General features: G+C 51.7%; 56 protein-coding genes and 1 other RNA gene (2 of these 57 only partly in view). 35 read left to right on the forward strand and 22 right to left on the reverse strand.

Translation table 11 applies throughout. The features are described from left to right. Positions 1 to 290: the 5' portion of a histidine phosphotransferase family protein gene (locus J0X12_RS16500; RefSeq protein ID WP_207047543.1), read on the reverse strand. The gene continues 349 nt to the left of window position 1, outside the view; the window shows 290 of its 639 coding nt (coding positions 1-290); it begins with the start codon at positions 288 to 290; its stop codon lies beyond the left edge, outside the window. A 120-nt stretch (positions 291 to 410) separates the two neighbouring features. Here J0X12_RS16500 and J0X12_RS16505 point away from each other — a divergent pair, with 120 nt between their 5' ends. The 4 genes from J0X12_RS16505 to J0X12_RS16520 are packed head-to-tail and all read left to right on the forward strand — an operon-like array spanning position 411 to position 5,789. Beyond that, the gene (locus tag J0X12_RS16505) at positions 411 to 608 is read left to right on the forward strand and encodes a DUF3553 domain-containing protein (RefSeq protein WP_207047544.1); all 198 of its coding nucleotides are present in this window, start codon (positions 411 to 413) and stop codon (positions 606 to 608) included. 22 nt (positions 609 to 630) lie between these two features. Further along, positions 631 to 2,340, forward strand: coding sequence for an NAD(P)H-dependent oxidoreductase subunit E (locus J0X12_RS16510; protein WP_207047545.1), 1,710 nt, complete (start codon positions 631 to 633; stop codon positions 2,338 to 2,340). Then, positions 2,337 to 5,075, forward strand: coding sequence for a formate dehydrogenase subunit alpha (fdhF, locus tag J0X12_RS16515; RefSeq protein ID WP_207047546.1), 2,739 nt, complete (start codon positions 2,337 to 2,339; stop codon positions 5,073 to 5,075). The genes J0X12_RS16510 and fdhF overlap by 4 nt, the downstream gene beginning before the upstream one ends. After that, positions 5,076 to 5,789: a type 1 glutamine amidotransferase gene (locus tag J0X12_RS16520; RefSeq protein WP_207047547.1), complete on the forward strand. Its 714-nt coding sequence runs from the start codon at positions 5,076 to 5,078 to the stop codon at positions 5,787 to 5,789. A 17-nt stretch (positions 5,790 to 5,806) separates the two neighbouring features. On the opposite strand, the gene J0X12_RS16525 is transcribed toward J0X12_RS16520, so the two are convergent. From J0X12_RS16525 to J0X12_RS16545, 5 genes are all read right to left on the reverse strand, one after another. Next, complete coding sequence (locus J0X12_RS16525) at positions 5,807 to 6,547, reverse strand: enoyl-CoA hydratase/isomerase family protein (RefSeq protein WP_207047548.1); 741 nt, start codon at positions 6,545 to 6,547, stop codon at positions 5,807 to 5,809. Continuing rightward, positions 6,548 to 7,468 carry a DMT family transporter gene (locus tag J0X12_RS16530; RefSeq protein ID WP_207047549.1) on the reverse strand — a complete coding sequence of 307 codons (921 nt, stop codon included), beginning with the start codon at positions 7,466 to 7,468 and terminating at the stop codon, positions 6,548 to 6,550. Between the two features lie 61 nt (positions 7,469 to 7,529). Next, complete coding sequence (locus J0X12_RS16535; protein ID WP_207047550.1) at positions 7,530 to 8,333, reverse strand: alpha/beta fold hydrolase; 804 nt, start codon at positions 8,331 to 8,333, stop codon at positions 7,530 to 7,532. Continuing rightward, a complete protein-coding gene (mmsB, locus tag J0X12_RS16540) occupies positions 8,330 to 9,217 on the reverse strand; it encodes a 3-hydroxyisobutyrate dehydrogenase (protein WP_207047551.1) in 888 nt (295 codons plus the stop codon). The genes J0X12_RS16535 and mmsB overlap by 4 nt, the downstream gene beginning before the upstream one ends. Before the next feature lie 56 nt (positions 9,218 to 9,273). Next, entirely contained in the window at positions 9,274 to 10,767 is a 1,494-nt protein-coding gene (locus J0X12_RS16545; protein WP_207047552.1) for a CoA-acylating methylmalonate-semialdehyde dehydrogenase, read from the reverse strand. A gap of 131 nt (positions 10,768 to 10,898) precedes the next feature. Here J0X12_RS16545 and J0X12_RS16550 point away from each other — a divergent pair, with 131 nt between their 5' ends. Beyond that, positions 10,899 to 11,777 carry a LysR family transcriptional regulator gene (locus J0X12_RS16550; RefSeq protein WP_337925165.1) on the forward strand — a complete coding sequence of 293 codons (879 nt, stop codon included), beginning with the start codon at positions 10,899 to 10,901 and terminating at the stop codon, positions 11,775 to 11,777. Positions 11,778 to 11,948: 171 nt separating this feature from the next. Next, positions 11,949 to 12,803 (forward strand): DMT family transporter, encoded by an 855-nt coding sequence (locus J0X12_RS16555; RefSeq protein ID WP_273543446.1) that lies wholly within the window; start codon positions 11,949 to 11,951, stop codon positions 12,801 to 12,803. On the opposite strand, the gene mobA is transcribed toward J0X12_RS16555, so the two are convergent. Further along, positions 12,800 to 13,429, reverse strand: a complete 630-nt coding sequence (mobA, locus tag J0X12_RS16560; RefSeq protein ID WP_207047555.1) for a molybdenum cofactor guanylyltransferase MobA — start codon at positions 13,427 to 13,429, stop codon at positions 12,800 to 12,802. The two genes, J0X12_RS16555 and mobA, sit on opposite strands and share 4 nt — an antisense overlap. Then, positions 13,426 to 14,292, reverse strand: coding sequence for a formate dehydrogenase accessory sulfurtransferase FdhD (locus J0X12_RS16565; RefSeq protein ID WP_207047556.1), 867 nt, complete (start codon positions 14,290 to 14,292; stop codon positions 13,426 to 13,428). Before J0X12_RS16565 ends, mobA begins: the two co-directional genes overlap by 4 nt. Before the next feature lie 130 nt (positions 14,293 to 14,422). Between J0X12_RS16565 and J0X12_RS16570 the strand changes: the two genes are divergently transcribed. Together J0X12_RS16570 and cysQ are read left to right on the forward strand one after the other, a co-directional pair. Beyond that, a complete protein-coding gene (locus J0X12_RS16570; protein WP_207047557.1) occupies positions 14,423 to 15,484 on the forward strand; it encodes an acyltransferase family protein in 1,062 nt (353 codons plus the stop codon). Between the two features lie 91 nt (positions 15,485 to 15,575). Further along, positions 15,576 to 16,346 carry a 3'(2'),5'-bisphosphate nucleotidase CysQ gene (gene cysQ, locus J0X12_RS16575; RefSeq protein WP_207047558.1) on the forward strand — a complete coding sequence of 257 codons (771 nt, stop codon included), beginning with the start codon at positions 15,576 to 15,578 and terminating at the stop codon, positions 16,344 to 16,346. Between the two features lie 12 nt (positions 16,347 to 16,358). Here the strand turns inward: cysQ and acuI are convergent, their stop codons facing one another. Next, on the reverse strand, positions 16,359 to 17,348 hold the full coding sequence (acuI, locus tag J0X12_RS16580; RefSeq protein ID WP_207047559.1) for an acrylyl-CoA reductase (NADPH): 990 nt from the start codon (positions 17,346 to 17,348) through the stop codon (positions 16,359 to 16,361). A 161-nt stretch (positions 17,349 to 17,509) separates the two neighbouring features. Between acuI and J0X12_RS16585 the strand changes: the two genes are divergently transcribed. Continuing rightward, entirely contained in the window at positions 17,510 to 17,773 is a 264-nt protein-coding gene (locus J0X12_RS16585; protein WP_207047560.1) for an usg protein, read from the forward strand. Positions 17,774 to 17,806: 33 nt separating this feature from the next. On the opposite strand, the gene pyrC is transcribed toward J0X12_RS16585, so the two are convergent. After that, positions 17,807 to 18,901, reverse strand: a complete 1,095-nt coding sequence (gene pyrC, locus J0X12_RS16590; RefSeq protein WP_207047561.1) for a dihydroorotase — start codon at positions 18,899 to 18,901, stop codon at positions 17,807 to 17,809. Between the two features lie 128 nt (positions 18,902 to 19,029). Between pyrC and ygfZ the strand changes: the two genes are divergently transcribed. The 16 genes from ygfZ to J0X12_RS16670 all read left to right on the forward strand — a co-directional run bounded on the left by ygfZ (position 19,030) and on the right by J0X12_RS16670 (position 28,669). Then, a complete protein-coding gene (gene ygfZ, locus J0X12_RS16595; RefSeq protein ID WP_207047562.1) occupies positions 19,030 to 19,920 on the forward strand; it encodes a CAF17-like 4Fe-4S cluster assembly/insertion protein YgfZ in 891 nt (296 codons plus the stop codon). Positions 19,921 to 19,977: 57 nt separating this feature from the next. Next, positions 19,978 to 20,379, forward strand: a complete 402-nt coding sequence (locus J0X12_RS16600; protein WP_207047563.1) for a VOC family protein — start codon at positions 19,978 to 19,980, stop codon at positions 20,377 to 20,379. A 19-nt stretch (positions 20,380 to 20,398) separates the two neighbouring features. Further along, positions 20,399 to 20,974: a DNA-3-methyladenine glycosylase I gene (locus J0X12_RS16605; RefSeq protein WP_207047564.1), complete on the forward strand. Its 576-nt coding sequence runs from the start codon at positions 20,399 to 20,401 to the stop codon at positions 20,972 to 20,974. Beyond that, positions 20,971 to 21,174: a hypothetical protein gene (locus J0X12_RS16610; RefSeq protein ID WP_207047565.1), complete on the forward strand. Its 204-nt coding sequence runs from the start codon at positions 20,971 to 20,973 to the stop codon at positions 21,172 to 21,174. The genes J0X12_RS16605 and J0X12_RS16610 overlap by 4 nt, the downstream gene beginning before the upstream one ends. A 9-nt stretch (positions 21,175 to 21,183) precedes the next feature. After that, a complete protein-coding gene (locus J0X12_RS16615; RefSeq protein ID WP_207047671.1) occupies positions 21,184 to 21,522 on the forward strand; it encodes a DUF1491 family protein in 339 nt (112 codons plus the stop codon). 108 nt (positions 21,523 to 21,630) lie between these two features. After that, on the forward strand, positions 21,631 to 22,425 hold the full coding sequence (locus J0X12_RS16620) for a thymidylate synthase (protein WP_207047566.1): 795 nt from the start codon (positions 21,631 to 21,633) through the stop codon (positions 22,423 to 22,425). 7 nt (positions 22,426 to 22,432) lie between these two features. Next, positions 22,433 to 22,960, forward strand: coding sequence for a dihydrofolate reductase (locus J0X12_RS16625; protein WP_207047567.1), 528 nt, complete (start codon positions 22,433 to 22,435; stop codon positions 22,958 to 22,960). 9 nt (positions 22,961 to 22,969) lie between these two features. Next, positions 22,970 to 23,303: a transfer-messenger RNA gene (ssrA, locus tag J0X12_RS16630) on the forward strand. Between the two features lie 95 nt (positions 23,304 to 23,398). Next, complete coding sequence (locus J0X12_RS16635) at positions 23,399 to 23,884, forward strand: SspB family protein (RefSeq protein ID WP_207047568.1); 486 nt, start codon at positions 23,399 to 23,401, stop codon at positions 23,882 to 23,884. A gap of 54 nt (positions 23,885 to 23,938) precedes the next feature. After that, positions 23,939 to 25,558, forward strand: a complete 1,620-nt coding sequence (locus J0X12_RS16640; RefSeq protein WP_207047569.1) for a fumarate hydratase — start codon at positions 23,939 to 23,941, stop codon at positions 25,556 to 25,558. Continuing rightward, positions 25,551 to 25,808: a ribbon-helix-helix domain-containing protein gene (locus J0X12_RS16645; protein ID WP_207047570.1), complete on the forward strand. Its 258-nt coding sequence runs from the start codon at positions 25,551 to 25,553 to the stop codon at positions 25,806 to 25,808. The genes J0X12_RS16640 and J0X12_RS16645 overlap by 8 nt, the downstream gene beginning before the upstream one ends. An 82-nt stretch (positions 25,809 to 25,890) precedes the next feature. Beyond that, positions 25,891 to 26,097 (forward strand): DUF4169 family protein, encoded by a 207-nt coding sequence (locus tag J0X12_RS16650; RefSeq protein ID WP_207047571.1) that lies wholly within the window; start codon positions 25,891 to 25,893, stop codon positions 26,095 to 26,097. A 114-nt stretch (positions 26,098 to 26,211) separates the two neighbouring features. Then, entirely contained in the window at positions 26,212 to 26,370 is a 159-nt protein-coding gene (locus J0X12_RS16655) for a hypothetical protein (protein WP_207047572.1), read from the forward strand. Between the two features lie 144 nt (positions 26,371 to 26,514). Beyond that, positions 26,515 to 27,393, forward strand: coding sequence for a haloalkane dehalogenase (locus tag J0X12_RS16660; RefSeq protein ID WP_207047573.1), 879 nt, complete (start codon positions 26,515 to 26,517; stop codon positions 27,391 to 27,393). 25 nt (positions 27,394 to 27,418) lie between these two features. Further along, on the forward strand, positions 27,419 to 27,757 hold the full coding sequence (locus tag J0X12_RS16665; RefSeq protein ID WP_207047574.1) for a hypothetical protein: 339 nt from the start codon (positions 27,419 to 27,421) through the stop codon (positions 27,755 to 27,757). A 39-nt stretch (positions 27,758 to 27,796) separates the two neighbouring features. Beyond that, complete coding sequence (locus J0X12_RS16670) at positions 27,797 to 28,669, forward strand: adenylate/guanylate cyclase domain-containing protein (protein WP_207047575.1); 873 nt, start codon at positions 27,797 to 27,799, stop codon at positions 28,667 to 28,669. Here J0X12_RS16670 and J0X12_RS16675 read toward each other — a convergent pair. Next, on the reverse strand, positions 28,666 to 32,787 hold the full coding sequence (locus tag J0X12_RS16675) for a T1SS-143 repeat domain-containing protein (protein ID WP_207047576.1): 4,122 nt from the start codon (positions 32,785 to 32,787) through the stop codon (positions 28,666 to 28,668). The two genes, J0X12_RS16670 and J0X12_RS16675, sit on opposite strands and share 4 nt — an antisense overlap. A gap of 280 nt (positions 32,788 to 33,067) precedes the next feature. On the opposite strand from J0X12_RS16675, the gene J0X12_RS16680 reads away from it, so the two are divergent. Next, entirely contained in the window at positions 33,068 to 35,314 is a 2,247-nt protein-coding gene (locus J0X12_RS16680; RefSeq protein WP_207047577.1) for a CHASE2 domain-containing protein, read from the forward strand. 16 nt (positions 35,315 to 35,330) lie between these two features. On the opposite strand, the gene J0X12_RS16685 is transcribed toward J0X12_RS16680, so the two are convergent. Together J0X12_RS16685 and J0X12_RS16690 are read right to left on the reverse strand one after the other, a co-directional pair. After that, positions 35,331 to 36,266, reverse strand: a complete 936-nt coding sequence (locus tag J0X12_RS16685; protein WP_207047578.1) for an NAD(P)H-dependent flavin oxidoreductase — start codon at positions 36,264 to 36,266, stop codon at positions 35,331 to 35,333. A gap of 27 nt (positions 36,267 to 36,293) precedes the next feature. Further along, positions 36,294 to 36,935 carry an HAD-IA family hydrolase gene (locus tag J0X12_RS16690; protein ID WP_207047579.1) on the reverse strand — a complete coding sequence of 214 codons (642 nt, stop codon included), beginning with the start codon at positions 36,933 to 36,935 and terminating at the stop codon, positions 36,294 to 36,296. A gap of 188 nt (positions 36,936 to 37,123) precedes the next feature. On the opposite strand from J0X12_RS16690, the gene J0X12_RS16695 reads away from it, so the two are divergent. Then, on the forward strand, positions 37,124 to 37,930 hold the full coding sequence (locus J0X12_RS16695) for a pentapeptide repeat-containing protein (protein ID WP_207047580.1): 807 nt from the start codon (positions 37,124 to 37,126) through the stop codon (positions 37,928 to 37,930). Positions 37,931 to 37,943: 13 nt separating this feature from the next. On the opposite strand, the gene J0X12_RS16700 is transcribed toward J0X12_RS16695, so the two are convergent. Next, positions 37,944 to 38,648: an HAD family hydrolase gene (locus J0X12_RS16700; protein WP_207047581.1), complete on the reverse strand. Its 705-nt coding sequence runs from the start codon at positions 38,646 to 38,648 to the stop codon at positions 37,944 to 37,946. Positions 38,649 to 38,689: 41 nt separating this feature from the next. Then, positions 38,690 to 40,087, reverse strand: coding sequence for an FAD-binding oxidoreductase (locus J0X12_RS16705; protein ID WP_207047582.1), 1,398 nt, complete (start codon positions 40,085 to 40,087; stop codon positions 38,690 to 38,692). A 104-nt stretch (positions 40,088 to 40,191) separates the two neighbouring features. Here J0X12_RS16705 and J0X12_RS16710 point away from each other — a divergent pair, with 104 nt between their 5' ends. Continuing rightward, positions 40,192 to 40,677 (forward strand): thioesterase family protein, encoded by a 486-nt coding sequence (locus J0X12_RS16710; protein WP_207047583.1) that lies wholly within the window; start codon positions 40,192 to 40,194, stop codon positions 40,675 to 40,677. A gap of 57 nt (positions 40,678 to 40,734) precedes the next feature. On the opposite strand, the gene spbR is transcribed toward J0X12_RS16710, so the two are convergent. Continuing rightward, complete coding sequence (gene spbR, locus J0X12_RS16715; RefSeq protein WP_207047584.1) at positions 40,735 to 41,865, reverse strand: SpbR family protein; 1,131 nt, start codon at positions 41,863 to 41,865, stop codon at positions 40,735 to 40,737. Positions 41,866 to 41,928: 63 nt separating this feature from the next. Then, on the reverse strand, positions 41,929 to 42,702 hold the full coding sequence (locus tag J0X12_RS16720) for a DUF6969 family protein (RefSeq protein WP_207047585.1): 774 nt from the start codon (positions 42,700 to 42,702) through the stop codon (positions 41,929 to 41,931). A 382-nt stretch (positions 42,703 to 43,084) separates the two neighbouring features. Here J0X12_RS16720 and J0X12_RS16725 point away from each other — a divergent pair, with 382 nt between their 5' ends. The 5 genes from J0X12_RS16725 to dgcA all read left to right on the forward strand — a co-directional run bounded on the left by J0X12_RS16725 (position 43,085) and on the right by dgcA (position 48,357). Then, positions 43,085 to 43,465 (forward strand): c-type cytochrome, encoded by a 381-nt coding sequence (locus tag J0X12_RS16725; protein WP_207047586.1) that lies wholly within the window; start codon positions 43,085 to 43,087, stop codon positions 43,463 to 43,465. A gap of 424 nt (positions 43,466 to 43,889) precedes the next feature. Next, positions 43,890 to 45,674: a putative bifunctional diguanylate cyclase/phosphodiesterase gene (locus J0X12_RS16730; protein ID WP_207047587.1), complete on the forward strand. Its 1,785-nt coding sequence runs from the start codon at positions 43,890 to 43,892 to the stop codon at positions 45,672 to 45,674. Between the two features lie 72 nt (positions 45,675 to 45,746). Further along, entirely contained in the window at positions 45,747 to 46,337 is a 591-nt protein-coding gene (locus J0X12_RS16735) for a gamma carbonic anhydrase family protein (protein ID WP_207047588.1), read from the forward strand. Between the two features lie 35 nt (positions 46,338 to 46,372). Continuing rightward, entirely contained in the window at positions 46,373 to 47,374 is a 1,002-nt protein-coding gene (dgcN, locus tag J0X12_RS16740; RefSeq protein WP_237688198.1) for an N-acetyltransferase DgcN, read from the forward strand. Then, complete coding sequence (gene dgcA, locus J0X12_RS16745; RefSeq protein ID WP_207047589.1) at positions 47,371 to 48,357, forward strand: N-acetyl-D-Glu racemase DgcA; 987 nt, start codon at positions 47,371 to 47,373, stop codon at positions 48,355 to 48,357. The genes dgcN and dgcA overlap by 4 nt, the downstream gene beginning before the upstream one ends. Before the next feature lie 21 nt (positions 48,358 to 48,378). Here dgcA and J0X12_RS16750 read toward each other — a convergent pair whose 3' ends face one another. Both J0X12_RS16750 and J0X12_RS16755 read right to left on the reverse strand, forming a co-directional pair. Then, the gene (locus J0X12_RS16750; RefSeq protein ID WP_207047590.1) at positions 48,379 to 49,170 is read right to left on the reverse strand and encodes an enoyl-CoA hydratase; all 792 of its coding nucleotides are present in this window, start codon (positions 49,168 to 49,170) and stop codon (positions 48,379 to 48,381) included. A gap of 39 nt (positions 49,171 to 49,209) precedes the next feature. Further along, complete coding sequence (locus tag J0X12_RS16755) at positions 49,210 to 50,382, reverse strand: M20 aminoacylase family protein (RefSeq protein ID WP_207047591.1); 1,173 nt, start codon at positions 50,380 to 50,382, stop codon at positions 49,210 to 49,212. A gap of 246 nt (positions 50,383 to 50,628) precedes the next feature. On the opposite strand from J0X12_RS16755, the gene typA reads away from it, so the two are divergent. Together typA and J0X12_RS16765 are read left to right on the forward strand one after the other, a co-directional pair. Then, positions 50,629 to 52,449, forward strand: coding sequence for a translational GTPase TypA (gene typA / locus J0X12_RS16760; RefSeq protein WP_207047592.1), 1,821 nt, complete (start codon positions 50,629 to 50,631; stop codon positions 52,447 to 52,449). Positions 52,450 to 52,566: 117 nt separating this feature from the next. Next, positions 52,567 to 52,788 (forward strand): acyl-CoA carboxylase biotin carboxyl carrier protein subunit, encoded by a 222-nt coding sequence (locus J0X12_RS16765; protein ID WP_207047593.1) that lies wholly within the window; start codon positions 52,567 to 52,569, stop codon positions 52,786 to 52,788. Between the two features lie 30 nt (positions 52,789 to 52,818). Here the strand turns inward: J0X12_RS16765 and J0X12_RS16770 are convergent, their stop codons facing one another. The 3 genes from J0X12_RS16770 to J0X12_RS16780 form a co-directional block, all read right to left on the reverse strand. Then, positions 52,819 to 53,187, reverse strand: a complete 369-nt coding sequence (locus J0X12_RS16770; protein WP_207047594.1) for a DUF4870 family protein — start codon at positions 53,185 to 53,187, stop codon at positions 52,819 to 52,821. A gap of 18 nt (positions 53,188 to 53,205) precedes the next feature. After that, positions 53,206 to 56,436 carry a coiled-coil domain-containing protein gene (locus J0X12_RS16775; RefSeq protein WP_207047595.1) on the reverse strand — a complete coding sequence of 1,077 codons (3,231 nt, stop codon included), beginning with the start codon at positions 56,434 to 56,436 and terminating at the stop codon, positions 53,206 to 53,208. A 109-nt stretch (positions 56,437 to 56,545) separates the two neighbouring features. Further along, positions 56,546 to 57,671: the 3' portion of a CaiB/BaiF CoA transferase family protein gene (locus J0X12_RS16780; RefSeq protein ID WP_207047596.1), read on the reverse strand. Its footprint extends 17 nt past the window's final position; 1,126 of the gene's 1,143 nt are visible here — the last part of the coding sequence; its start codon lies off the right edge, out of view; its stop codon occupies positions 56,546 to 56,548.

Raw genomic sequence — 57,671 nt, forward strand, 5'->3', positions numbered from 1 at the left:
TCCAGCTTGACCTTTCCGTAAGACAGGAGGTCCCGGGACAGAGTGCGGGCGTCCCGTACAGAAACATCTTGGCCCAGGCCACCGGCAAGACCAAATGCAAGCCGATAGAATTGAAGCCGCGCGGAGGCTTCTCCTGCACTTTCGCTCACAAGTTTAAGCGCTTCGGTACGCATGTCTTCATTGCCGTCATCACTGACAAGCTCTATTCCATTGCATACAGCGCCAATGGGTCCGATGACATCGTGACAAAGTTTGGAGCTCATTAATGAGGCGAGTTTTAAATCAATCATAACTACTCCAAAATTCGTCCGTTGCGGAACGCTATAAAATCGAACAACCTTTGTCGTCTGCGCGACAATTTGCTAGGGTGAATATGCAACAATCTTATCCACCATGTTAAGAGAAAAATCATGCTAGCACAGTTTTCGCCCGGCCAATATGTTCGACATCCGCAAGAACCAAGCTGGGGAATAGGGCAAGTACAGTCTTCCGTTGCAGATCGCGTGACGGTTAATTTTGAGCATGCCGGCAAGCAGTTGATTATTGTTGGACAGGTTGAACTCGTTGTACTCAGCGAGGAAGAAGCGCATAAAGAGCAAAAGCGCTGAAATAAGATGGGAGGGTTATGAGTTGTCAGCTGGGAAAACACTATTTGCGGTTCCAAAAGCTCCGGGCAAAGGGGGCCGCAAAGCCCGCTATCAAAGGAAAGGGCGACAGGTCGATCCTTCTGCCGCCCGTGAGATTAACGCCCTCCTCGGTGATCGCTCTCGTCAGTCCGATCTGCTTCTCGAGCATCTGCACCTGATTCAGGATACATATGGTTACCTATCCGCAGACCACCTTGCCGCATTGGCAGAGGAAATGCGTCTGGCATTGGCCGAAGTCTATGAGGTCGCAACTTTCTATCACAATTTTACGGTAGTTAAGGAGGGCGAAGCAAAACCCGCAGCGCTTACTATCAAGGTCTGTGACAGCCTCACTTGCGAGATGGCCGGCGCAATGACGTTGAAAAGGAAACTCGCTGAAAAATACGGCGGCAATATTCACATCACTCATGGCGCCTGCATGGGACGTTGTGAGGTTGCGCCTGTTGTTCGCATCAAGGACCGCTATGTCGGAAATGCTACAACTGATAAAGTCGACAAACTCATAGATGCGGAAAAGAGGAATGATCCACTTGTGGTTCCGTCCATTATCTCGTTCACTGATTATGAAAAATCTGGCGGATTCACAACACTTTCCAAATTGCGGGAAGGACGCCTCAAGACCGCAGATGTTATCGAAATTTTGGGTGACAGCGGACATCGCGGCCTTGGCGGCGCGGGCTTTCCCCATGCGTTGAAGCTTAACTCTGTATTATCCGTTCCAGGACCGCGCTATATGGCCGTCAATGCCGACGAAAGCGAACCAGGCACCTTCAAGGATCGATATTTCCTGAATATGAATCCTTATCAATTTCTGGAGGGAATGCTCATTGGAGCAGAAATTGTTGACGCGAGGAGTATCTATATCTTCCTTCGGGATGAGTATCCGGAATCGGCTCAAATTCTCTCTGAATGTATCGACAGACTTCACAATGAAAAACTAACCGGTGAGCGGGAAATCATACTTCGTCGGGGTGCCGGCGCCTATATATGCGGGGAGGAGAGCGCGATGCTGGAAAGTATCGAGGGTAAGCGCGCCCTGCCCCGCCATAAGCCCCCCTTCCCCGCTCATGTCGGACTGTTCGGACGCCCTACATTAATTAATAATGTTGAGACACTTTACTGGCTCCCTGACATTATCAGAAAGGGACCGGACTGGTTTAAGGAAGGCGGCCGTCACGGCAGCAAGGGTTTTCGCAGTTTTTCCCTGTCCGGCCATGTAAACAAACCCGGCGTGTATATCACTCCTGCCGGGATTACGGCCAAAGAACTGATTGATGAATTTGGCGGTGGGATGCAAGACGGACATGTATTCCGGGCCTACCTTCCCGGTGGGGCATCAGGCGGTCTCCTCCCCGCATCCATGGCAGATATCCCGCTCGATTTCGGCACGCTTGAAAAACACGGCTGCTTTATCGGCTCGGCCGCGGTCATTGTTATTTCGGACAAGGATGATCTCAAAATGGTCGCGCGTAACCTGATGCGGTTCTTCGAGGATGAAAGCTGCGGTCAATGCACTCCCTGTCGTGCCGGCACGGAGAAGGCACTCAAGCTGATGGAGGCAGAGCAGTGGGACGGTGATCTCCTGACCGAACTGAGCGCGGTTATGCGGGATGCCTCGATTTGTGGCCTTGGCCAGGCAGCACCCAATGGCCTGATGTCGATCCTCAAGCATTTCCCGGAGGCGGTGAAATGAGCAAGACAATTACATTTGAATTGGATGGAGTAGAAGTAACCGCGGAGGCCGGGCAATCCATTTGGGACGTCGCAAAGCGCGAAGGCACTCTGATCCCGCATCTTTGCCACGCAGATCGCATCGGATTCGAGGCAAACGGCAACTGTCGGGCATGCATGGTGGAGGTCGAAGGCGAACGGGTCCTCGCCGCGAGTTGCATTCGCAAACCGACTGACGGGATGAAAGTCCGCACCGCCACGGTGCGCGCAGAAAAATCCCGCAAAATGGTCATGGAATTGCTGATTGCCGATCAGCCGGATCGCGAGACGGCCTATGACGCAAACAGCCATTTCTGGCAAATGGCGGACCGGCAACTTATTGCGACCAGCCGATTTGCGCCGCGGGAGATGCCATCGGAGGATATGTCCCACCCGGCAATGGCCGTCAACCTGGATGCCTGCATAAACTGCAACCTCTGCGTTCGAGCCTGCCGTGACGTCCAGGTAAATGATGTTATCGGCATGGCAGGGCGCGGGGTACATTCCAAAATTGTCTTTGATTTTGACGACCCCATGGGAGACAGCACCTGCGTCGGCTGCGGCGAATGCGTCCAGGCATGCCCGACTGGGGCTCTTTTGGAGAAATCCGTTCTTCATGATGATCATATCGATCGCGAAGTGAACAGCGTTTGTCCCTTCTGCGGTGTTGGCTGTCAGCTTACGTTCAAGGTGCGGGATGACAAGATCCTCTATGCCGACGGTCGTAACGGCCCTGCCAATGAGGAACGCTTATGTATCAAGGGACGATTTGGTTTCGACTATATTCATAACCCAGAACGGCTCACCGTCCCGTTAATCCGGAAAGAAGGTGTCGAAAAAGGGGACGTCGCGACACTGGATCCCGCAAATCCCTATACTCACTTCCGCGAGGCAAGCTGGGAAGAGGCGCTGGAGTTTGCCGCGAATGGCCTTCGCAAGGTCCGCGACGAGAAAGGCGGAGGGGCGCTGGCCGGTTTCGGTTCGGCGAAAGGCTCCAACGAGGAGGCCTATCTTTTTCAGAAACTTGTCCGCATCGGTTTTGGCACCAACAATGTTGATCATTGTACGCGCCTTTGTCATGCATCGTCCGTCGCGGCACTTTTGGAAACCGTAGGATCAGGCGCGGTGTCGGCCCCGTTTAACGAGGCGGAGAATGCGGACGTTATCATGGTTATCGGCTCCAACCCGACAATCAATCATCCCGTTGCTGCCACTTTCTTCAAGAATGCCGTGAAAAAAGGCGCCAAGTTGATCGTCATCGACCCGCGAGGCCAGTCCCTTTCCCGCCACGCCAGCTACATGTTGCAGGAAAAGCCGGGTACTGATGTAGCTCTCCTGAACTCGATGATGCATGTCATCGTGAAGGAAGGGCTGACGGACACGGATTATATCCGGAACCACACGGAAAATTACGAGGAATTGAAAGCCCATCTGGACGACTTCAGTCCCGAAGCCATGGAAAAAGTGACCGGCATTTCACCAGACCTGATCCGGGAGGTCGCGCGGGAGTTCGCGACAGCTAAAGCTGCAATTATATTCTGGGGAATGGGCATTAGTCAGCATGTCCATGGCACAGACAATTCCCGCTGCCTGATCAGCCTTGCACTGATGACAGGCCAAGTCGGTCGACCGGGAACAGGACTACATCCTTTGCGTGGGCAGAACAATGTGCAAGGCGCCTCTGATGTAGCGCTCATTCCGATGTTCCTGCCCGATTATCAATCCGTCGAAGACCCCGTCATTCGTGAAAAATTCGAAAATTTCTGGGGCGCAAAGCTTGATCCCAAAAAAGGGCTTACCGTCGTTGAAATAACGGAGGCCATTCATCGCGGCGAAATTAACGCGATGTATATAATGGGGGAAAATCCGGCAATGTCTGACCCGAATGTCAGCCACGCACGCCAGGCCCTTACCATGCTGGATCATCTGGTCGTACAGGACCTGTTCGTGACGGAGACGGCGGCCTATGCTGACGTGATCCTCCCCGCCTCGGCTTGGCCGGAAAAGGATGGCACCGTCACCAATACGAACCGTCAGGTTCAGATGGGCCGGGCGGCGGTTCCCCTTCCCGGTGATGCTCGTCAGGATCTGTGGATCATTCAGGAAATCGCAAAACGGCTGGGGTTGGACTGGAACTATAGCCATCCGAAGGAAGTGTTCGCGGAGATGACACAGGCGATGGATAGTATCAAGGGTATGAGTTGGGAGCGGCTGGAGAAGGAGGATTCTGTCATCTATCCATGCGAAAGCCCGGCAGACCCGGGCCAACCCCTCATATTCACGGAGAATTTTCCAACGGCCAATGGGCTTGGCAAGTTCGTACCGGCAAGTCTTATCTCCCCGGATGAAATTCCTGATAGTGACTATCCTGTTGTCCTGACAACCGGGCGATTGCTGGAACATTGGCATACCGGCTCCATGACCAGACGCGCAAGCGTGCTTGATGAGATCGAGCCTGAACCCATTGTCCATATGCCGCCTGCAATGATGGAGCAACTGAAGGCGCGGGCCGGGGACCTCGTCACGGTCCGGTCCCGCCGCGGGGAGATTGATATTCGGGTTCGCGCGGATGGCGCCGTTCAGAATGGCATGATCTTTATCCCTTTCTGTTATGCGGAAGCAGCAGTCAATTTACTCACAAATGATGCGCTTGACCCCTTTGGCAAAATCGCGGAAGTTAAATTCTGCGCCGTTAATGTCGAAAGGAAATCCGCCTGAATGTCCACCGATCTGGAGAGAAAAACAACTGTTGGAATTATCCAGACAGGCCGTCTGGGCGGCTCTCTCGGGGTCAAATATGGTGAGTATCCAGACATGTTTAAGGCATTGTTCGCGGATGAGCCATTCGACTATGTAACCTATGCCGCCGTCGATATGCAGCTTCCCAAACACCCGCTGGAATGCGATGCCTGGATTATCACCGGATCGAAACACGGCGTTTATGAAGATTTCGACTGGATCAAGCCATTGGAGGTTTTTGTGCGCAAGCTGGTCGCCAGCGGTCAGCCAACCATCGGCATCTGTTTTGGGCACCAGCTTATGGCTCAGGCCATGGGGGGAATAGTGGAAAAATTCTCGGGTGGATGGAGTATTGGCCGCACGGTCTATACTGATCTTCTCAATAACAGAAAAGCGCGCCTCCTATCCTTTCATCAGGACCAAGTCACGCGCCAACCCGAAAGTGCAGAGGTTATTATGACTTCTGATTTTTGCCCTTATGCTGGCCTCAAATATTCTTCCAATTGCTTGTCCTTACAGCCACATCCGGAGCATACACTGCCCTTCGTCGTCGATTTGATCAATCAACGGCGCGGTATCCAGCTGGATGCTGAACTGGCGGATGACGGCCTCGCCTCTTTGGCCGAGTCAAATGATCAGCAACAATATGGTCAATGGATGGCGGAAATCCTGAAAGGGGAACGACGGATTTAAAAGCGCCGCCCGGCCCTTTAATCCTTCTTAAAACCGGACAGCCGTTCCTCTTTCCCGGCAGCCCTGCCCGGGCTGTTTTCCCGTTCGAACATGAGGCCATCTTTCAGGCCATAATCCTGCCCCTTGTTTACCAGCATTTTATCAGCACGGAGCGTGTGCCAGGAGTTCTCGACTATGGCGCGCGCCATCGTTAGTGTTGCCTCCGAGAGATCGGAATCGGGTACACATTTATTGACCAACCCGATTTCAAAGGCTTCTGCGCCACTCACGACCCGCCCGGTAAACATCATTTCTTTTGCGTTCATCGCGCCGATGCGTCGCGGCAGGCGTTGGCTCATCCCCCAAAGCGGCGTAAGGGCCCATTTGCCATGGGTATCCGCAAATTTGGCATTTTCACTACAGACCATCAGGTCACAGGCGAGCGCGAGTTCCAGTGCCCCCGTATAGCAATGCCCCTGAACTTCAGCGATGACCGGCTGTGGCAGCCCTTCGATCATCTCTACCGTCTCTGCCTGGAAGAAAGGGTGCGGGGCTTTTTCTCCTGCCTGCATTGCTTTCAGGTCATTCCCCGCCGAAAACGATCGCCCTTCGCCGCGCAGGATAACGCAACCGACTTTCTCCGTTTCCCCATAGATCTCCGTTACATGATCATGTAGCTCCACAAACAAGGAGGGACTAAGAGCGTTCAAAGCCTCTGGCCGGTTGAGGCTGAGGATGGCAATGCCATCGATGTCTTTTCGTATAACCAGTTCCGGCATTTATGCAGTCCTTTTCGAAGAATCGTTGTGGTCATCCCTGTGACCTTTTCCATACACATACCGTTCCCGGTAAAAGGTATATACGCCACTTCCTACGATAATCAGACTGCCCATAATTGTCCAACTATCCGGAATGTCGCCAAAGACGACATATCCAAGAATGATCGCCCAGATCAGGATCGTATAGCGGAATGGCGATGAAAAACTGATATCACCAACGCGCATTGCCATGACGCTGAAAAGATAGCCGAAGATGATGAAGGAGGCCGCGACGGCAAGCATCACGACTTCGCTGAAAGCAACCGGTCGCCATTCCTCCGTAAGGGACATACCTGCTCCAACGGTCATAACGGAAACAGATGTCAGGAGAGACACGAACAAGGACGGAAACCCCACAGACAACCGCCGTGTAGAAATATCTCGCAAAACTATAAACAACACAGCGATGACCGCGAACATTGAGTATTCGTTAAACCCGTCAGACCCGGGCCTGACTATCATCAGAACACCAAAAAACCCTGCAAAAATGGCGAGATACCGGCGCCAGCCTACCGTTTCGGATAAGAAAATGGCTCCGGCAAGCGTCACTGCGAGCGGGAGCGCCTGCAAAATTGCTGACGCATTTGCAATTGGCATATGAAATAGTGCCGTCAGATAAAAGACCGTGCCGCCGACTTCCCCCACAAGGCGAAGCGTAATAGTTAGCCGGTCTCCTTTTGGGATTCTGTAAATCAAGACCCCTTTAAAAAGGCAAAGCCCGCCGATTAGCAGGGTGGTGAAGATGCCACGTAAAAACATCGCCTGATAGAGATTTAGCTGATCAGACAACAGCTTCATTACCGTGTCGTTGGCAACATAGGCAGCCATCGTTATGGACATGAAAGCCGCGCCGCGCATATTGTCAGAGAGAAGAATTGTCATCAATAATTACTCAACTAAATGGTTACAAACCGCAAGCAGTAATTACGAACCAGGGCAAAATTTAAGGCGTCTCCATGGGCATCGATTTAGAGAAAAATGCCACAGAATGTGAAAGCACTTGCGCCGACTGCTCTTGCCAGGGGCTATGCCCACATTCGTCCAAAATCAATTTATCAAACGGGCCGGACACCGCGGCTTCGATGACATCAATCTGGGCGAGCGTGCCGTAAGCATCTTGATGCCCCTGAATGGCTAAAAGGGGGCATTCGATACTGGGAAGGAATTTTTCGATATTCCAGCTTTTGAATGCCGGATCGAGCCAGGCATCATTCCACCCTCGAAAGGCGCACTCTGTATTTATTCCATGGAATTTTTCTAGTTTTTCAAACAATCCCTGCTCCTCATAAGCCCGTTTGGCGGCCTCTGCCCCCTCAATGGAAACTTGTTCGCAAAAGACATGAGGAGCCATTACGATGACGGCGACGGGTTTCGTGACAACGGGCAGTCCCGCATATATTAACGAAATCGACGCACCATCTGAATGGCCAATCAGGATAAATTTTCTGATACCGAAATGCGAGAGAAGCTGCGGAAGATATTCCCGTGCTTCTCTCTCCATATAGTCAAGAGGCCTCGGCAGATCGCAAGGATCCGATCCACCATACCCCACCCGACTAAAAATCAATCCGGCACAGTTAGTATGGTAGCAAAGGCGATCCGGAAAATCACGCCAACGCGCTGCGCAACCAAGGCCTTCATGAAGAAAGACGAGAACCGGTTGTTGCGCCTCTAATTTACCAATCACTCGATACTCGATGCGCTTGTCCGCGATGATCGCGAAATTTAACCCTGTCGCACCCGTCACGACTTCCGGATCATATTGACAATGCCAGAGAAATCTGCCGCCTTTCCCTCGCCCGAGACATAACTCTCATAAAGATCCATCGCGGCCTTGCCGAGCGCGGTAGACGCGCCGAAGCCTTCCGCGGCCTCCTGGCTGAGATGTAGATCTTTCAGCATGTTCTCTGCCGAGAATCCTGGCTTGTATCCATTGTTTGCAGGGCTTGCAGGGACCGGGCCTGGAACAGGACAATAGCTGGTAAGTGACCAGCACTGCCCCGATGCAGTCGATACAATATCAAACATAGTCTGGTGCTCCAGACCAAGTTTTTCCGCAAGGACAAACGCCTCACAAACACCGATCATGGATATCCCAAGGATCATGTTGTTACAGATTTTAGCGGCCTGCCCGTTTCCTGCTCCGCCAGTATGAACAATATTCTTACCCATGGATTCAAGGATTGGCTTTGCCGCTTCAAAGGCACTTTTTCCGCCCCCGACCATAAAGGTCAAGGTGCCCGCGGCTGCCCCGCCGACACCGCCACTGACCGGCGCGTCAACCATCATCATGCCTGCGGCCGCCGCTTCCTTTTCAACATCCCGGGCTGTTGCAACATCAATGGTGGAACAATCGATAAATAATGTTCCCTGATCCGCCGCTGCAAGAAGCCCTTCTGGCCCGAGATAGACCGCTCGCACATGATCACCTTTCGGCAACATGCTGACCACAATACCAACGCCGCTGGCAGCAGCGGATGCACTTTCGGCTGCCTCCGCCCCCGCTTTAACACATGTAGCAACGGCGTCTGCGGACAGATCAAAAACCTTTACCGAGTGACCGGCTTTCAGGAGGTTAAGGGCCATCGGCCCACCCATGTTACCAACACCCACAAAACCTATTCTGGCCATGTTACTTCCCCGTTTCATTAGCGCGAGGCCCGAAGGCCCCGCGTCTTGTTTCATTTTTATTTATGAGTAGGCATGATGAATTCGGCACCGGCCTTGATGCTGTCCGGCCAGCGCGATGTTACGGTCTTTACCTTCGTATAGAACCGGACGCCTTCCGGTCCATGCTGGTTATGGTCACCAAAGGCAGAATTTTTCCAGCCACCAAAGCTATGGAAGGCCAGCGGAACCGGGATCGGCACATTCACGCCAACCATGCCGATTTCGACATTGTTGGAAAAGGCGCGGGCGACATCGCCGTTCCGGGTAAAGATCGATGTGCCATTTCCGAACTCATGCTTATCGACCATATCAATGGCCTCATTGAAGGTCGGCGCGCGCACCACGGACAAAACCGGCCCGAAGATTTCTTCCTTGTAGATGCGCATATCCGTCTGGACGTTGTCAAAAAGACAGCCACCCATATAGAATCCGTTTTCATATCCCTGAAGTGAAAGATCACGACCGTCGACGACAAGGTCGGCGCCCTCCTGAATACCAAGGTCAACATACCCTTTGACCTTTTCGAGATGCTCTTTCGTCACCAGTGGGCCCATATCACCATCGGCTGCACTCGGTCCGACTTTCAGCCCTCGCACCTTTGGCGCCAGCTTCTCGATCAGTTCATCGCCTGCATCGCCAACGGCAACAGCAACGGAAATTGCCATGCAGCGCTCCCCGGCGGAACCGTAGCCCGCACCGATCAGGGCATCAACCGCCTTGTCCATATCGGCATCCGGCATCACCAGCATGTGGTTCTTTGCGCCGCCCATGGCCTGGACTCGCTTTCCGGCCGCCGCTGCGCGTGAATAGACATATTTCGCGATTGGCGTGGAACCTACAAAACTTATCGCCTTAACCCGCGGATCATCGAGAAGGGTGTCCACCGCGAGCTTGTCACCGTTGACAACATTCAGAACCCCTTTAGGGGCGCCAGCCTGCAACATCAACTCCCCAAGTCGCATCGGCAGGGAAGGATCTTTTTCAGACGGCTTCAGAACAAAGGTGTTGCCGCAAGCAATCGCGACGGCAAACATCCACATCGGCACCATGGCCGGAAAATTGAAGGGCGTAATACCTGCAACAACACCCAGCGGCTTGCGCATGGAATACATATCAATGCCGGAAGAGACATTGTCAGAAAACTCGCCTTTGAGAAGATGGGGAATACCACAGGCAAATTCGACAACCTCGAGACCGCGAATGATCGAGCCCTTGGCGTCGGAATGCACCTTGCCATGCTCACTCGCGAGCAGCGCTGCGAGTTCCTCGATATTTTCTTCGACCAGTTGCTTGAACTTGAACATGACCCGTGCGCGGGTAATCGGGGACGTATCCGCCCATCCGGGAAATGCTGCAAGGCTGTCGGCGATGGCTTCACCTACCTCGGCTTCCGTCGCGAGCGGCACATCCGCCTTATGCTCGCCGGTGCTCGGATTGTAAACCGGGCTAAACCGTCCGGACTTCCCGGCCACATACTGACCGCCGATATAATGCTTCAACTGTTCTGTCATCTGATCTTCTCCCAATGAGCTCTTATTTCATGCCACTTTACATAGGTAAAATTGCAAAGTAATTAGATAAGAACGCACATTCCCTGTGTATATTTGCACATGAGGTATTTATAATTTTCGACTGGAACGACATTCGTTTCTTCCTTGAGCTTAGCCGTAAAGGCCGCCTTACGGAAGTGGCTAAAGCGCTTAAAGTGGATCATACCACAGTCGGGCGCCGTGTCCTCGCGCTGGAGGAGAAACTCGACGCCAAATTATTTGAGGCGACGTCGCGCGGTTTTGTCCTGACAGTAGCAGGTGAACGGTTGCTCCCCCTTGCGGAACAGATGGAAAGCGCCTCTGCGACCATACAGGATATTGTGGGCGGCGAAAATCAGACTCTCACGGGTACGGTGCGCCTCGGTGTTCCGGAAGGGTTTGGCAGCCAGTTTCTCTCACAGGAGCTGCCGGCATTTCAAAAGCTTCATCCAAAGATAGAACTCGAGTTTGTCGCCAACGACCGATTTGTCAGTCTTTCAAAGAGGGAGGCAGACTTATCCATTACGCTCGGCCGCCCGAAGTCTGGACGTTTGATTTCCAGAAAGCTGACGGATTATCGACTACGCCTTTACGCAACGCGAGACTATCTTAAACACCACAGACCGATCCATACACTGGATGATTTGCGTCACCATAATTTTATATCCTATATCGAGGAACTGGTGCCGGACCCGCAACTCCTCTACCTGACAGATGTTATCGGAAGCCCAAATGTAAGCCTGAAGAGTTCCAGCATAGTTTTCCAGTTTCAGGCGACCCTCGCCGGTGCTGGGATCAGTATTCTGCATTGTTTCGCCGCCGAAGAGTATCCTGAACTCATCCCCCTCCTTCCCGACGAGATCAGCATTGAGCGAAGCTACTGGCTAAATACGCCCGAAGATATTCACGACCTTGCGCGCATTAAGGCCGTCAGTGATTTCCTGAGTAATGTCGTGGAGAAACGACGGAAAAAGCTGATGGGCGAAACCTGAACACATTTTTGTCTTTCCAACGACGCCGCTCTGCATCATGCTGGGATAGTTCGATCCGGAACGAAGCAATATTAAGAAAAAAGAACCTATCTTTCTGATCGTACCCAACTAAAAACAATAAAGGTCACGCTCATTTCCGCGCCCCGCATAAATCGAACGAAAGAGTATTTACTGCTTGTCCTGCTGGCGAGCCTTTGGGGATCCTCCTACTTGTTTATCCGCATTGGCGTCGAGACTATCCCGCCAACCTCTCTTGTGGCGCTAAGGGTATCCGTTGCCGCCCTGGTCCTTATGCTCGTGATCTGGCAACAAGGATATCGGCTGCCGACAGACATTCCGACCTGGCGAAACTTCATGATTCAGTCCTTCTTCAACAGCTTCGGCGCCTGGGTGCTCCTTGCCTGGGGCCAGCAATATGTCGAGAGCGGCCTTGCCACGGTTCTAAATTCAACTTCACCGATTTTCGTCTTTCTTCTTACCTGGCTGATCACCAGGCATGAGACGGTAACTTTTCGAAAAATAGCCGGGGCTTTAATCGGGCTAGCAGGAATAATCCTGATTATCGGTGTGGACGCGCTGCAAAGTCTTGGGCAGCAGGTCGTCGCCCAACTCGCCATTCTTGCAAGTGCGATGCTTTACGGCTATGCCGCCATTAATGGGCGAAAGTTCGCCGCCCTGCCGTCTACTGTCACCGCGGCAGGGGTTATGATTTCCGCAACGCTTGTCCTAATTCCCGCCAGCCTGATCATTGACCGGCCCTGGACGCTTTCCCCATCCCTTGCTTCGCTTGCGGCGGTTGTAACCCTCGGGACGTTTGGAACCGCCCTCGCCCTCCTGCTTTATTTTCGCCTGATCAATACGTTGGGGTCCCTTGGAACCGCAAGCCAGAGCTATTTGCGGATGGGCATTGGCGTAATGCTCGGTATCGTTTTACTGGGAGAACAGTTTTCCCTAATTGTTGGCCTGGGTGTCATAACCGCCATACTGGGTGTAGCGCTGATAAATATCCCCTCCAAGTCGCGCTAGGCAGATGATTGCAGCAGACGTCTTTCCGCCTCTTCAAGGTCTTCCGGACGGTTGATGTTAAAGAACGGATCTCCTGCCACCTCATCCCATATTACTTCGCTCCGCGGATAACGATTTGCAAAAATAAGGATTTTGCGAAGATCCTCTTCGACAAGTGCAGCCCTTAAATATGCACCAAGCGATAGCGGCCAGAGTGCGACAACAGGATGCACGCGACCCCCAGAGTGTGCCATAACAATCTTCTCGGTATTCCCCTGAATTTCGATCGCCAATCGTTCGACGAGATCACCTGGAATGAAAGGCGAATCCGTTGGAACGCTCAGCATATGGGTAGCCTTGCTTCCTTTCCGTTGAAAGTACTCCATGCCCGTCAATATACCTGCAAGCGGGCCTGCAAACCCGGTGACGCTGTCCTGAATGATTGGGATTTCTGGTGACGCAACATCCGCTATTTTTACATTCATGTTCAGGACAAACTCGCTCACTTGCGGGCGCAGGGTATCAATTATATGCGTCAGCAAACTCTTACCGCCCAGCTTCTGCAGGAATTTGGTGCCGCCGCCCATTCGCCGCGATTGTCCGCCAGCCAGAAGAACGCATGGAAATAGTTGTGCATCGTTGGTCATTGCGCCGCCTTTCGGTGATGCTTGCCGGATTCCTCTGGAACTGTTGCTGGATCCGCATCGAACACAAGCCGCTCAGCGCCTGAAAGGCAGACAAATCGCTTCCCCTTGGCCCGGCCGATCAACGTAAGGTTGGCCTGACGAGCAAGGTCAACACCCCAGGCTGTAAAGCCGGAACGCGAGATGACAATTGGGATTTGCATTTGAACCGTCTTGATTACCATTTCGGAAGTCAGTCGCCCGGTTGTGTAGAAAATTTTGGACCGTGGCGATATGCTATGCAGCCACATATATCCGGCAATTTTGTCGATGGCGTTATGCCGGCCCACATCTTCCATATATACAAGTGGACGGTCCTCCTCGCACAAGACACAGCCGTGAATGGCACCTGCCTCCAGATAGAGGGAGGGTTGCTGATTGATCTTACGGGACAGGCCGTATATCCAGGACGTCTTAAGTACGGCTTCCGTATCGAGAACAATATCCTCAAATTTTTCCATAACATCGCCGAAAGCGGTGCCCTGCGCACAGCCGGATGTCTGGGTTTTCTTTTTCAGTTTTTCCTCGAAGTCGGTTTTCCTGGTCGTGCGGACCACGACAACCCCAAGGTCCTCATCATAGTCGATGCCCGTTACCTCGTCATCTGCCCGCAGCATATTCTGGTTCAGCAAATATCCAAGCGCGAGGTAGTCGGGATAATCGCCAATGGTCATCATTGTTACAATTTCCTGACTATTGAGGAACAAAGTAAGCGGCTTCTCCGCCACGACAGGCAGACTGATCGTCGCCCCATTCTGGTCAATGCCATTTAAACTCTCGCTCAGACCCGGCGCTTTAGGATCTGGAGTGACCGTGAATTCCTTCATATGATGCCGTCACAACCTTACATTTCATTGTAAATAAATTCGTGATAAATTAGCAGTTTAGCAGGCAGTGATCGACCTGTCATATTTCGTTAGTCGCAGTTTTTTCCATTACAGGTCAGGGAAGCACTTCATGAAACCCGTATATTTGTCCGACGTTGATAAAGGGCGCGACAATAATCTGAACCTGCTCAGAGTGTTAGCGGCCGCGGGGGTATTGGTTTCTCACGCCTGGCCCATATCAACAGGAAACATCACGCAACAACCCCTTGCCGATATCCTGCACGGAATTGACCTTGGAATAATCTGTGTTTCAATATTTTTCGCGATTTCGGGGTATCTCATTACGCAGAGCTATGACCGAGACCCGAACCTAAAGCGGTTCTGGCTTTCGCGTATTATGCGGATTTTTCCGGGGCTGCTTGTCGTTCTGCTGATCACCGCCCTGGTCCTGGGACCCATAATTACTGGCGCCGACGTCACAGCGGTATTGCTGGCGGCGCCGGAATATATCTTGCGAAATTTTACCCTGTTCTCACTCGAACAAAATTTACCCGGCGTATTCAAGGGAAACCCTGTCGGCGGATCGATCAACATCCCCCTCTGGACGTTAAGCCATGAATTACTTTGCTATTTTTTTGTAACGCTATTGGGGGTAGCGGGACTATTAAAGACGCCTCGATTGATGTTCTTCGCGTGGCTTGCTTTCGTCGTCGCTTACGCACTCACCCTTTACTATGAACCAATCCCCCGGCTTGTGGCACTCGCCAAGCTTGCCTTTCCATTCATGGTCGGCGTCTTGTTCTTTGTATGGCGCGAAAGAGTCCGATTAAGCTGGGTCATAGGTGCCTCACTTATTGTCCTGACAGGCCTTCTTTATGACAGCATAATCTTTCGGGAGGTATTTATGCTGTCCCTCACCTATATTGTTTTTCTGCTCGCCTTTTTACCCAAAGGAAGAATAAGGCAGTACAACCGGCTTGGGGATTATTCTTACGGCATCTATATATATGCGTTTCCCACCCAGCAGCTTGTCGCCTACTCCGGCGTTACCAACCCGTTTCTCAATATCATCTGCGCATTTCCGCTCGCGCTCTTTTGCGCTGTCTTGTCCTGGACAGCCATCGAAAAGCCGTCGCTCGGTATTGCCCGAAAATATAAGCAACGCTCGCGTAGCGTCATCGCTACAAAATAGAACTGCCTACCCGTTTCAGGAGTGACATATCCGTTCTAATCGATATGTTGTTGCCTGAAATCGATTTTTATCACCTCTTTAGGAAGTATTCATGAGTCTCGACCGTCCAGCCTTAACTCAGGCCATTACGAAAATCGCGCGGGAAGCAGGCGATAAAATCCTGACTATTTATCAACAGGATTTCGACGTGAAGACCAAGACCGACGCATCCCCTGTTACAGAAGCGGACGTAGAGGCAGAAAAAATCATCCTTCAAGGACTAAGAGCGCTGACGCCCAATATTCCCGTTTTGGCGGAAGAGAGCGAGGCGGCGGGTGACGTGCCGGATTTATCAGGCGGCACTTTCTGGCTCGTCGACCCCCTGGACGGGACGAAAGAGTTCATACACAAACGCGGTGAATTCACGGTCAATATCGCGCTTATTGAACAGGGTCATCCGACCATGGGCGTGATTCACATCCCCGCAAAGGACACTACCTATTTTGCAGAGGGACCCGGCAAGGTCTGGCGTCAGGATGGCGATCTTAAACCCTTCGCCATTGCGGCACGAACAGCCCCGACGGAAGGTCTTACCGTTGTTGCCAGTCGCTCTCACAGGACTCCTGAAACCGATGATTATATCGCGAAATTCAAGGTGGCCGAGCTCATTTCCGCCGGTTCTTCTTTAAAACTCTGCCTGTTAGCTGAAGGCAAGGCCGATCTATATCCTCGCTTTGGTCGCACTATGGAATGGGACATCGGTGCGGGTCAGGCTATTCTCGAAGCGGCGGGAGGGACTGTCGAAACTCTTGACGGCGTACGCCTTGCCTATGGCAAGGACGGCCATGACAATCCCTATTTCATTGCCAAAGGCCGTCCTTGATATCGCTTAGCCTCAAGCGTTGACGTCGATGACCACGCGCCCCTGAATTTGACCTTTAATGATGTCATTTGCGAGAGCGGGAAGATTACTCATCGGCTCAACACGGATCATGTCCGCAAACAGGGACTTATCGAGATCGGTTGCCAGTCGCGACCAAGCCTCAATGCGTTTGTCACGTGGTGCCATGACACTGTCAACGCCGAGCAGAGATACCCCCCGCAGAATAAATGGCAGCACGGAAGTCGGAAGGTCATTGCCCCCCGCAAGGCCACAAGCAGCAACCGCTCCGCCATAGTTGGTCTGTGCAATCACTGCCGCCAGAATCTTGCTGCCAACGCAATCGACTGCGCCCGCCCAGCGTTCCTTATCGAATGGGCGGCCCTTGCCCATCGTTTCCTCGCGACTGATAACTTCCCTGGCGCCGAGCTTCTTCAAATAGGCATGGGTTTCTTCTCGGCCGCTTGACGCCACGACCTGATAGCCAAGCTTGGCAAGCAAGGCAATCGCGACAGAACCGACGCCGCCCGCGGCACCTGTCACCAGCACTTCGCCCTTGTCCGCTGTGACGCCGGCCTTTTCCAACGCCAGCACGCAAAGCATTGATGTGTACCCTGCGGTGCCAATGGCCATGGCTTCCTGCATGGAAAATGCGTCGGGGAGTTTAATCAGCCATTCGGACTTGAGTTTCTGTTTCTGGCTATACCCACCCCAATGTAGTTCCGACAGCCCATACCCGTTGACAATTACCTTGTCGCCCGGCTTGAAGTCCGCGGATTTGCTTTCGAGCACGGTGCCCGCAAGGTCGATGCCGCCAACCATCGGCAGACGACGAGCGATTCCCTTGCCTGAAACAGCGAGACCATCCTTATAGTTCAGCGTTGAGTATGAAATTTCAACAAGAACGTCCTCATCCGGAAGATCACCAACCGTGAGATCCTTAAAAACCGCCTGCTGCTTTCCATCCTGATCTTCTATGACCAGAGCTCTAAATGTGTCGCTCATTTCAGTTTCCCTTTTATTTTATTCTACCCCTTATAGCCGCTACCCGGTCGGGAATAAAAGGCAAAATTATATAAGCAATTGATTGTTAATGTATTTCTTCTAATATTATTATTATGGGCAGAGAGGCTCCCCCTAATTCTTGAGTAAATCGGAGTTATAACATGTCAGAAATGGAGAAAATTTTACAAGGCTACGTCTTAACAACAGCAGAGATTCTGTATCATCTTCCGGACTATCCGGAATTTCTGCAAACATATATCTGGCAGGAATACGACCTGGCCCCTAAATACCCGACGTTAAAAAAATTCCTGGATTTTTGGGAGTCCGAACTCGATGGCCCCCTGCATTCCGTTCGTATTGCGTCCAAAAAGCTGATAAGCCCCAGCGAATTGCGTTATACCGGCAATGAATATCTGGTGAACTAACCTCTCTACAGGAGCGTTCAAATCTGAGTCTGCTCAGGTAGGGCAAACTTCGCGAAGTTTCCACCTCAGCTCTTCCCCCGCGTGAAAGGGAATGACAGCTCCATTTGGTGTTTCTACGCGCTCGATCGCTGTTATTGTGGTGGGTTCCAGGGTGACCTTATCTTCGTTCAACGGCAGGTCATAAAATGTCGGTCCGAATTCCGACGCAAAAGCTTCCAGCTTTTCCAACGCGCCTTCTTCTTCGAAAACAGTTGCATAACTTTCCAGCGCATAAGGCGCATTGAACAGGCCCGCGCAACCACATGCGGATTCCTTGTCTTGCATTGTATGAGGTGCGCTATCTGTTCCCAAAAAGAACTTGGGTGAGCCCGAAGTCGCCGCCTTTCGAAGTGCCAGTCGATGCTTTTCGCGCTTTGCGATGGGCAAACAATAATAGTGAGGACGTATACCTCCCTGAAATATGGCGTTCCGGTTAAAGATAAGATGATGAGGCGTGATGGTTGCGGCAACATTTGCATTGCTTCCCATCACGAAAGCGGCGGCATCGGCCGTGGTGATATGTTCGAACACCACTTTCAATTCGGGAAAGTCCCTCAGTATGCCAATCATGACCTGCTCAATAAAAACCGCTTCACGATCAAAAATATCCACCTCGCCATGGGTCACTTCTCCATGCACCAGAAGTGGCATGCTGATCTTCTGCATAACCTCCAGAACGGGATAGATTTTCCGGATATCCGTCACCCCGTGGCTGGAGTTCGTTGTCGCATTCGCGGGATAGAGTTTCGCTGCCGTAAAAACTCCTGCCTCATGCCCGCGCCTAACCTCTTCAGCGTCAATGCTATCGGTAAGATAACAGGTCATCAATGGCATAAAATCCATCCCATCCGGTATGGCGGAGAGAATTCTCGTCCGATAATTCGCCGCCGCCGCCATTGTCGTCACTGGCGGCACCAGATTAGGCATGACAATCGCCCGCGCAAACTGCCGGGCCGAATATTCCACAACCGATTTAAGCATCTCACCATCCCGCAGGTGTACATGCCAATCATCCGGCCGCCGGAGCGTAATCGAGTTTCGACCGCTCGCCTGTGAGGAAGGTGTCAGTCCGGTGTCAGCCTGGCTCATAGTCAGATCCATCAATAGTTTGAGAGTGCGGTTTCTTCATAATACGCATACCGCCACTTGCCAAGGGCGCGTTCCTATCATACCTGTTAAAGACATCCGGGAATGACCCTGATTTTGGAAAGAAACAAATGGCGAATTTGACAGTTGCAAGATTGGAAAGCCGCACAGTCCTTGCTCTCACCGGCAAAGATGTCTGGGCATTCCTGCAAAACCTCATCACCAATGACATGAACAAGGTCAGCGACACGACTGGCATCTACGCCGCGCTTCTGACGGCGCAGGGAAAATTTCTTCATGACTTTTTTATTCTGAAGTCAGAAGACGGCTACCTCCTTGATTGCGCAACCAGTCGCAAGGACGACCTTGTCCGCCGGCTGACTCTCTACAAACTCCGCGCTGATGTCGCCATCAGCGAAGCAGATCGGCACATTTTTGTATTATTTGGCGCAAATGCCTGCTCTGCTGCGGAACTGTCCGACAAGGCCGGCGCTGTAGCGAAAAACAACGGATCTATCTATATGACAGATCCGCGCAATCTCACACTCGGTGTGCGCATTTACGCTGCGGCAAGCTTTAATCCGAATACGCAACTTCCAACAGCAACACTTGCGGCGGAAGTGGTATATGAAAGCCATCGGTTAACACTTGGTGTGCCGGAAGGCCCGCAAGAAATACTGCCGGAGAAAAACTTCCTGCTCGAGGCAAACTTCGAGGAGCTGAACGGCGTCAGCTTCACCAAGGGTTGCTACGTTGGACAGGAACTGACTGCCCGCACAAAACACCGGGCGAAGATCAAGAAGCGCCTGTTTCGGATTGAGTATAATGGCGAGCTTCATGAAGGCGACAAGATCATGCACCAGGATCGAGAAATCGCTGAGGTGCGCTCCTTCTCCAAGGGTCAGGGGATGGCACTTGTCCGCCTCGAAAGCCTCTCGGCACGTCCTGAAGACCTGGCTCCACAGGGCGTCAAGATTATTCAGCCGGAGTATATAGACCTCCAAACATTGGAGAATCAATAGCCACAAACACAGCTTGCCATGAACCGAAAATTATTCTAAATTGAATTAGAACAAATCATGAACATTATTCATTTAGGGAGCGGTGAAATGTTGGATCATGTATCTATCGGGATAACCAATCGGGGAAAATCGACCGCCTTTTATGATGCGGTGCTTTCAACCATAGGCCTTAAGAAAGTTGCTGATTATGGCGAGACCATTGCCTATGGCAAATCACGGGAAGATCCATTTTTCTGGTTAGTGGAACATAAAGATATCGGCAGAGCGCAAGGGTTTCACTGCGCATTCCGGGCACCCGATAGAGCCTCCATTCATGCTTTTCATGCGGCTGCCGTCACCAATGGAGGGACTGATAATGGCGGGCCCGGAAAGCGGGATTATGAAGAGAATTATTATGCCGCATTTGTTCTTGATCCCGACGGCAATAAGATCGAAGCTGTCTGTTTAAAACCGGAATAGGACTTGAGGAAGCAGAAAAATGGCAGAAGGCTGCACCTGGTACGGGGACGACCCTTTTTACAAGGCCTATCATGATGAAGAATGGGGCGTACCGGAATATGACAGCCGTGCGCTCTATGAAAAACTCATACTCGACGGTTTCCAGGCCGGACTGTCCTGGATCACGATTTTACGAAAGCGGGAGAACTTTATAGCTGCATTCGATAATTTCGACCCGGCAATTATTGCGTATTACGACGACGCCAAAGTGGAAAGCTTGATGCAGGATAGCGGCATCATTCGCAACCGCGCTAAGATTCTAGGAACTATCAAAGGGGCCCAGCTGTATCTGGAAATAGAGGAAAAAGAGGACGGCGGATTTTCGCATTTGCTCTGGAAATATCTTGACGGAAAACCGTTGCAGAACAGTTGGCAATCAATGGCTGAGGTGCCGGCGGAAACCGACCTCAGCCGGGCGATTTCAAAAGACTTGAAAAAACGGGGTTTTAAATTCGTCGGGCCAACCATTGTATATGCCTTTATGCAGGCCGTCGGCATGATCAACGACCATGTCGTAAGCTGCCCACGCCATGAACAGGTCAAAAAATTGTCATGAGGCGCCCAATTCGGGAAATTCATGACCTGACAAGTGAGGTCGCTGGCCATTATCGGGAAAAATACGGTGATCGAGCCAGGGTGGTTCTGGAAGACGCGGCGCGCATTTGTGCAGAAAATGAGGACTGGCGTGGACGAAACCGCCTGCTGCGGCTGCGCGATGAGCTTTTATTCGATGACATGCATTATTTTACGGAATAGGAGCGAGCACTGGAACCCCGATTAAAGGCTGAACTCTGGATCAAGGCGCATATCCGCAAATGCGCGGCGCTTAATGTCCCGGTCATGGTGACCCGGCGCGGCGATGAAACGGCTGGCTCTGTCCTGCTGAAAATCAACCGTCTGGGACCGGGCTGCATGGTCCTCTCCCCAACGACAAATTTTGATGATGGCGCCCGCATGTGGCTGAAAGGAACCGGTCCTGACTGGGTTGAGGAAACGGACGCCGACGCCTATATTGAAAGACGGGTAAAGAATGATCCCGATTTGTGGGTGCTTGAAGTTGAGGATAGAGAAGGGCGCGCATTTCTGGATGAAAAAATCGAATAGTACAGGCGAGATTGAGAGGTAATTACCTCTAGTTTTGGCTGGCATTCAATGCAGCCTTGCCTTATTCTGCCACTACATATGCCACGAAAACCGACAGGAACCCGCTTGATGCAACAATATCTTGATCTTTTGCGCACCGTACGCCACCAAGGCGTTTTTAAACCGGATCGCACGGGAGTCGGCACTTATAGCATATTCGGCCATCAGATGCGGTTTGATCTCGCAAAGGGATTTCCGGTCCTCACGACCAAGAAACTCCACCTGAAATCCATTATCCATGAACTGCTCTGGTTCCTTTCCGGCGATACAAATATCCGTTACCTTAAGGAAAATGGCGTTCGAATCTGGGATGAATGGGCGGACGAAAATGGTGATCTCGGCCCGGTTTACGGCGCGCAATGGCGGTCCTGGCCGCGCCCCGACGGCGGCTCGATCGACCAGATTGCGAATCTTGTCAATCAGATCAAGGTCAACCCCAATTCACGACGGCTGATCGTCAGTGCCTGGAATCCGGCAGAAGTCGACAATATGGCGCTTCCGCCCTGTCATTGCCTATTCCAGTTCTATGTTGCAGACGGCAAGCTCTCCTGCCAACTGTATCAGCGAAGCGCCGATGTATTTCTTGGCGTCCCCTTCAATATTGCCTCCTACGCCCTGCTCACCCTAATGATGGCACAGGTCTGCGATCTTGAACCGGGCGAGTTTATCCACAGCTTTGGCGATACGCACCTTTATGCCAATCACGTGGAACAGGCGGATTTGCAGCTTGAGCGCATTCCCGGCAAGCTGCCAACCATGCGAATCAATCCCGACGTCAAAGACATATTCGCCTTCACATTTGATGACTTCAACCTCGATGGATACCAGGCAGCAGCCCATATTCCGGCGCAGGTTGCCGTATAGGTTCGCGATGTCATCCATTCTCCTCTCGGCCATGGTCGCCGTATCTGAAAATCAGGTGATCGGCGTAGACAATGGCCTGCCATGGCGCCTTTCAAACGATCTGCAATGGTTCAAGAAAGTCACCATGGGCAAGCCGATCATCATGGGCCGCAAGACCTTCCAGTCGCTGCCCGGCATGCTTCCCGGCCGCCCTCACATCGTGATTACCCGCGACCTCGATTTTTCCGTTAAAGGCGCGGACATAGTCCACAGCCTGGAAGATGCCTTAAGCGTCGGCAGAGACGCGGCGCATCGCACTGGCGCCCGCGAAATGGTGATAATAGGCGGGGCCGAAATTTATCGTCAGGCACTTGAAATACTGGACATGATCTATCTCACTCGGGTGCATGCGACGGTCACGGGGGATTCCTTTTTTCCCGCGCTCGATCCCAGGGACTGGACTGAGTTATCGCGAGAGTTTCATGAGAAATCCGAAAAAAACATGTTCGATCACAGCTTTATCAGGCTTGGCCGAAAACGGGGCGGAAAAATTTAGCGACGAAGGCCCCTTTTAATATCAACGTAAAAGAATTATATTAAAACCGTTGGGCAACCAACTATGGCAATAAACGTTTCATGGAATAAACGTTGCGGACCCGGGGGCGGTACCCGGCGCCTCCACCATAAAGACAGAGATGTATAAACAAACAGCTGTCTTTCTGATGGGGGCGAAATAGGCTCGACGCGCGCAGTAAAGATGTAACTTTTGTCCGGCATGATACCACCGATATCGGGTCAATTTTATAAATGCTAACGATAATGACGAAGCATTTGCCGTAGCTGCTTAATTGCACTACACGGGGTTCGGAGGGGCACCTGGCAACAGAAGCCCCTCCACTTGTTTCTACTTCACGTGATGCTCAATTCGGCATTACGTCGCATATTGAATTAATGTAATAAGCAACAAGCGTCGGAGGCGGGGGTTATTCACGGTATGGATGACGAAATCAATTACACGAAAATGGTTGAAAATGCGCTGCTGGAGGTTGTCCGCAACGCGCTTCGTCATGTTGCCAGAAACGGCCTTCCCGGAGACCAGCACTTCTACATTACCTTTAAAACACAGTTTCCCGGGGTTTCCGTGCCGAAGCATTTGGCTGAGCGCTACAAAGATGAAATGACAATCGTGCTTCAGCACCAGTTCTGGGATGTTGTGGTAGAACAGGACTATTTCACCGTTGATCTCAGCTTCAATCACAAACGTGAAACGCTGAGGGTCCCGTTTGACGCCCTAACAGCCTTTGCCGACCCATCGGTGCAGTTTGGTCTTCAGTTCTCGGTGGCAACACCGGAAGGTGATATTACGGAACAGGCCGACGCAGTCTTGGAAGAATCCATCGATGACGCAAAAGCAGAGGCCAGCAAAACACCTGAGAAGCAAGGGGAAATAATAACCCTTGATGCCTTCCGCAAAAAATAGCTAATCTCCCGAAAATTCATTTCTTCCGTTTCGACATCAATTGAAAGCCTGCTCATGCCCGAATTTCATTATCAGGACATGTTTTCCCTCGGGAAAGACGACACTCCTTATCGCAAACTGACAGCTGATTACGTATCAACTATTGATTTCGATGGTCGGCAAATCCTGAAAGTGGAGCCCGAAGCCCTGAGCCTGCTTGCGGCGGAGGCAATGCATGATGTTGCTCATTTGTTGCGGCCTCTGCATCTTCAGCAGCTTGCAAAAATTCTTGAAGATGACGAAGCTTCTGAAAATGACAAATTCGTAGCGACGGAACTGCTCAAGAATGCGAATATTGCCGCCGGCATGGTCCTGCCGGGTTGTCAGGATACCGGCACCGCGATCATCATGGGCAAAAAAGGACAATATGTCTGGACCGACGGCACGGATAAGGAACAGCTGTCGCGAGGCGTCTACAAGACTTACACGGAAACCAATCTTCGGTATTCGCAGCTGGCGCCGATCAGCATGTTTGAAGAGAAAAATACCGGTACAAACTTGCCTGCCCAGATCGACCTTTACGCGACAAACGGCGATTCTTATGAATTTCTGTTTGTCGCAAAAGGTGGCGGCTCAGCCAACAAAAGTTTCCTCCATCAGGCGGTGCCGAGTGTCCTCACCCCGGAACGGCTGGTACCATTTATCGAGGAGATGTTGATGTCTCTGGGGACTGCCGCGTGTCCGCCCTACCATCTTGCTGTGGTTATTGGCGGCACTTCCGCGGAAGATACAATGAAGACCGTGAAGCTTGCCTCTACCAAATATTATGACACCTTACCAACGACCGGCAATGAACATGGACGCGCCTTCCGGGATCTTGAGATGGAGCAGGAAATCCTGAAAATCTCACAAGGGATCGGCATCGGCGCACAGTTCGGCGGCAAGTATTTCTGCCATGATGTCCGCGTGATCCGCATGCCGCGCCATGGCGCGAGTGTGCCAATCGGGATTGGTGTCTCCTGTTCTGCCGATCGGCAGGTAAAGGGTAAGATCACCAAGGACGGTGTCTTCCTTGAACAGCTGGAAACCAACCCGGCAAAATACCTGCCTGAAGTTACCGACAAGGACCTCAACAGCCATGTCGTTAAAATCGACCTGAACCGGCCGATGGCGGAAATACTGGAAACGCTTTCGCAGTATCCCATCAAGACGCGCCTGAGCTTAAGCGGCACAATTATCGTTGCCCGCGATCTCGCTCATCGTAAATTGCGCGAACTGCTGGAAAATGGCGAGGGACTTCCGCAGTATTTCAAGGACCATATCATTTACTACGCCGGACCGGCAAAAACACCGGAAGGCTACGCCTCCGGCTCCTTTGGGCCGACCACAGCGGGCCGAATGGATGGCTATGTTGATCAGTTTATGGCTGAAGGCGGCAGCATGGTGATGCTTGCAAAAGGGAACCGTAGTAAGGCCGTTGTCGACGCTTGTAAAAAGCACGGCGGATTTTACCTTGGCTCCATTGGCGGCCCGGCAGCTATTCTCGCGCAGAACAATATTAAGAAAGTTGACGTGCAGGCCTTTGAGGAATTCGGCATGGAAGCCATCTGGCGTATTGAAGTGGAGGATTTCCCGGCCTTTATTGTCATGGACGACAAGGGAAATGACTTTTTCGCCCGAAAGAAGAATGATTAAGGAAACCTCAAGCCCCGGCACTGCCTCTACGGAAATCATCAAGCATTCGGTGAGCATTGCCGGCCATCGTACCAGCGTGTCGCTGGAACGGAAATTCTGGGACCTGTTTCAAGAAAACGCAAAACGCAAAGGCCTCAGCCTGAATGAACTGATTACGGAAATTGATGCCACGCGGCAGGGCAATCTTTCCAGCGCAATTCGTCTTTTTGTCCTGGAAGAACTTCTCGAAAAGGCGCGTGATCAGAGATAGTCATATAAAATATATTTTGAGATTATCCTGCAGCGTCCCTATATGAAAATTAGCGCAATTACCAATAAAGGTCGCTATCAAAATGGGTGATGTCGTCAATCTCAATCAGTTTCGGAAAAAGCGTAATCGCAAGACAGCAGAAGACACGGCCCGCAACAACCGGGCAAGTTTCGGCCGATCTGCGGCACAAAAAAAGCAGGATATGAATCAACAGAAAAAGCGGGACGCTTTGCTTGACAAGAAAAAGCTGTCTAATAAGGATGAAGAAGAGACCCCCTCCGAAAATTAGCTATTTCTTTACACATTTTGTTTAAAAAATAACAGATTACTGTCATAGAAATGACTCAACCTTCTTTTAATGAGTATCTGCGTGTCGCAAAGGTGAGCGCAAGAGGAGGTGCAAATGGAACCTGGTGTAAGGAAATTCCCCGAACCCGCACTGCAAGAATTGCTGGCGGACCCGGTTATTTTAGCTGTCCTGAAACGGGACGGACTCACCGTGGAAGATGTTAAAAAGGTCGTGAAAACCTACCAGGAAAAATCACGTTCCCGCTTCACCTGACGGTTTATTTTATACAGTCTCCCAAAACCAATTTCGCCTACGACTTCTTTTGTTGTGCAAATTCGCTAGCTCGCGTTATTATCCGGGCGAATGCTCACTTTGCGTAAATTTTACCTATCCGGCAATCAGGGAGATGTTTCAAGCGTGACTGCAGCAGCAAGATACAAGAAGAAATCGGCAACCATCCGGGGACTGAAAATGTCCTACATTGAGGAAGGTGAAGGCGACCCGATTGTATTTTTACATGGCAATCCGACGTCTTCCTATTTATGGCGCAACGTCATGCCGCATCTTGAAGGTCGGGGGCGCCTGATCGCACCGGACCTGATCGGCATGGGGGATTCCGAAAAGCTACATGACAGTGGGCCCGACAGATATACCTTTAAGGAGCATCGCGCCTTCTTAAACGACCTGTTGGCTTACCTCATGGTTGACAAGGATGTCACCCTGGTCGTTCATGACTGGGGATCTGCGTTGGGGTTTGACTGGGCCTACCAAAACCAGTCCGCTATGAAAGGCCTCGTCTATATGGAGGCAATTGTCCAGACCATTGCCAGCTGGGACGATTGGCCCGAGCAAGCCCGAAATATCTTCCAGGCATTCCGCAGCCCTGCTGGCGAAGAATTGGTACTGGATAAAAATATATTTGTTGAACGAGTATTACCATCCTCTATCCTTCGCGATCTTGCGGATGAGGAGCAACGAGAATATACCCGCCCATTCAGGAACGCTGGAGAAGACCGGCGGCCGACCCTGACCTGGCCGCGGCAAATTCCGATTGCCGGGGAACCGGAAGACGTAGTCAAGATTGTCGACGAGTACTCCGCCTGGCTCAGTCAATCCGACTTACCCAAGCTTTTCATTAATGCAGATCCCGGCTCCATACTTGTCGGGCCTCAGCGCGAATACTGCCGGACATGGCCTAACCAAACGGAAGTAACCATCAAGGGATTGCACTTTATTCAGGAAGACAGCCCGGACGAGATCGGCCAGGCCATCTCGGAATTTATCACGAAAATGTAGATCTTGTTTTTTAGCGGAAATTATTGTGGAAAAGAAACGAATTAAACTGAATGCGTTGCAAAGCAAGACACTGGTTTTGCTGCAGATACTGGCGCGCGATCCTGATAGCGCCACCCCCGTCGGGGACAATGGGGACATCCGCATTACCCGCCTGCCCCACGCCCATGGAAATCACATGCATGTAGGTGAATTTGTGATTGCGAGTCGCGACGCCACTGGACTGAGCAATAAATCTGTTTGGACCGCACTCAGCCGTAAGGGTCTTGTCCGCGAAAACTGGGAGGAAGAAATTATCCTGACAGCTGAAGGTCTTGCCTTTTCCACCGGGCTCGAGAACAAGTTTTTAACGGCATCTGATCACTAAGTTATATTAGTTCGCAAATAGCCGGAGAACACACAGCAAATGAATGTTGAGTTGGACAGAAAGCTGACAACAATTCTTTGCGCGGATGTCTCCGGATACAGCAGGCTGATGAATGATGACGAGGGAAAAACTCTCGAGCGGCTCAAAATAACGCGCGAAATTTTCCGGGAGATCATTGCCCGCTATGGCGGCCGCATCGTCAATATGACGGGTGACGGCCTCGTCAGCGAATTTTCGAGTGTCGTAAAAGCTGTGCAATGCGCCGTTGAGGTGCAAAACAAGATTAACAAGGACAATGCCCCTCTTCCGGCTGACGACCAGATGCTTTATCGCATCGGGATCAACCTGGGGGATGTCATCATTGAGGGGGACGATATCTTCGGTGATGGCGTCAATGTGGCGGCAAGACTGGAAGCAATGGCGCCTGTTGGGGGAATATGTATTTCCGGCTCCGTTTTTGAACAGGTGAAAAACAAGCTCCCAAGAGAGTTTAAGTTTCTCGGTAACCGGGAGGTCAAAAATATCGCGGAACCGGTCGCGGTCTATTCACTAACTTTAAGCGAGCCCCCCGGTAAACAGCCCCAACCGTCGTCTCACCCTATTCCTCTATCCGAGGACCACGCTGAGGATTCGCGAGAAGAAGATGCTGAAGAGGACAAACGAATTCGGGCATATGTAAAAAAGCAGGCGGGATTTTACCGCCGAGCAATGACATTCGGCACGATCATTCTGTGTCTTTTCATTATTAACATGGCCACTTCTGCAAATTATTGGTGGTTTCTATGGCCGATGGCATCCTTCCTCGTAATTTTAGCCCTGGATGCGGTTAGGTTATTTGGCTTGGGAGACCGGACAGACGAATGGGAAAAGCGCAAGATAGCCAAGCTCAAGTCCCGCAACCGCCGCCGCTAAGACTCGTCGACCACAATCCTTGATGCGATGGCTTCAAGTGCCTGCACATCCGGGCTCACATAGTTTTCGAATACAATCGTCGGACCATTGGCAACAAGCAGTGAAAGCGTGGCTTTACCATCCACCTCGCTTAGGTTCCAGGCCTCACCGTTTCCACGATCGTCCACAAGAATCCCTAGGTCATCGAATATTTGATCCAGATTGATGCTGTCTTCGTCGATATCGAAATCGGTGATTGTAACTGTTCCACTGTCCTCACCAGTAAAGGCAAAAACATCGGCTCCGTCACCACCGGCAAGGACATCATTCCCACCATTGCCCTGAATCAGATCATCACCGCCCAGACCGGAAATAATATCAGCCGCAGCGGTCCCGAGAAGCTGCTCACCTTCTTCACTGCCATCAAGGACGTTCGGGGGCAACGTGAATGCCGACAAGACTGTAAATGCCCCTGCATTTTCATCAATAAAGGTGAAGGTCAATAACGCGCTACTGGTATCGCCATCGCCGTCGGTCAACACATATTCGAAACTTTCCATCTCGCCGGGGTCGGCTTCATCGGGGGCGGTATAGGTGTAGTTGCCGGCCGCGTCAATTGAGATGCTTCCGCCAAGGCCGGTGTCAACGATAAGGGGCGTGCCATTTTGTGGAATATCATACTCTACGCCATCGTGAATTAGCGACGTCAAGGTCCCGCCATCCGCGCCCAGCCGATCAATGGACCCGGAGCTGACCACATTGTCCGTCTCAACAACAGGAATGGTTTCAACCAAAACAGATTCAAGGTCGCTGGGATCAATCACTATTGTCGGCTCATCCGCAGCATTCTCAACCTTCGCCAGTTCCGTTGTACTGATTCCTGTTCCAAGCCCAACCGCAACGACCTCAACACCGTTAGCGTCAACAAACTGCTGCCATCCATTTCCACCGTCTGTCGGCACTTCCTGGCCTTCTGTCGGTTCCCCATCGGAGATGAAATAGACAGTCGTCTTAAAGCCATCGAGCGCAGGATTGGCGAGATTGCCGACAAGAACTCCCTGGGCGCCGTCCTCGGTGTTTGCGAGCGCAGCAGCGTAATTGGTCGCCCCTCCCGGCACAAGATTGCTGGTGTCAGTGACGAAATCCTGCGCTTCCTGGATGGAGGATCCTTGGTAAACCACCGACGAACCGGCGGCGAAGCCGATAATGGTGATATTTACTTCACTTGAGACCTGCTCATATTCCGACAGTACATTATCCACGGCAGCCCTGAGGATTTGTATGCGGGTCTGCCCGGCACCCTCAACGAAATTGGTCATTGAGCCCGAAATATCCAGAACGAAAAGCAGGTTATAGGTGGGTAGCATCGGTGCCGGCAAATCAACTGCGTCCGGGCTCGCGATCGGAACATCATCGACAATCGTTGCCGTAAAGGAACCGCTGATCAAGGAACCGTCCTGATCTACCACATCAAAGGTAAAGGGAAGATCCAACCCATCTTCGCCCGCACCCGAATGATCGACTGCGTCATTAAGCGTCAGCGTATATCCATAATTGTCGCCATCGCCATTCGGACCAAATTCCAAAACAAAAATCGGGCGTAACGTACCTGTATCAGATGTCGCCGTCGCAGTGACCTGCTGTGTCACGCCATCCGCGAGCGTCGTAAGTTCATAGAAGACAGGATCGCCGCGAGACGTAATAACCGGCAATTCCCCGATATCAAGAGTCACGCTTCCCGCACCATCAAGGCCGAAATCAATTTCAGCGACCCCATTTATGGAGATTGACTCCGGCGTCGTGTCCCCTCCCTCGGGGAGGTCATCTTCATCAACAACAATATCTGAGGCCGCACCGAGAATGGGGCCGCTATCCTCGATCTCAATTGCCAATGTTCCCGACGCTGATGAATTGTTCACATCAGTGACAGAAATGGCGAGATTAAAGGCGAGGTGACCAATATTTTCCCCGGTACCATCTACATGATCGATTGGGCCCACCAAGGACATGTCATAGGTGCCATCCGTATTCAGAGTAACTGTGAAAATCGTCGCCCCGCCGGCCGCGCCGGTCACAACATTCGTTCCTAGCCCGGAAAGAATAATCGGTGCGCCATTGGATGTAAGACCGGCCGCATCAAAATTTGGTTGGCTCGCATCGAAGGTCACCGAGGCAATCTCTCCGCTACCACCGCCGATGCCGAGGGAAGCACCTTCGATGATATCTCCTTCTTCGGTTTCCACCAACTGCGCGGGCGTCGCTTCACCAATTATGACGGGATCGTCATTATCCTCGATGGTCAGCGTTATTGAGTCCGAGGCACTGTCGATTGTCGCGTTGCTCGATGCTCCGACCAGCGTAAGTGTTAGAGATTCCGGCCCTTCAAACAGATTATCATCTATAATCGGAATGGTAATGGTGGTGGTTGCCCCAGGCGCGAGACCTAACTCTCCGCCCTCAAATGTAACCGTCTGAAGTGTTTCGGTCAGATAATCGCTGCCTGCTGACGCGGTTCCCGTAATCTGGTAATTTACGCTTACCGTTACCCCCGGTGCGACGGCCTTATCCAGGGTAACCACAAAGGTTAGCATCCCCGCGTCTTCTCCAACAGTAGCGCCGTCTTCACCAATTCCCACCCCATCAACCGTGACATCCGAGAGCGTGACTAAGCCAATATCATCATCTGTGATCACCACAAGAGCCTGACTAGACTTGATATCGATATCCGCGTTCTCAACGCCGGTTATGGCAACAATAAAAAACTCCAGGTTTTCGATTACATCATCGTCAACAACAGTTACTGTAAATGCGGCTTGTGTCTGACCCGGCGGAATAACAATAGTGCCATTCCCATTACTAATAAAATCCAGGTCACCAGGTAGTCCCGAATCCGTACCTGATGCTGACCCCGAACGGATCTCATAGGTGACTGTAACAGGTACGTTCGTTGGTTGGCTCAGGGTAATGAATATCTGGAAGCTCTCCAGATTACCGGATTCCTGATCGACAACCGAAACTACATTCAAACCTGTCTGGGGGCCGATCCCGACTATTTCCTCGGTATTCTGTGTAGTGCGGAACTTCAGATCCGTTCCGACGAGCAATCCCGCAGCCTTGAGAAGGTCTCCTACGGACTGTCCTCCATCAATGCCGCCTTCACTGTAAGGTTGAAACCCTGCCCCGCCCCCCGACTGGGCACGCCGACCGGCTTCCGGCGAGATCTCATCAGGATTGAATTTATCTTCGTCATCGAACCATTTCGGGTCGATCAAGCGCAATGCCTCTCCATAAATATTGAAAAGCTGTTCTCCGGTCAGGATAAAGGGAACGCTCGGCAATGCTGAAAAGCTGGTGACGATAACGGATTGGTTGGGAATATCCAGTAGCTGCGATCCAGCCTCATTGGTAATAACGATCGCGCCGGTAAAAAGCGTGAAAATGGATTCTTCGCCGATATTTCTTACATTTCCAGACCAGCTTGTGCCGCGAATACCGATTGTGCCGACAGGTGTGCGGACATCAACATTTTCCGGATCATCTTTGGCAATCTGCCCGCTGACCAACGAGAAGACGCCCTGCAAAAGGGAAACACCGAATTTTCCATCGCCCGACGAAGGGTTGTAAATCATTTCGTCGAGAACGGCCCGACCGTTCTCTCCCATGGAAAATTGGGTATCATCCGCAAACACAATGGTGAAGGAGGAGCCCGCTGCCGTCTCTATGACATCGCCCTGAAAAACGGCAGCACCCTCGACTAGTTCTTCGCTGGTTCCATCCGCATGTCGTGATGTGACTGTGCCTGATAATTGCGAGACCTCGCCAATTGGGCCGCCAGCATCAGACTGCGTGTTCGTGGATTGGGCCATTGGCCCCGGACCAGCAAGCTTGCCAATCAAATCCGCGGGGATACGTGCACCACCGGCTGTTATAATATCCACGCCCTGACCAGTCGCGAAATAGTCGTATATCGTGATATAATCGCCTGTATCTGAGATCAAATTGAGGTCTACTCCATCGCGGGAATATTCTGCCAGGAGAGGTTTAATCTCATTGCCCAGATGTATCGGGCTACCATCTGAAACTGCGTAGGTTGTAAGAGGACTATCATCGCCAAGATCTGATATATTTATTTTCTTCATCTTTATACCCTTTGACGACGAAATGCGTCTCCGTCCATCAGCAAGCTATAAATTAAATGCGCCGGACAGTTAAAACAGGTTCAAAAAAAATAGCCGCCCACATATTCGCGACCTAGAAATCTGTTATGGAGCAATTGATAAATTAATATAAATTGATAGAGGGAACTATGTCACATATTCGACAAATTTCATAAAATTTTTGGTAACTATAGTTAACATCGGGATATTCTATGAACGGCTACCCTCGCATCTGAATGCATTAAAGAGTGAAAAATCCCGTATGACGGACAAAAGACAAGGCCTAAAACCCTCAAAAAAGTTTTACAACTTTAAGTGGCTGAATTTCGCCAGAGGCGGCAGGATTCCTGCTTTCGCTCTTCTTGCCGCTGCCTTATTTCTGCAGATTTCTGACCCTCAATTTTTATCCAGCTTCAGAGATCGCATTTTTGATGTATACCAACAATCCCATCCACGCGAAGCTCAATTTCCACGCCCAGTTGTGGTCATCGATATTGATGAAAACAGCTTGCTGAACCTCGGTCAATGGCCCTGGCCTCGCTCTTACCTCGCAAAACTCGTGGAAAATACCACCAAAAGCGGTGCTGCCGTCATCGGCTTCGATATGTTATTCGCCGAATCGGACCGGCTGTCTCCCAATGAAATGTCCCAGAATATTGTAGGTCTGCCGCCACTGGTGCAACGACAACTCAGCACCCTTCCATCTTTCGATGGCATCTTTGCGGAGGCCATCGAGAATAGCCGTGTTGTCCTGGGGATATCTGTCAGCCCTGAAAGCGTTGGTGCCAATAATCTAGGGCTCGATCGCATCCCTTCTTTTGCACTGCTCGGCCAAGATCCAAAACCATTCCTGAGAAACTATCCTGCCTTGATCGGCAATATTGACAAGCTGGATGACGCGGCATCAGGGCGCGGCATGATCAGTCTGGATCAGGATTTCGACGGGATCGTTCGACGCATTCCCCTTGCCAACCGGATTGGCGACAAGATTATACCCTCCCTTGCGCTGGATATGCTTCGCGTGGCAACGGGACGGAATGTTATTATACAAACCAATGAAAACGGAATTGTCGGCTTCAAGGTGGCGGGAACCCTGGTACCGACAGACACGCGCGGTCGCATTTGGCTAAAATATGCGCAATACGATCCGACACTGTATATATCCGCGCTGGATGTCATTAACGGGACGGTTGACGAGGAACTGCTGGCCGGAAAGCTGGTTCTCGTCGGCACCTCCGCGACGGGCCTGAAGGACTTGCGGGCATCTCCCCTTACCTCAAACTTGCCCGGCGTGGAAATGCATCTTCAACTTCTGGAGAACATCTGGTCTCAAAGCTATCTCTTCCGGCCAGATTTTATCGCCATTTTCGAATGGACCGGAACACTGATGACGGGCCTGTCGTTGATTATTCTTGTGCCCCTCGCTGGCGCCCGGGCGACCCTGGGATTGCTCGTTTTTATCTCGGTCACGGCTATTGGTTCCTCAGCCTATTTCTTTGTTTATAACTCCGTCCTGATCGATGTGAGTTACACATTGTTTATATCCATTCTCGTTTACATTACGATGGTGTATGCGAACTATCGTGGCACCGAACAGGAACGAACCCGCATTAGAACGGCCTTCGCCCACTATCTATCTCCCGAACTCGTAAAAAGGCTATCCGCATCGCCCGACAGCCTGGTTCTCGGCGGCGAAGAGCGGGAGATGACATTTATGTTCTGTGACGTTCGGGAATTCACAGTCATTTCGGAGGGGTACAAGCACGATCCGCAGGGGCTGACCCATCTTATCAACCGCTTTTTGACGCCAATGACCAGTGAGATACTTAAACACAACGGCACTATCGACAAATATATGGGCGATTCAATTATGGCCTTCTGGAATGCACCCCTTGAGAATGATCAGCATCGGAAAGATGCCGCGGACGCTGCGTTGCAAATGATAGTACGGCTTGCGGCCCTGAATGCGGAATTGAGAGAGGAAGCAGAGCGCGAAAACCGGGCATTCAAAGCGCTTCGCGTCGGAATTGGCCTGAATACTGGAGTATGCATTGTCGGCAATCTGGGATCTGAACAGCGGTTCGATTACTCTGTCCTCGGAGATCCGGTCAATTTGGCCTCCCGCCTGGAAGGACAGACAAAGGAATATGGCTTCAGCATCATTCTGGGCGAGAGTACGGCAACGGCTATACCGGACTATGCCATGATCGAGCTTGACCTAATTGCGGTGAAGGGCAAGCAGGAGGCCGTCAAGATATTCGGCCTTCTCGGCAACGAAGAACATGCAAAACGGACCCAGTTCATAGAAGCGAAAGAGGCGATAGAAACCTTCCTGAGTTTGTATTTTTCAAAGAACTGGGACGAAGCTCTTAACAAGCTGAATTTCATCGAAAGCATGAATCCGCGCCTGGAAAAGTTCGTGACGCTTTATCGGGATCGCATTCGAACCTTCACGGTTACGCCCCCGCCGACAGATTGGGATGGCGTCTTTCGGGCCACAAGAAAGTAGGATCAGCTGCCAATACTCAAAAGCTGTCGCTGGCGGCCAGCTTTCCAAGGCGTGACGTGATTTCACGAAATCCTGCAATCGTCTCATTAATGATGTCGGCTGCGGATTTCTGTTCTGTAATCAGGCTTGCGGACTGACCGGCCAGGCCGACACTAGCCTCCATATCGCCGCCGAAATAGAGATCCTGAATATGTGTAAATGTGTCTGGTGGCATCAAGCCCGCATCATGGATTTTCGCTGTCCGTCCGGTTTTTAACGCCCGGATACAGGGCGTGGATTTCTTATTGAGAACATAGGTGCCCGTATCCTCTGCATCGATTATCGCCTGTTTAAAATTCGCGTGAACCGGACTCTCCTTGGCGGAGACGAAACGGGTTCCCATCTGGATAGCTTCGGCACCAACGGCGAACGCAGCGGCCATACCACGACCGTCAACGATCCCTCCCGCCGCGACCATCGGGACATTTACCTTGTCACGAATAGCCTGCAGCAGGACAAGGGTCGAGACTTCTTCAGGGTTCTTAAAGCCACCCCCTTCTGCCCCTTCGACAATCAGTCCGTCAACGCCAGCATCTACAGCCTTCAGCGCCGCCTTAACCGTCGGAACTGCATGATAAACGATGATATCATGCGCCTTAAGAATGTGAATTAGCTTCTCCGGGTTACCCGCGGAAGTCGTCACAAATTTAACCCCGCTTTCCGCAACGAACTTAATCATATTCTCATCGCGGAGGAACAGGAGCGGCAGGTTGATGCCGAATGGCGCATCAGTAAGCTCCGGCATCCTGCGAATTTCCCGAATGCAGTTCTCTGTCTCGCGCGACGATGTTTCAATAACCCCGAGTCCACCGGCATTACAAACAGCGGAAGCAAGTTGCGATCGGGCGATCCAGCCCATTGGAGCCTGAATAATCGGGTATTTCGCGCCGGTATGTTGAAGTACTCGATTCATTTCAGTTCCTTGTTCCGAAAAATTTTGTCAGGTAAAGGAGATATCCGCCGCTGCCGATAAATCCCGAAGCGCCTGCTCCTCACTGACAACTTTTATTGTCTTCATCCCCATCGCGGCGGCAGGCTTCAGATTGATGCCCAGGTCGTCGAGGTAAACAACCTCATCCGGTGTCACCCCCATTTGCTCGCAGGCATATTCATAGATGCGCGGATCGGGCTTGCGAAGGCCAATCTTGCTTGATTCTATGACTTGCCGAAACAACGCCATTACCTGCTCAACTTCGGCCTGCGCCGCCGCGTCCCGAGTCATACCCGGCCCCTTACCCGCCGCAACGTTATTCGTCAGGCAGGTGCAGTTATACTTTTCCCCGCATATTTTCAGGGCATTGACCATATTTGGCCTTACGTTTCCGGCAAGTAGCTTAATTATTTCCGTTCCGGGAATAGCATGCCCCAAGGCGCCGCTTTCGACTTCGAACAGCTTGTCGAACTCCTCCATCGTCACCTCGCTGCGTTCGAATTTCGCCCAGGCGTTGCTATCCGGATTCGTCGAGTTTACACGCCGGATAAAATCTGCGGGCAATCCCTGTTGCTTTTCAAATCGTGCGAAAGCCTCAAATGGACTCGTCGTCAAAACACCGCCGAAGTCCCAGAGGATGGCTTTTATCATTAGAATTTTTCCTTATTGGCAAGACGGATAAAGACTGCTTATGCCGCCGAATATTATTCTTACTTTTGTTAAATAGTGACAGGCGCATTTTATCCTGTCAAACATCAAGGTAGATTGAATTCACCATTTTTTCCGTTAGTTTATTACCTAAGTGCATATTAAAATAACATCTTTGCAGGAGCGTCCCCATGAAAGCGTCAATCATAAGCGCTATGATTCTTCTCCTCGGCATGGCCAGCGCAAGTGCGTTTGAACGCCAGGACCTTCAAAAACTGACCGAAACGGGGAGTTGCGGTGGTTGTGATCTTAGGGGAGCGAAGCTGCAATATAAAGATCTGGGAGACGCCAATCTCAAGGGCGCAAATATGCGCGATTCCATATTGAAACAGATTAACCTCAGTCAGGCAAAACTGATGGAGGCCGATATGCGTCGGTCTGACCTGGAAAAAGCAAATCTCACCGCGGCTGATCTCGAGTACGCAATTCTGCAGGATGCCGATATGGAAAAAGCAGTTATGACCGGCGTGAACCTAAGACGGACGGATTTGCGTAGTGCTGACTTTGACGGCGCTGAGATGGAGAATGTGAATTTCCAGGACGCGGATATCCGGAAAGCCAATTTCAAGCGCGCCAACCTTACCAATTCGAATTTCAGCAATGCCAAGGTCACGGAAGTAAACTTCAAGCGGGCAAATTTGGTAGGTGCCATTATGACCAAGGCGGAGCTCAATGACGCAAATTTCACGCGGGCCGACCTGAAGAATGCGCGCCTGCAGGAGACTGATCTCCGGCACGCGAATTTTTATCGCGCGCATTTGACCAATACCGACCTGTCCGGAGCAAGACTTTCTAATGCTTCATTCTGGGGCGCGGATTTATCCGGAGCTAACCTTGAAGGGGTTTCTGGACTAAATCAGCTGCAATTGGATACCGCCTGCGGCGACGAGAAAACGGTCCTGCCCGGCAATCTCTCAATCAGCGAATGTGCGCCGTAAACCGGAGCAGCTGTTAACTCAATTTAGCCAACAACTCCGGCAATTCACCAAGATGATCGATGCTATGGAAACGGGCGTTATCAACCGGCGCTTCTGCATGTTCATGCACCCATGTTAAATCATGGGGAACATAAACACCGACGCTGCCAGCCTCAATTGCCGGAATTATATCGCTTTTAAGCGAGTTCCCCACCATCATGCTTTCAAGCGGCGTCCGGCCCGCGTTACTAAAAATCCGCTGATACGTATGCCGGTTTTTTTCACTGACAATCTGGACGTCGTCAAAGAGATCTCCCAACCCTGATTGGGCGAGTTTACGCTCCTGATCGAAAAGATCGCCCTTGGTTATCATAACCAGTCGATATCGGCCGTGAAGTTCCATCAATGTTTCGCGGACATATGGCAGTGTTTCAACCGGGTGACGCAACATCTCCCGACCTGTACGCAGTATGTCATGCAGCACACTCGCCGGGACCTTGTCCTCCGTTACCTCTATCGCTGTTTCTATCATCGAGAGGGTAAACCCCTTGATGCCGTATCCATAGAATTCGAGGTTTCTCCGTTCCGCCTCAATCAGGCGCTCCGTAATATGGTCGCTGTCCGCAAAATCGCCGAGAAGAGCCGCAAATTTTTCCTCCGTCATACGGAAAAAATATTCGTTCTGCCAAAGGGTATCATCGGCATCAAAGCCGATTACTGTTAGAGAGTTAGAGGACATATCGCGACACAGCCTTCAAAGCGGAAATTTTAATTGCAGCGTTATTCCGCAGCCCGGTCGGGAATAATCTTGCCAGGGTTCATAATATTGTCCGGGTCCAAAGCCCGTTTCACGGCGGCCATCACATCAACCGCCTCCCCATGCTCCATATACATATACTTCTTCTTGCCGAGCCCGACACCATGCTCTCCGGTACAGGTGCCGTCCATGGAGAGGGCACGCTCGATCAGCCGGGCGTTGAGCCGTTCCGCTTCCTTCAGTTCTTCAGGGTTTTCTTTCTTGATAACGAAAGAAAGATGGAAGTTTCCATCCCCCACATGACCAACGAGCGGCGCCACCAGAAAACTTTCGGCAAGATCCTTCTTTGTTTCCAGAATACAATCGGCAAGGCGTGAAATAGGAACACAGACGTCCGTTGCCCAAATCTGGGCCCCGTTACGCAGTGCCATGGCCGCGTAGGCGGCATCGTGTCGTGCCTGCCAAAGCTTGGTGCGTTCTTCCGCCTGTGTCGTCCATTTGAACCCTTCCGCACCGAATTCAGAGCAAATCGCACTTACTTGTTCCGCCTGCTCCTGAACGGATGCACTGCTGCCATGAAATTCAAGGAAAAGTGTCGGCTGAACCGCCAGGTCCAGATTGGAATAGCGGTTAACCGCATCCACCTGCACTTCGTCCAGAAGCTCGATCCGCGCAACCGGGATGCCGCTCTGGATTGTCAGGATTACACTCTTGATGGCTCCCTCGATATCCGGGAACGAGACAGTTGCCGCCGAAATAGCCTCCGGAATGCCATAGAGCCGAAGCGTCACCTCAGTAATTATGCCCAGCGTCCCTTCGGATCCGATATAGAGCTTGGTCAGGTCGTAGCCTGCCGCACTTTTTTTGGCCCGATGACCAGTCGAGATTACGCGCCCGTCGGGCAACACAACTTTAAGGCTCAGAATATTCTCACGCATGGTACCGTAACGCACCGCATTGGTTCCTGACGCGCGGGTTGACGCCATGCCGCCAATTGACGCATCTGCCCCGGGGTCGATCGGGAAGAACAGGCCGGTATCGCGCAAATACTCATTAAGTTGCTTGCGCCGGACTCCGGGCTGGACCGTACAGTCCAGATCTTCAGGACTTACCCGCAATATCTCGTTCATCTCGTTGAGATCAATCGAAACGCCCCCGTAAACAGCATTTACATGCCCCTCAAGAGAGGTCCCTGCCGCGAACGGAATAACCGGAACTTTATGTGTCGCGCAAACCGAGACTATGCGAGAGACTTCTTCCGTACTTCTGGCAAAACAGACGGCGTCGGGAGCTTTGGGAAAATGCCAACTCTCATCCTTACCATGCTGTTCGCGCACGGCGGCGGCGGTTGAACAGCGCGTTCCAAGAATTTCCGTTAGTTCAGAAATCACCTGATCCATTTTTGGATGTCTGCTCGTCATAATAGCTCCCTCATTCCTCCGCCGACTGGGCTGGTCAGCCACTTTCTTTAACAGTATCATATAACCCGCCGTCCATTTAAAGGAAGAAGAAATAAGGACTGATAATGAACAAATCCGCTATGACCCTGATCCACGAACAACCCGTGCTCCCGGAATGGATCGATTACAACAAACATATGAACGTGGCTTATTATGTTCTGATATTTGACCAGTCGCTGGATGAATTCCTGGATGAGATTGGACTTACGCGGGAGTATCGAAGTTCCGCAAACTGCACTGTTTATGTCCTTGAAACCCATGTCACCTATATTCAGGAAGTACATGAAGGTGATCCGCTGGAAATTTATGCACGGGTTTTGGATTGTGATGAGAAGCGGATGCATCTTTTCCTGGAGATGCGCCATCGGGACAAAGGATTCCTCGCGGCAACATCCGAGCAAATGATCATGCATTTGAGTGTAGAAGATGGACCGAAAGCGGCCCCTATGCCTGAGTTTATGCAGTCAAACTTGCAGGAACACAAAGACCGGTTTGCCGATGCACCGCCGCCCCAACAAGCTGGTGCCGTGATCGGAATCCGACGCAAATAATAAACACCGCCATATAAAGCGGTGTTTCTTCAGATGTTGAATTTTATCCTGGCGAGGTCAGGCAGCCTGGTTGCCTGCAATTGTACCATTGCCGAGCTTGGCAATTAGGTAGTCGACATTCTCACCGTCAAACTCATCCTGAAAGTGGGTAAGAACGCGCTCTATAACCTGGTTGCGGTAGCGTTCACGGTCTCCCGGGGAGCCATCGAAATCAAGCTCGGTGGCCACCTCCAGACCAACCTTCATGATCTTCTGGAGTCCGTCCGAGAAATTTAACTTCTCGCACAGCTGTCTCAGACCTTTCCCGCTGGCATCGTTGACCAGGATATGGATGTTTGAAACCGCAATGTTCGAATATTTCGCCATGGCCGTTTCGAAGAAATCAACATCCCCGACACACAGGGCACGCAAGATAATTGTCGGGGTCAATCGGCCGTTCGCATGCAGTTGATCGATCAGGTCGACAAGATCTGAACGGCTTGCGCCCTCCTTGATAAGGCCGATCATCGTCTTTTCCCGACTTTCCAGAATGAGGTCCGTTGCCATACTGGGGGACATTTCATGATGAGTCACAAGATGTTCACGGAGTTTGTCCGACACCATAGTCACCAGACGCTCAGTTACCGTGATCGGGAGTTTACTCCGGTGGGCCATCGGCGCCTGTACTTTCTCACTTTCGCCAAACTGATCCAGTACCTTTTCATAGGTTGCATCCGAGATTTCAGCGCCGTCATTTTGCATAAGCGTCGCAACGACGTCCTCTGATCCACTGTCCGCCAGCTTTGCGGAAACAGTTTCCGATACGGTCTTCCGGCTTGCCACGGCGATTTGGTGCAAATCGGATTTTGATCCTATGATGTCTAGGAGGTCTTCATCGCTGAGCGCATTTGAGAAACTGAGCATCGGGGTAGCGACATCGGCAATATCACTGGCAAGAGTTATCGCAATATCATGGGACAGGTCAGGGACTGATTTTAAGGTTTCCGCCAAGGTTTGGCGGACCAGGACTTCGGTATCATTCACGAGGATACGAAAAATTTCCTCAGCTTCATGACGTTCTTTATTGCTGAAGCCCGTGCCCGTCATGCTTACCGCGATCTTCTCTACCGTTTCCGCCCGTGCTTTCGCGGAGCGATCCGTCAGCAGTCGTTCAACATCCGCTGGACATAAAGAACCGTTATTAGACACGTTGGCTCCAGTATTCTAAGTTGTTCAGAAGCTTCAGTGTGTCAAAATTATATTAACATTCCCCTAACTTGACCTCTCCTCGATGACTTCCTTTACCGCACGAATCTGGGTTTCAACATTGATGTCGAGATAGCTAATAATTTCTAAATCCCGATCCTCGAATACATCCACGCCGGGTTTCCCCGATTGCCATTCACTGATTTTTTCATCGCGGGCAATGATCAGTTTCTCAATTTGGGGACGGAACAGCACTAACATTGCCGTCAACCAGCGGTTGGCCGGCCAAGACGGGGTACAATGATCAATGATGAATCCATACAGCATATCGATTACGTCGTTTTTCTCGTACCAGTTTTCCCCGGTTACCCACCGGTTCGTGGTAAAAAGCGCAATTGGAAAGCCCGCACTGTTCATTGAGATAGCGATAAGGTGACAGATAATTTCGTCTTCTTCTGTCGGCCATTCAGCATCTCCATCGTAGGGTACCGGTTCCACCCCTTCCCGCATCCCTTTCTTGCGTAAAAAGGTGTGAAAATGCCCATGCTCTCCCTCGCGATGGGCATGGTAATAATACTGGGCATGGGTTTCGTTATCATATACATCCCCTTCGGGGTAATGGTCCCATTCATAGAATGTTCCCTGACCCTTCAGTATTTCGCCGACAATATTCGCGTCGCCCTTCTTCAAAACCCGATAGCATTCCAGAATCTCATCTGCGGCCGCATTCATTCGGTCAAGCCGTTTCGGCGGCAAAGCTCTCAACGCGTCCCGTAACTCATTTGAGTTCTTGATCATTCCGCCCGCAGCATTCTTTCCGAGATTGTCCATCTTGATCATTTTATTCTTTCTTCCTCCATCACCAAGCGGAATCCGATCAGTATCTGATCACTGCCGATGGTCGCGTTCACCAACCCGCTTCGCGGCAAACACCACAGTGCTTGTTGCCCATTCGACAAGCTTACCCAACGCGCCGGTTCGAACCCTGCCAAAGAGCGCACAAATATTTTGGGCGGTCGCGATTAGGTATTTCGGTCTAGTCCCTGTCTGACACCAATATAAACACGGGAGGACACAGCAGAATATGTTTTCACGAGAAGGTGATAGATTGTGTTTGTCCATAACCCCGACCGCGACGTTATGTCTCTGTTCCGCTCAATACGGCTATGCTATCTCACTGGGTAAATGCCGATGGCTAAAATAAATGGTGAAAGGAAAAACCATGAAAACGATGAGACGGGCGACCCTTGGAATTTCCCTTGCTGTCTCCCTAGCAGCGACTTCCGCTCTCGCGGATGGCGACGCCGCGAAAGGCGAAAAGGTCTTTAAAAAATGCCAGGCCTGCCACACTGTCGAGCAAGGCGGTAAGAACAAGATCGGCCCAAACCTGTATGCTATTGTTGGGAAAAAGTCTGCGTCCGTTGAAGGCTATGATTACTCAAAGGCTATGCAGGAAGCAAACCTTACCTGGGATGATGAAACCCTGAGCGAGTATCTGAAGAAGCCAAAAGCTCTTGTGAAGGGAACCAAGATGAGTTTCGCTGGCCTGAAAAAGGAAAGCGATAGAGAAAACCTAATCGCCTATCTGAAAACATTCCAGTAACCTAAATTTCGCGCACAAATAACTGGCAGCACCGGCTATTTGTGCGCATATGAGATAAATATACCTCCGATAACGGCAAACCTTATAGGTATAGTAAGGCCACCTCAGGTGGAACCGCATCTTTCAAGGCATATATCACAAGCCCGGTGCCGTTCCCGGTGTTTTCGACGGATCAATCGATAATTCTATAGTGGCGCCATTGGCATTGATATCTTATTGCCCTGGTACAAGGTCACAAGGCAGAACACGCCCATCGCTGCCCGCCCCTTTTTTGCCCACGGAACCAAAGTTTCTGTATGTTGGGGCCAAACATTTGAAAAAATTAAGACCTTCTTTACATAGTAAGTTTATACGTTATTTACGAAGCAACAGGTATTGCCGCGTAAAGATCTGTAAATAATTATTTCGATAGAGAATTAGTCCATTGAATACAAGAGGTTTAGCTTCTAAACGACCGACGGGCCATGATCCCGCTGGGATTACTCAATCCGCGGCGCAATACGGACCTGCTCTTAAACTCAACTACAACAAGTTGCGGTTGCTTGTCCTTGAGACAGGTGACCATATTCTCAACTTCTGCAATGACATCAATATCCCTATTGCAGCCCATGAAAACAGTTATAATGAATCTGTCGCAAAAGACATCGCGGCAGGTGTCTATAACTGTATCATTATTGATGGCGCAGACGGCGATTGTAAATTTACAGACGTCCTTGAGGAAACATCCAACAAACCGCCATTCCTTCCGGTAATTGTTATCGACGGTTCCCTCAACCTCCTTCGCGCAGGCGCTTCGGAAAACATTGCGAGTAAGGACCTTTCTGCGGAACGGCTTGAAACGGCACTTTTCAACGCTGACCGACTTTGCAAGCTGAATAATCGAACGGCAATACTAGAAATGGAACTATCCGCCTTTATTGAGGAGGATCCATTAACGGCGTTGCCCGGGCGCAGCAAATTCCGCGTGCGGATGGCCAAGGCAATCGAAAAAGCGCACAACGCGAAAAAATCTGTCTCCCTGATCATTCTCGACTTGAACAGTTTTAAGGAATTAAACGAAAGCCGAGGCCATGACTTTGGTGACGAAGTTCTAAAAACAGTTGCCAAGCGGCTATTTAAATTTGCCCCCTATAATTCGATCGTTGGGCGACTTGGTGATGACGAATTCGCCCTTCTCGCCGTTGATCAGAATTTCACCAAGGAAGCCGGCAACATTGCTGCACGCCTGCAGCTTGAAATTCGCAAACCTTATATCATTGAAGGCCAGAAAACGGATGTGAGTGCAACAATTGGCCTCGCTCAGCTTGATGACCACGATACGGCAGACGGGTTGCTGCATAAATCCATATCTGCGCTCTATGCCGCGAAGCGGGATAAGGTACCGTTCACGGTTTATACCCACGAAGACGATGTTGAACGTCGACAGCAGCTGCGGTTGGCGCAGGACTTACCGGATGCCGTAATCAATAATCAGCTGCTGCTGAACTATCAGCCGATCGTCCGGATCAGTGATCAGCAGGTTATTGGTGTTGAAGCCTTGGTGCGGTGGATGCATCCAAAGCAAGGACTTATCTTCCCCGACAGTTTCATTCCTCTTGCGGAAGGATCAGGCTCCATTGAAGCATTGACCGAATGGGTTCTGGAAGAAGGAATAAGGCAAGGAAGTCGCTGGTTGGCCGATGGAAACAGACTTTCGGTTTCAGTCAATATCTCTGCACTGATTTTGCATAATCCCTCTTTCCCGGATATGGTGGCGAGAAAGCTGGAAAACATCGGTTTCCCCGCAGAGCTTTTGAAGCTTGAGATAACGGAGAGCGCCATCATCTCTGATGTCAGCCGGGCAACCGAAATTGTTAACCGCCTTCATGAAATGGGCGTGTGTCTCTCAATCGACGATTTTGGAACCGGGTATACCTCGCTTGCCTATTTGCGGAAGCTCCCGGTGGACGAGATCAAAATCGATAAAAGCTTTGTCATGAATATGATGCACGCCGCCGATGACGAAGTGATTGTCCGCACCTTACTTGACCTCGCGAAAAGTCTTGGCCTATCGGTTGTCGCCGAAGGTGTGGAAGACGCTCTGATTTGGAGAATTTTGGAGGCTCTCGATTGTGATGTTGCACAAGGCTATTTCATGAGCCGACCCGTCGATATTGATACATTTAATGCCTGGCTGAAAGTTCAGCCCTGGAAAGACGAGCTGAAATAACCATTCCGGTCAAACTCCGTTTGACGCCATGGCACATATCCCTGAGAATAATGGAAAACAAGGGAGTTGCTCATGTCGGAATTTGGTCCGGACGTCATTATCAACAAAGCCGCCTATCTTCATCCCAGTGCCCTGATCTACGGCAAGGTCCGCCTTGAAAAAGGAGTCTCGCTCTGGCCCTACACGGTCATCCGCGCTGAATCCGAGGAAGTCGTGATCGGGGAATATACCAATATCCAGGATTTCGTCATGATCCATATTGGCGCATCAACCGGCACCATTGTTGGCTCCCACTGTTCGATTACCCATCATTGCACGTTGCATGGCTGTACAATCGGTGATAACTGCCTGATTGGCATTAACACAACGATCATGGACGGCTGTGTTATCGGGAACAACTGTATAATCGCGGGGCATAGTTTTCTAAAAGAAGGAACAGTCATTCCGGATAACTCGATTGTCATGGGTACCCCTGGAAAGGTCGTTCGGACACAAAATAATTATGCCCGTTGCCGGTTAAACGCCTTCATGTATTATCGCAACGCGCTAGCCTTCAAGCACGGCAAACACCGTGAATGGGCTTCCGAAGAATGCCTGAAGGAAATGCAGAGTGAAATGGACAAACTTCAGAAAGAACAAGCCGCCCTTGAACAACAGACCTGAAGGCAGGTCAGGCTTTTAATTTAGTGAGAGGCAATATGACGGAAATGCAAAATCCCTATCTCATGTTCCTTGGTGACGTGGGAGATCAACTGGCTGCAAAAACCGCAAAAGGGATCGTCGACTGGCGTCCGGAATGGTGTGTCGGTCAATTGAAGCTGGAAGGATGTGCCGCGGACCTCGGCATCAAGGATATGTCCATTGCGGAGGGAATTGAAAACGGCGCGAAAACCATGGTTGTCGGTATCGTGAATTCGGGGGGATTCCTGCCGGATCACTGGATTTCCGTTATTGTCGAAGCATTGGAGGCCGGCATGGACGTGGCAAGCGGCCTGCATATTCGTCTCGGAGACGTTCCGGAGATCAAAGCCGCAGCGGAACGCAACGGACGCGCCCTGTTCGATGTCCGTCATCCGTCGCGCAATGTCCCGACGGGAAAGGGAACGCCGCGCCAGGGAAAGCGGTTGCTCGCTGTTGGAACAGACTGTTCCGTTGGCAAGATGTATACCGCCCTCGCCATAGAGAAAGAAATGCTAAATCGCGGCATGAAAGCGGATTTCAGGGCAACAGGCCAGACAGGAATTTTCATTGCCGGATCCGGTATATCCATCGATGCCGTCGTCGCCGATTTCATTTCCGGAGCAGTTGAGGAACTGTCGCCTGAAAATGAAGCGGATCACTGGGATATTATCGAGGGGCAGGGTTCACTCTTTCACCCGTCCTTTGCGGGTGTTAGCCTTGGACTACTCCACGGCGCGCAGGCCGATGCCCTTGTGCTCTGCCATGAACCAACGCGTACCCACATGCGCGGGCTGCCACATCAACCCCTGCCAGACCTTAAAACCTGCATGGAGTTGAACCTCACGACGGCACGGCTGACAAACAAGAATGCCAAGTTCATCGGCGTCGCGATCAACACTTCCGGCCTGTCGGACGCTGATCGGCTGGACTATCTTGCCAAGATCGAAAAGGAACTGGGACTTCCGGCCGTTGACCCGTTTAAGGATGGCACAGCGCCAATCGTCGATAATCTGCCATGACCAAGCGGCAACTTGCGGCAAAATCGGAAAGCTGGACCATTGCCGGTAGCTTCAGAATAAGCAGGGGCGTAAAGACCGCAGCGGAAGTCGTTGTGGTTGAAATTACCGAGGATGGCGTGACAGGGCGCGGCGAATGCGTGCCCTACGCCCGATATGAAGAAAGTATCCGCTCCGTCCTTGGGCAAATATCCTCTGTTCGCGATTTTATTGCCGATGGATTGACCAGGGACGGCCTCCTGACTGTCATGCCGTCCGGTGCGGCCCGCAATGCCGTCGATTGCGCGTTATGGGACCTGGAAGCAAAGCTAAGCGGCAAGACGATTGCAGAAATCGGGGGCATTCCAGCACTGGGGCCTACGATTACCGCCTATACACTATCTCTTGATAGCCCTGAAAATATGGCAATTGCGGCGAAGAAACATAGTAACCGCCCCTTGTTCAAGCTCAAGCTGGCGGGAGAGGGTGATCTGGAACGCGTGACCGCAGTTCGCAACGCCGCGCCGCGAACGCGTCTGATTGTTGATGCGAACGAAGCCTGGACCGCGGATATGATGCGCGAATACTGTCCCAAGATGGCCGATCTTGGTGTTGAATTGATCGAACAGCCTCTTCCAGCGGGCGAAGACTCGGTTCTCAGTGATATCGAGCGGCCAGTTCCAATTTGTGCCGATGAAAGCGCGCATGACACGGCTACTCTCGATGATGTTGTTGAACTATATGATTATATCAATATCAAGCTCGACAAAACCGGTGGATTGACTGAGGCGCTGCTGCTTGCCGAAGCGGCGCGGGAATTCGGACTTGGCGTCATGGTTGGCTGCATGCTGGGAACCAGCCTCGGCATGGCCCCTGCCATGTATCTTGCATCCTATGCACGTTTCGTAGATCTGGATGGCCCCTTGCTTCTGGAAAAAGATCGCGAACACGGTATCCAGTTCGATGGCAATGTCATGCATCCCCCATCCCGCAAACTGTGGGGGTAGGCTGCCCTACCCCCTTTTCAGTCAGCGACCCTTGAATTCCGGCGCGCGCTTTTCGACAAAGGCAACAGCCGCACCCTTGTGATCTTCCGTCTCGAAAGAACGGATCATCTGGTTTGCTTCCCAGTCAAGCACGTCGCTCAAAGTCCCTTCGGAGGCCGTATTGATATTCTTCTTCATATATCCGATGGCCACGGTCGGCAGGCTTGCAAGGCGTTTCGCCATAGCGTCGGCTGCGGCAGGAAGTTCATCCGCCGGAACCGACTTGTTGACCATCCCGATGGTTTCGGCCTCTTTTCCGAGAACGACATCAGCCGTGAAATAAAGTTCCTTCGCCTTAGCCTCACCGAGAAGCTTGGTCAGGAAGTAAGTGCCGCCGAAGTCACCGGACAAGCCCACTTTCGAAAAAGCAGTGGTGATCTTGGCATCATCTGCGGCAATCCGCATATCGCAAGCCATGGCGAGAGAGAAGCCCGCTCCTGCGGCCGGACCGGGAATAACGGCGAGAGTCGGCTTTGGCATCTCATGAAGCAAACGGCTTACCTCCATACGCTCCCGCAAGTCCTGGATTTTCTCATCCAAGTTGACCTTGGCGCCCGCGTTCGCCGCAAACCCCTTCACGTCGCCGCCCGCACAGAACGCCCCGCCAGCGCCCGTCAACACAACGGCGCGAACCGAATTATCCTTCGCGAGGCGGGCAAGCTTCTCGCTCAGCCCATCCATCATTTCCCGTGTAAAGGCGTTACGCGCCTCCGGCCGGTTCATGGTCAGTGTCGCGATCCCATTTTCAATCTTTTCAAGAAGTACATCAGACATATTTATTTTCCTTATTTTGAGTTCATCTGAGAACTGGTTTTACTGACGCGGTAACTGCTGTTCGACCAACCGCGCCCAAATGCTGGCGCCAATCGACAGCACCTCGTCATTAAAATCAAACTCGGGATGATGGACGGCGTGAAAATGCGTTTCATCATTGGTCCCGAGAAAAAAGTAACATCCAGGGCAAGCCTCCAACATGAAGGCAAAGTCCTCGCTGCCCATCCGGATTGGCGTATCCATATTTACGTTTTCATGCCCCACAACCTCGACTGCGGCCCTGGCTGCAATCTGCGTTTCCTTTTCGTGGTTGACGACACTCGGGTAGCGTCGCTGATAATCAAGGGTGATTTCCACGCCATGTGTCGCCGCAACACCAGCACAAATCTCCCGGATACGGGATTCCACCAGATCGCGTATCTGGGCCGTCATTGCCCTGATGGATGCGGACAACGTTGCCTCCTGCGGAATAATATTAATGCCGGTACCCGCCTGAAACTGGGTCACGCTGACGACGGCATTATCAACGGGCCCGACATTGCGCGCGACAATCGTCTGAAGGGCTGTGTAAAGCTGCACTCCGGCAGCAATCGGGTCATTGGTCAGATGGGGATAGGCCGCATGCCCGCCCTTACCCCTTATCTTCATGACTGCTGTATCGGCAGACGCCATGATCGGGCCAGTGCGCACATTGAAGGTACCGCGCGGCATTCCGGGCTGATTATGAAGGCCGTAGACGCCATCGCAGGGGAAGCGGTCAAACAGCCCGTCCTTGACCATCGCGTCCCCACCGCCGCCGCCTTCTTCGGCTGGCTGAAAAATAAAGTGAACCGTTCCATCGAAATTAAGGGTTTCGGCCAGATACTTTGCAGCCCCCAACAAAATTGCCGTATGTCCATCATGGCCGCAGGCATGCATCTTGCCGTCAATCGTCGATTTATGGGCGAACTCATTCTCTTCCTGCATCGGCAGGGCATCCATATCTGCCCGAATGCCGATAGTGCGGGAACTTGTCCCTTGCCCCTTCAGTACACCGACAACGCCGGTTACACCGATGCCCTCATGTACCTCAAGCCCCCAGCTGCGTAGTTTTTCTGCTACAATCGCCGCCGTACGGCGTTCCTCAAAGCAAAGCTCAGGATGCTGATGAAGATCCCGCCGCCACGCCTGCATCTCTTCATGGGTCTCCGCTATCCGGTTATTGACAGGCATCCCCGTTCCCCTATTTTTTGCTTATTCTTTGATGGTTTTCATGGTGCCACCCTTTCGAAGGAATGGCAATATCCGGCAGAATTGCATCTAAGAATTCAGAAATTGATTTAATTGTCATATTCTTCTTTTATCTTTCGGTTTCTGGACTATATAAATCAGCTTGTGTGCAAGTGCGAAAGGATTGCTTGCTAATCTCGCGATCAGCGCTATACTGCGCGCGCTTTTTATAAAGACGAAGTATATATCATGGAAATTCGGAACGTAGCGATTATCGCCCATGTCGATCATGGGAAGACAACTCTTGTGGATGGGCTCTTGAAACAGAGCGGGACGTTCCGGGATAACCAGAATGTGGCCGAACGCGCCATGGACAGCAATGATCTGGAGCGGGAACGCGGGATCACGATCCTTGCCAAATGTACCTCTGTCGAATGGGAAGGTTATCGCCTGAATATCGTGGATACACCGGGCCATGCCGATTTCGGCGGTGAAGTGGAACGTATTCTCAGCATGGTAGACGGGGTTGTGGTTCTGGTCGATGCCGCTGAAGGTCCGATGCCGCAGACGAAGTTTGTGACGCAAAAAGCACTTGGGCTTGGCTTGAAACCCATCATCGTCATCAACAAGGCGGATCGCCCCGACGCCCGTTCCAATGAAGTGTTGGATGAATGCTTTGACCTGCTCGTCGCCCTCGACGCGAACGAGGACCAACTCGACTTCCCGGTCCTGTATGCGTCCGCCAAGGAAGGCTGGGCGGTTACGGATTTATCCGAACCGAAGGAGAATCTTCATCCTCTGTTCAACTTGATTGTCAAGCATGTGAATGCGCCTGAAGTTGATGAGAAAGCTCCCTTTCGCATGCTTGTCACCACGATTGAGGCCAACCCCTATCTTGGTCGGTTGTTGACAGGCCGGGTGGAAAGCGGCGTCCTGAAGACAAATGACCTGATCAAGGGTCTAAGCCGCAAGGGGGGCAAGATCGAGGATGCGCGCGCAACGAAAATTATGGCCTTCAGAGGACTTGAGCGCGAAACCATCGCAGAGGCACGCGCTGGCGATATCGTTTCTGTAGCCGGTCTCGTGAAAACCACTGTCGCAGATACACTCGGCACGCCCGAGGAAACCCAGCCAATCGATGCGCAGCCGATCGATCCGCCGACGATCTCGATGACATTTGCAATTAACTCTTCGCCACTCGCAGGCCGCGATGGCGACAAAGTGCAAAGCCGGGTGATCCGGGCACGCCTGATGAAGGAAATCGAGGGCAATGTCTCCATTCGTGTCGAGGACAGCCCTGAAGCGGATTCCTATATTGTCTCCGGTCGGGGCGAGTTGCAGCTCGGGGTTTTGATCGAGACGATGCGCCGTGAAGGATTTGAATTGTCCATCAGCCGCCCGAGAGTTCTGTTCCGGGAAGGCGAAAATGGCGAAACACTTGAGCCGCTCGAAGAAGTTGTTGTCGACGTCGATGACGAGTTTTCAGGTGTCGTGGTTGAGAAAGTCGCCCTTCGCAAGGGTACGATGACTGACATGCGCCCATCTGGCGGTGGCAAGACACGAATCACATTCCTGTGCCCCACCCGTGGCCTGATCGGCTACCATGGCGAGTTCCTGACCGATACGCGTGGAACCGGTATCATGAACAGACTATTCCATTCCTATGTTCCGCATAAGGGAGAAATTCCCGGTCGGCGCAATGGCGTGCTTATCTCCAACTCTACAGGCAAGTCTGTCGCCTTTGCGCTTTGGAACCTTGAGGCACGCGGCTTCTTCTTTGTTGGAAGCGGCATCGACGTTTATGAGGGCATGATCCTTGGCGAACATAACCGCCCCAACGATCTGGAAGTCAATGCACTTAAAGCCAAGCAGCTTACAAATATCCGGGCATCGGGAACAGATGAGGCGGTTCGCCTTACGACCCCGCGTAAACTAAGCCTGGAGCAGGCAATCGCCTATATTGACGACGATGAGCTGGTGGAAGTAACGCCAAATCACATTCGACTGCGCAAGCGCCATCTCGATCCACATGAGCGTAAAAAAGCCTCCCGCGAGAAGGTCGCCAGCTAACCCTCCGCACAGAATTTCAGGCGCCCTTGCAGCATCCTAAAATAAGGGTGGCGATTAATGGCGACTTGTGGAAACATATGTCTGTCTTAACAATAACAAAAACCAAATGAGGATAGAATGGCGTTAATTGACGTAGTTGCCGAAGTCGCGGGGAAGGTCTGGAAAGTCGAAGCTGAGGTCGGTCAGCAACTGGAAGAAGATGACGACGTCGTCATTCTGGAGAGCATGAAAATGGAGATTCCTGTGGGCGCGCCCGCCGAAGGAACGCTCAAGGAAATCCTTGTCGGTGAGGGCGATGCGGTCGCGGAAGACCAGGTCATTGCCAGAATAGAAACCTGAACGGATATTTGCCGTAATCTGAAAGTTAGTCTACCAGAGCCAGGTCGCCGGATCGGGGACCGGTTCTTCGCGTGCGTGTAGCTTTAGGCCTTTGGCACAACGAATGATAAACCAGATATAGGCTGCCAGGATTATCAAGAATCCGATGCCGGCGAATACCAGCAACGACCCGATTACGCAGTACAGGAAGAATATCCAGAAGCTGCGGATCTGGTAGCGAAAATGCGTCTCAGCCCAAGGCGCACCGTCCCCCCGGTTTATATAGGCCATTATAACACCGACTAAATGTGCTATCGGAATAATGAGGCCAGCCAGATAGATAATATAAACTTTCTGCACCATTTTTGCAGCTTCCCGCATCCGGGGGCCATCTTCTGTTCGTTCAGTGACGTTATTCATTCCCGCGCCCTTTCCGGCTTACTCCATGCCTTCCAACGCTTCTTGCAGCAGGAGGTAGACTTTTCCTACGTCCGCCGTAATAAAGGCATCTGAAAGCAGCTCGGAATGATCGACGGCGCCGGCCTCCGCCATGATTTCACGGAACTCCGATACATACTGATCTGCGAATCGGCGGAAATCGCCGCTGTCACGATACCGTGCACGGATCTTGTCCGCGTCGCGTGACTTCAATAATTTCCGTGTGAAAATACCCTTTTCACCCTTCCGATATCGCCGCCATAACTCCTCCGACAGGCTGCTGTCCATGATCCTGTTCAGGTCGATGGTCAGGGAATTCAGGTTTTCCATGATAAACGCGGTGGACTTCATGAACTGTTCGTTACGGACCTTGTTTTTCTTCTCTAACAAGCGATCCGTTTCCTTCTTCGCCCGGGCCGCAGCCGTCGTGAGATTTGTGGTCTGCTGTTCAATTTTCTGTCCCGACAACAAAGCGTCTTCTGCCGCTTTTTCCGCGGCCGTTTTAAACGCTGCGCTCTCTTCCTTAAGGATGGTAGCAGACTGGTTGAGCGTACTTTCGACCTGTTTTACGGAGAGAGCGAGCTTCTTGTGCTGGCTTTCAAATTGCTCCCCCAATGCCCGCGCGCTTTCGTTGGCCTTGTTGGTAAAGTGGATGAGCTCTTCAGCCTGACCATGAAACAGTTTCGCGGCGCCCGAACCGGCTTCCTTCACCTGTAGGCCGGCTTCCGATATTTTTGCCGTCACTCGATCAAGGTCTTCATGGATATGACGACGAGTGTCGTCAATTTCCATTTTGTGTTTTGCCAATGCCTGATCTGCGTATTGAATGCCCTTGATCATTAATTCACTGGCCTTTGCAAGCTCGACAGATCGGCGATGGAATCTATCGCTTGCTTCCGACGCCTGATCCACTGACTGGTCTAGCATGTAAGAGCGTTCAGACAGCGTTTTCTCGACAGTCTCTACCTGTTCCGTCAACTGGCGGGCAATATCCGCGAGAGCCTGTGTTTCCTGCTGAAGAATTTCTTCCATAGCTTCGGCATGATCCTTCGCCCGGACGGAGATATCCGCAAGCTCCTCCATATGGACCTTGGCGGATCCACTCGCCTCGCTGATATGGGCAAGCGAGGAGCGGGTAACTTCTGCCAGTCGGCTGCCCTGACCTTCCGCCTTGGCAGCCACCTTGTTCAATTGCTCGACATGATCGGTAGCCTGATCACCCATCGCCCTCAACTCGGCAGAGGCGCGCTCCGCTGTCTTGGCGAGTTCAGCGGTCTGGGAATGCGCGGCCTCACCAGACTGACGCGCCTGCAAGGTTGCCCGTTCTGCTGTCGCCATGAAGTCCTGATGGTAACGTATGGTTTCCTCAATGGCGGCGGCAAGCTTGCTTTTCGAGTGATCCGCGGAAGCCCCGAGCTCTTTCTGCTGTTTGCTCAAAGCCTCACTTGCCGAGGCAAGGGTTCGCGAGGCCTTGTCAGCACTCACCTCAATTTCCGAACCTTCACGGCGCAGTTCCTCGCCCGCTTCACGCATCTTGCCTGTAACCGCATCGGAGGTCAGTTTGAGGTCTTCTGCCTGGCGCTGCAGACTGGTCCCAACTTCCGCAATCCGGCTGTTCGTATCCGTACTCGCTTCGGCCAGCAGCATCACGTCTTTTTCAAGACGCTCACTGATCTCTCGCGACATAGCCAATATCTGCTGAGAGGCTGATTCAAAAACCGCGATCTGATTGCGGAGTTGTTCCTGAATGAGCGTCGTTCTTGCACCGGTGGCTTCGGAGGCTTCATTGAGGTTTGCCGCATGGGTCGCAAGTTTTTCGCCGAGCTGATCCGCATTTCTAAGGGATTTCTCGCTTGCAGCATCGAGAAGCTCCTGTCCCTGACGGAGGCTTAGGTCTACTGCCTCGAGGCTCTGTCCGGTCGATTTTAGGATGCCTTCCAGAGTAGCTGTCTCATCCTTCAGTTTCATGCTGCTGAGCAACATTTTCTCAGTCATCTCGCTGGTTTTAACAGCAAGGTCCTGGGTATTCTCGCGGAGCAGGTCGGCGGTTTCCTGTGCGCCGGTCTCAGCCTCTTTCGCTACCTGCAACAAGCCAGCCTCCCGGCTTTCGAGTTGGTCAAGTGCCTTGTCCACTTCGGCCACGCTGTTTATCAGTGTATTCCGAAGGGCATTAAGGCGCGTAACGCCTTCATCGCTTGCAATGCTTAAGTCCGTAGTGCTTTGCAGCAGAATATCGGCGGTCTTGGAAAGCTCGGTTGAGGAGTTACGAGAAATCTCGGCGATTTCCTGCCCGCGTTCACCCAGATGCGCCGTGCCGTCATCCAGCTTCTGTCGCAGTTGATTGGCGGCATCTTCCAGGCTTTTGATCTGGTTACCGAGTGCGTCTTTGGCTTGTGCTGTTTTTTCTAAGGTCTGTGTCGCGGTTGCAAATATTTTCTCGCTCGTATCACCAAGAATTAGGGTGATGTCCTGCGATTTTTCATCGGCGACACGAATGGCATTTTCAAGCGCCTTTATCTGCGCTGCCAGAGCATCTTGAACGGATTTGCTCCGTTCCTCGGTTTCATTGGCTGCATTCTGCAGACTGCTGGTCTGAAGCGTAATCGCATCATTAAGCCGTGTGCCCTGCTCATTAATCTTGTCGATCAGAGCGTTAATCTGCTGTTCCCGGCTTTCGAGTTCGCCTTTTATCCGGTCTGATGTTTTAAGGAGACCATCCGTCGCTGAACTGGCGGCATCTCCCTGTTTTTCCAGTTGATCGGACGCGTCCTCAATTCGACGAGCCGCCTTCTCTGTTCCGTCCTGAACGGCTTTAGACTGACGTTCTAGCGCTTCAGTAAGCCGGGCAACCCGGTTTTCCGCCTCGACGCTCGGATACCCTAGGTTGGCCATTAATTGATCGAGGGCATTGCCCTTCAGGCGCGCTTCAAGTCCGCGATAAAAATAGCCAAGCAACAGCCACAAGAAGGCTAGCGGCGCAAATGCGCCCAAAAACAGGATTCCCAGGTCCAGAGGGGCAATCTGGAGAATGTCAGGCCAGCCGATTCTTGTATAAACATAGGCGCCAACAGCCACAAGCCAGCCCAAGGTCAGAAGAACGCCAATACCAAACAACCAGGCAGCACCGGATAACCCTTTATTTTCCGGAGCTTTTTGCGGCACAACATCTGTTTTCGCGGCGGGCATTGTCTCGCCGCTGCGAATTTGAACTTTCTGATGTTTTTGCAACATCACCCCTCTCCTACTAAACGATCAGAGAAGGGTTCCGCAAAAGCTTCGCTGCGTCAAGTTTTCTGATTAAATGAACCCCTCCGAAATCTGGAAATCCCTTAAAAAACGATTACTTGATAACACCTGCGTTGCGCAATTCATCGATGGTGTCATCGGCGATACCCCAGTCACGCATCGCCTCCACCGTATGTTCTCCCGGCAGGCAGGGCGGGCTCTGGATGGCCCCCTCGGTCCGGCTGAAGCGTGGTGCCGGGGCAGGCTGGACAATTCCTTCATATTCAACGAAGGTTTTCCGATGAGTGTTGTGGGGATGCTGTGTCGCTTCCATGATGGAAAGCACGGGCGCATAACAAACATCGGTTCCCAACATTATTTCATCCCATTCATCCCGGGTTTTCGTCTTGAATACCTCCGTCAGGCGCGCCTTGAGGATCGGCCAGCTTTTCTGATCCAGCTGAGGCGGCAGATCTTCCTTATCCAATCCTGTGCGTTCCAACAATTCTTTATAAAACTTCTTCTCAATGGAGCCGATCGAAACATATTTTCCATCTGCCGTCTCATAGACACCATAATAGTGGGCACCGGTATCGAGCATATTTACGCCGCGTTCATCCTTCCAGTTGCCCGCAGACATCAGACCAAAGAATATGGTCATCAAAGAGGCAGCGCCATCGACCATTGCCGTATCGACTACCTGTCCCTTGCCAGATTTCTGGGCCTCAAGGATACCGCAGACAAGACCAAGTGCGAGATAAAGTGCGCCACCTCCAAAATCGCCGACCAAATTAAGCGGCGGTACCGGAGCCTCACCTTTCCGTCCGATTGCATGTAGCACACCGGAAAGGGCAATATAGTTGATGTCATGGCCGGCCGCCTTTGCCATTGGGCCGTCCTGCCCCCAACCTGTCATACGTCCGTAGACAAGCTTCGGGTTGCGCTTCAACGCCTCGTCTGGCCCCAGTCCCATACGTTCCATGACGCCGGGACGAAATCCCTCGATAAGGCCGTCGGCCTGCTCAATCAATTTTAGGACAACCTCACGCCCCGCTTCGCTTTTCGTATCCACGGCGACAGAGCGGCGACTCCGCATCAGGAGGCTGTTGCGGGAGCTGGGCATGCTGCCAAGACCAGGATCCGACAGACGATCGATACGAACGATATCGGCGCCAAGATCCGCCAACAGCATCGCGCACATCGGACCCGGACCGATCCCGCCCATTTCAACAATTTTATAT

The organism is Sneathiella sedimenti (assembly GCF_017313765.1).
Classification (GTDB): Bacteria; Pseudomonadota; Alphaproteobacteria; order Sneathiellales; family Sneathiellaceae; genus Sneathiella; species Sneathiella sedimenti.

Excerpts from the sequence above, each read along its gene's own strand:
- J0X12_RS16505 (WP_207047544.1), top strand. The coding sequence starts at position 411 with ATGCTAGCACAGTTTTCGCCCGGCCAATATGTTCGACATCCGCAAGAA.
- fdhF (WP_207047546.1), top strand. The coding sequence starts at position 2,337 with ATGAGCAAGACAATTACATTTGAATTGGATGGAGTAGAAGTAACCGCG.
- J0X12_RS16520 (WP_207047547.1), top strand. The coding sequence starts at position 5,076 with ATGTCCACCGATCTGGAGAGAAAAACAACTGTTGGAATTATCCAGACA.
- J0X12_RS16525 (WP_207047548.1), bottom strand. The coding sequence starts at position 6,547 with ATGCCGGAACTGGTTATACGAAAAGACATCGATGGCATTGCCATCCTC.
- J0X12_RS16530 (WP_207047549.1), bottom strand. The coding sequence starts at position 7,468 with ATGACAATTCTTCTCTCTGACAATATGCGCGGCGCGGCTTTCATGTCC.
- mmsB (WP_207047551.1), bottom strand. The coding sequence starts at position 9,217 with ATGGCCAGAATAGGTTTTGTGGGTGTTGGTAACATGGGTGGGCCGATG.
- J0X12_RS16545 (WP_207047552.1), bottom strand. The coding sequence starts at position 10,767 with ATGACAGAACAGTTGAAGCATTATATCGGCGGTCAGTATGTGGCCGGG.
- mobA (WP_207047555.1), bottom strand. The coding sequence starts at position 13,429 with ATGACCAACGATGCACAACTATTTCCATGCGTTCTTCTGGCTGGCGGA.
- J0X12_RS16565 (WP_207047556.1), bottom strand. The coding sequence starts at position 14,292 with ATGAAGGAATTCACGGTCACTCCAGATCCTAAAGCGCCGGGTCTGAGC.
- J0X12_RS16570 (WP_207047557.1), top strand. The coding sequence starts at position 14,423 with ATGAAACCCGTATATTTGTCCGACGTTGATAAAGGGCGCGACAATAAT.
- cysQ (WP_207047558.1), top strand. The coding sequence starts at position 15,576 with ATGAGTCTCGACCGTCCAGCCTTAACTCAGGCCATTACGAAAATCGCG.
- acuI (WP_207047559.1), bottom strand. The coding sequence starts at position 17,348 with ATGAGCGACACATTTAGAGCTCTGGTCATAGAAGATCAGGATGGAAAG.
- J0X12_RS16585 (WP_207047560.1), top strand. The coding sequence starts at position 17,510 with ATGTCAGAAATGGAGAAAATTTTACAAGGCTACGTCTTAACAACAGCA.
- pyrC (WP_207047561.1), bottom strand. The coding sequence starts at position 18,901 with ATGAGCCAGGCTGACACCGGACTGACACCTTCCTCACAGGCGAGCGGT.
- ygfZ (WP_207047562.1), top strand. The coding sequence starts at position 19,030 with ATGGCGAATTTGACAGTTGCAAGATTGGAAAGCCGCACAGTCCTTGCT.
- J0X12_RS16600 (WP_207047563.1), top strand. The coding sequence starts at position 19,978 with ATGAACATTATTCATTTAGGGAGCGGTGAAATGTTGGATCATGTATCT.
- J0X12_RS16605 (WP_207047564.1), top strand. The coding sequence starts at position 20,399 with ATGGCAGAAGGCTGCACCTGGTACGGGGACGACCCTTTTTACAAGGCC.
- J0X12_RS16610 (WP_207047565.1), top strand. The coding sequence starts at position 20,971 with ATGAGGCGCCCAATTCGGGAAATTCATGACCTGACAAGTGAGGTCGCT.
- J0X12_RS16620 (WP_207047566.1), top strand. The coding sequence starts at position 21,631 with ATGCAACAATATCTTGATCTTTTGCGCACCGTACGCCACCAAGGCGTT.
- J0X12_RS16625 (WP_207047567.1), top strand. The coding sequence starts at position 22,433 with ATGTCATCCATTCTCCTCTCGGCCATGGTCGCCGTATCTGAAAATCAG.
- J0X12_RS16635 (WP_207047568.1), top strand. The coding sequence starts at position 23,399 with ATGGATGACGAAATCAATTACACGAAAATGGTTGAAAATGCGCTGCTG.
- J0X12_RS16640 (WP_207047569.1), top strand. The coding sequence starts at position 23,939 with ATGCCCGAATTTCATTATCAGGACATGTTTTCCCTCGGGAAAGACGAC.
- J0X12_RS16645 (WP_207047570.1), top strand. The coding sequence starts at position 25,551 with ATGATTAAGGAAACCTCAAGCCCCGGCACTGCCTCTACGGAAATCATC.
- J0X12_RS16650 (WP_207047571.1), top strand. The coding sequence starts at position 25,891 with ATGGGTGATGTCGTCAATCTCAATCAGTTTCGGAAAAAGCGTAATCGC.
- J0X12_RS16655 (WP_207047572.1), top strand. The coding sequence starts at position 26,212 with ATGGAACCTGGTGTAAGGAAATTCCCCGAACCCGCACTGCAAGAATTG.
- J0X12_RS16670 (WP_207047575.1), top strand. The coding sequence starts at position 27,797 with ATGAATGTTGAGTTGGACAGAAAGCTGACAACAATTCTTTGCGCGGAT.
- J0X12_RS16675 (WP_207047576.1), bottom strand. The coding sequence starts at position 32,787 with ATGAAGAAAATAAATATATCAGATCTTGGCGATGATAGTCCTCTTACA.
- J0X12_RS16680 (WP_207047577.1), top strand. The coding sequence starts at position 33,068 with ATGACGGACAAAAGACAAGGCCTAAAACCCTCAAAAAAGTTTTACAAC.
- J0X12_RS16685 (WP_207047578.1), bottom strand. The coding sequence starts at position 36,266 with ATGAATCGAGTACTTCAACATACCGGCGCGAAATACCCGATTATTCAG.
- J0X12_RS16690 (WP_207047579.1), bottom strand. The coding sequence starts at position 36,935 with ATGATAAAAGCCATCCTCTGGGACTTCGGCGGTGTTTTGACGACGAGT.
- J0X12_RS16695 (WP_207047580.1), top strand. The coding sequence starts at position 37,124 with ATGAAAGCGTCAATCATAAGCGCTATGATTCTTCTCCTCGGCATGGCC.
- J0X12_RS16700 (WP_207047581.1), bottom strand. The coding sequence starts at position 38,648 with ATGTCCTCTAACTCTCTAACAGTAATCGGCTTTGATGCCGATGATACC.
- J0X12_RS16705 (WP_207047582.1), bottom strand. The coding sequence starts at position 40,087 with ATGACGAGCAGACATCCAAAAATGGATCAGGTGATTTCTGAACTAACG.
- J0X12_RS16710 (WP_207047583.1), top strand. The coding sequence starts at position 40,192 with ATGAACAAATCCGCTATGACCCTGATCCACGAACAACCCGTGCTCCCG.
- J0X12_RS16720 (WP_207047585.1), bottom strand. The coding sequence starts at position 42,702 with ATGATCAAGATGGACAATCTCGGAAAGAATGCTGCGGGCGGAATGATC.
- J0X12_RS16725 (WP_207047586.1), top strand. The coding sequence starts at position 43,085 with ATGAAAACGATGAGACGGGCGACCCTTGGAATTTCCCTTGCTGTCTCC.
- J0X12_RS16735 (WP_207047588.1), top strand. The coding sequence starts at position 45,747 with ATGTCGGAATTTGGTCCGGACGTCATTATCAACAAAGCCGCCTATCTT.
- dgcN (WP_237688198.1), top strand. The coding sequence starts at position 46,373 with ATGACGGAAATGCAAAATCCCTATCTCATGTTCCTTGGTGACGTGGGA.
- dgcA (WP_207047589.1), top strand. The coding sequence starts at position 47,371 with ATGACCAAGCGGCAACTTGCGGCAAAATCGGAAAGCTGGACCATTGCC.
- J0X12_RS16750 (WP_207047590.1), bottom strand. The coding sequence starts at position 49,170 with ATGTCTGATGTACTTCTTGAAAAGATTGAAAATGGGATCGCGACACTG.
- J0X12_RS16755 (WP_207047591.1), bottom strand. The coding sequence starts at position 50,382 with ATGCCTGTCAATAACCGGATAGCGGAGACCCATGAAGAGATGCAGGCG.
- typA (WP_207047592.1), top strand. The coding sequence starts at position 50,629 with ATGGAAATTCGGAACGTAGCGATTATCGCCCATGTCGATCATGGGAAG.
- J0X12_RS16765 (WP_207047593.1), top strand. The coding sequence starts at position 52,567 with ATGGCGTTAATTGACGTAGTTGCCGAAGTCGCGGGGAAGGTCTGGAAA.
- J0X12_RS16770 (WP_207047594.1), bottom strand. The coding sequence starts at position 53,187 with ATGAATAACGTCACTGAACGAACAGAAGATGGCCCCCGGATGCGGGAA.
- J0X12_RS16775 (WP_207047595.1), bottom strand. The coding sequence starts at position 56,436 with ATGTTGCAAAAACATCAGAAAGTTCAAATTCGCAGCGGCGAGACAATG.